The following is a 55,323-nucleotide window of genomic DNA, read 5'->3' as shown; positions in this document are numbered from 1 at the left end:
TTTCCCCTATGCCTACCCGTTGCCCCAGGGCGATGCGCCGTTCGGTGTCAGCACCGAACTGGCGGTGACACCCTGGAACCCGGAGACCCGCCTGCTGCGTATTGCCATCAAGGCGTCTGATCGCCGCGTCGAGGAGATGCCGCCGGCCAACCTGGTGTTCCTCGTCGATGTCTCCGGCTCGATGCACCGCCGGGAGGGCCTGCCGATGGTGCAGGGCACCCTGAAGTTGCTGGTCGACCAGCTGCGCCCGCAAGACCGTGTGTCGCTGGTGACCTATGCCGGTGCCAGCCAGGTGGTGCTGGACTCCACGCCGGGCAGCGACAAGGCGGCCATTCGTGGTGCCATCGAGCAGCTGACGGCCGGCGGCTCGACGGCGGGGGAGTCGGGCATTCAACTGGCCTACCAGCAGGCGCAGAAACACCTGATGAAGGACGGCATCAACCGCATCCTGCTGGCCACCGATGGTGACTTCAACGTCGGCATCAGTGACTTCGACAGCCTCAAGCAACTGGCTGCGGACAAGCGCAAGACCGGGGTGTCCCTGACGACCCTGGGCTTTGGTGTGGACAACTACAACGAACGCCTGATGGAGCAGCTGGCGGATGCCGGCAACGGCAACTACGCCTATATCGACAACCTGCGTGAAGCACGCAAGGTGCTGGTCGACCAGCTGGGTTCCACGCTGGTGACGGTAGCTGGCGACGTGAAGCTGCAGCTGGAGTTCAACCCGGCGCAGGTCAGCGAGTATCGCCTGCTGGGTTACGAGAACCGTGCGCTCAAGCGCGAGGACTTCAGCAACGACAAGGTCGACGCGGGCGAGATCGGCGCCGGGCACAGCGTCACCGCGCTGTACGAGATCGTTCCGGCCGGCGCCAAGGGCTGGCTGGAGCCGTTGCGCTACCAGCCGCGCACGCAGCCGGAGAGCAGGGCGGGTGAACTGGCCTGGTTGCGCATCCGCTACAAGGCTCCTGGCACGTCGACGAGCCGCTTGCTGGAGCGTCCCATCCTGCGCGCGCAGGCGCAGCCGATCGCCACTGCCAGCGAAGACCTGCGCTTTGCTGCGGCGGTAGCGGCGTTCGCCCAGCAGCTCAAGGGTGGTCGCTACACCGGGGACTTCGACCTGGCGCGCAGTATCGACCTGGCGCGCTCGGCCAAGGGCGAGGATCGCTTTGGCCTGCGTGGCGAGTTCATTCAGCTGGCCGAAATCGCCCAGAGCCTGCAAACTTCCGGCTCGACCCAGACACGAGCCCTGCAGTGAACGCACCTCTCACGGATGACGACGCCGCCTTGTTGCGGCGTTACCGCCGCGGCGATGCCGCGGCCTTCAACGCGTTGTACCAGCGCCATCGGCTAGGCCTGTTTCGCTTCCTGCTCGGACTGTGCGGCGAGCATGCCCTGGCCGAGGAAGTGTTCCAGGAAACCTGGATGAGCCTGGTGCGCAGCCAGAGCGAGCAGCGCGAGGCCGTGCTGTTCAAGACCTGGCTGTATCAGATCGCGCGTAATCGCCTGATCGATCACTGGCGCAAGAGTGGCCGACAGCAGACCGGGCACGAGCCCTACGATGAGGGCCAGCATGCCCAGGTCGACCCGCAGCCGGGGCCGGAGCAGCGCTGGGGGCTGACGCGTGACAGCGAGCGGCTGCAGGCGGCGCTGGCCGACTTGCCGGAGGAGCAGCGCGAAGTGTTCCTGCTGCGCGCCCATGGCGACCTGGAACTGAACGAGATTGCCGAGTTGACCCGCACGCCGGCCGAGACGGTCAAGAGCCGTCTGCGCTACGCCCTGCAGAAGTTGCGCCGGCTGCTGGCCACCGAGGAGTTGTCCGCATGACAGATGAACGAGAACCTCTGGAGCACGAACAGGCGCTGCTGGCGCACTTCCGTGCCCACGGCAGTGGCGAGCCCTCGGCCGAGCTGGATACACGCATCCTGATGGCGGCCAGCGCGGCCGCGCGCGATGCCAAGGGCGCGGCTGCGGCCGAGGCCGGATGGGGGCAGCGCCTGCACCAGTGGCTGTTCGGCAGCGGTCGGCAGCGTTGGTCGGTGGCGCTGGCCGGTGTGGCCTGCCTGGGCATCGGCGTCAGCCTGACCTGGCGCACGCTGGAGCAGACGCCGGAGGCCTTCGACAGCGTGCCGCCGAGCGTGGTGATGAGCCCGGCGCCACCGGCGCAGATGGCCGCCAAGCGCGCAGCGGAGAACGAGTCGGTGGCGCGTATGGCCGAGCCGCGAGAGCGCATGAAGAGCGAGGCCATGGCACGCCAGGCCGCCCCGGTCGCCCCGGCGGCGTTGGTCGATGCCCCCATGGCCAGCACCGCTGCAAGCGAACCGCTGGCCGAGCTGGTCGTCCAGAGCGAGCCGCGCGAGGCCTTGCTGCGCCTGCTCGAGCTGCGTCGAGCGGGGGAGAAGGACAAGGCCCAGCAGCTGTACGACCAGTTGCAGGCCGACTACCCGCAGCTGGATATCGAGGCCGAACTGACGCATCTGGCCACGCAACCGCCGCAAGACTGATGTCAGGTAAAGGTCATGTAAGTCGGCTTGCCAGCCATGCCCGGTCGGAGGAGCATGGTTGTCTCATTCACCGAGTTGCCGTTGTCCCATGATGCGTAAGTCCGCTCTGTTGCTGTTGTGCCTGGGTTTGCTGAGCGCCTGCGAGCGTGCGGCAGACCCCGTCGCGCAACGGCCGGAATCCGTTCCGCTGGTGGCTGAGTCTGCCGTCGAGGCGCAGGCAGTCGAGGTGGCCAGCACAGCGCCTGTCGACGCGCAGCCAGTGGCCGAGGCGGTTGAAGCCACGCCCGCCCGTGCCGAGCCGCAGCCTGCCGCGAAACCCAAGGCCGAGGTCGGCAAGGCGCCCCGAGCTACCTCCGAAGCGACGCCGGCACTGGACCTGAGCGTGCCGCGGGAGCTGTTCGCGCAGGCCCTGGAAGGCGAAACCCGCGAGGATCTTGCACCGCTGCTGCCGCCATTGTTCGGCGAGAAGCCCGAGCTGCAGAGCCCATTCCAGATCAGCGGCCGACTGATCAGCAATGAGCGCGAGGACGATTACTGGGATTCGATCGAAGGCGCCGAGGTACAGTTCGAGTTCAAGCGGTAGGCGGCTGGTAATCGCCGCTTATCTCGCTCGCTACGATCAGGATGGATTGCGGGCTGGCTCAAGTCCGTACGGGCAGCATGCTGTTACCATCGCCGGCCTCTGAATCTGAATCACTGGCAAGGAGTGCCGAATGTCCGTCATGGCCGATGAGTTCGATTGCCCCTCTCAGGACAGAGTGGTGCTCGCCTTGCTTGCGTTCATCACGCCCATTCTCGCGGGTGTTTTCCTGCCTTGGTGGAGCGTGCTGTGGCTTATCGTGTCACTACTCTTTGTCATGGCAATCATCGCCCTCGCGGGATATCCGAAGATCGCCAGGCATCTGCCCGAGCCCCTGCTCCTGCTGTTGATCGCTTTCGGCTTTCAGCTCTGGGGGGAGGTTTCCGGCTGGTTGGGGTTCTTTGTCGGGTTATTCATCCTGCTCTTTGGCTGCGTGCATCTGCTGCTGTGGGTGAATTTTCTGGATCTCGGAAACCCCAGGGTCCAGCACAACCTCGATCTGCGCTTTCAGGGCACGCGGCCAGCATTGGCGGTTGCTCCCCGGACAAGCTACTGCCCGCAGCACAGCACTGTCTGGCTGGCGACATCAGCTGATGGTTTCGCCTGGGCCGTAGATGCTCGGGTGGCCAACGGACTGCGGACGAGCATCGATCGGTGGTCCCCTCGCGTGATTGCCCAAGATGTCGTTGAAGATTCGTTGGTGCCGCGCGCTTCGTCTTCCATCGTCAACCCTGCGGTGCAGGAGGCGCACTGTCGGGGAGAAATCGATGCCAGCGGCCATCTGATCTTCACGTCGCCGCAAGGTGGCCACATGCTGCGTGGCGAGCCGGTCGGCGTGGAGCCCGGCTATAGCCTGTGGTTGGATGATCAACCCAGCGGGTTGTTGCTTGAGCAGGGGGCGTCGGTATTGTGGCGCGATGACGGCGAGGCCCTGGCCTGTCGGGCGCGTGCCGAGAGCCAGCCGGTTGAAGAAATCGCCACATGGCTATGGCAAGCGAGCTCCGGTTGGCGCCCTCTGGATGTGCCTTGGCAGTCGCTCGACGATGAACCGCAGGTCGAGTGGCGTGCGCCCAGCCGACTGGAGGGCGCGCGTCTCGTTTACGATGCCTGGCTGCGGCCGAGCACTGACCGGCCATCGACCGCTGCCTGCCCGTTGAAGCTGTGCATCGAGCTGGATGGAGACCAGACGGAGCGCGTTTCGTTGTTGTTACCGGCAATGCAGGGTGGCGTACAGCCCTGCCTGAAGCTGCTGCGCAAGAGCCGCGATGGCCGCCGTCATGCCTTTAGCTGCATGATCGGAGACTGGCAGTTACCGGGGCTTTGGTGTCTCGACCAGCTCACGTCCGACTGCGGGCGATACCTGGCATTGACCGCTTTCGCCGAGGCGCCTGCCGTCGTGCACCGACTGGCCGTGGCGGATGTTCTGGCTCGACGCCTGATCTTTCTCGAGCAAGCGTTCTTGATCGCCGGGTTGGATACGTTCCAGGAGGGTGTCATCACTCTGCAGCAGATCACCGGACGGCAAGCCGCAGTCGGCGCTGGCGGCCTGCCGCGTCTGGAGGCGCAGGCACCTGCGGCGGATCAGGCTGATGCCTTTGTCGCCCAGGGGCGCTTGCAGTATCGGTCCGTACGGGTGGCGGTAGATCCCTGGTCGTTGCGTCCGATACCCAACTGGCGTGTGCAGTCGGGACCGGTGCCCGCCAGTGCCCTGGGGGATTACGTGCTCCCTGCGCCAGATGGGCGGGACGCCGCTTGGCTGTTCGGGCTGGACGGCGCCGAGGTGGAAGTCGCTGCACAGGCTCCAGGGGGCGCTTGTGTGTTGACCGCTTCCGGTTGTGCCCTAGCTGACCTGGCACCGTCGCTGATCTGGTCGACGGATGGTCGCTACCTGGCGCTAACCCGTCGAGTTGCTGGCGCGGATGGTGCGGCTTGGTATCTGCTGGTGTTGGACACCCATGAACACACGTTGCGTCATTCCGATCAGCCGCTGGAACAGTCGCCATGTCTGCAGGCGTTCGATGAGACTGGACTGCATGTTGCTGGCGCCGCTCAGGTTGCAGAACTGATCACGCTGCAGGTGCTACTGGCGCTACCCCGACAGATGCTGATTCGCAGTGGCGATATCTGGTTGCCAGCGGAACAATTGAGCGATGCCGTGCATTGGCTGCGATTGGATCGGGAACATTTGCAGAGCTGGCAGTCACTCACCTGACCCCTCGCGCCCAGGGACGAGCTGATCTGGGCGTTGCGCTTTCAGAAACGATAGTCCTGGCGCACGATGGCCGCGTGCAGCGTGCTGTCCAGGCGCTGGAAGTGCGCAGTGTCGGGCAGGCGCACGTAGAGTGGGTCGTGGCTCCGGGCCGGGTCGTAAGCGGCCTGTTTGAGATCGGTTTTCTTGTACTTGAAGGTGCCGGTGGTCTCCACTTCGCCGAGCAGGCGGATGAACAGGGGCGCGGCGTAGGCCGGCAGCTCCGCGTCGAGGTAGGTCGCCAGCGCCGCGCCATCGAGATCGCTGCCGGGCGTCAGGCGCAGTGCAGCCATGCCGCAGCGGCCGTTGGTGGCGGGAATCTCCACGCCGTAGACCACCGCGTCTTCCACGCCGGGGAAGGCACCGAGCACGTTCTCCACCTCGGTGGTGGAGACGTTCTCGCCTTTCCAGCGGAAGGTGTCGCCGAGGCGGTCGACGAACTGCGCGTGCTTGCAGCCGATATCGCGCATCAGGTCGCCGGTGTTGAACCAGGCGTCGCCCTGCTTGAACACATTGCGCAGGATCACCGACTCGCTCTTGGCCGGGTCGGTGTAGCCGTCGAAGGGCCATTTGGCGCTGATCTCGCTGATCAGCAGGCCCGCTTCACCCTTGGCGGCCTTGTGCAGGAAGCCCTTCGCATCGCGCAGGACGCAGTCGTTCTCCAGGTCGTAGCGCACGATGGCGTAGGTGGCCGGTGTGTAGCCGACGGTATTGTCGAAGTTGAACACGTTGGTGAAGCCGATGTTGCCTTCGCTGGAGGCATAGAACTCGGTGATCTGTCGGACGCCGAAGCGCTGCTTGAACTCGGCCCAGATCGACGGACGCAGGCCGTTGCCGATCATGCAGCGCAGGCTGTTGTTCTGCTCCGCCGGCTGCACGGGCTGGTTGAGCAGATAGCGGCACAGCTCGCCGATGTAGCCGAAGCAGGTGGCCCGGTAGCGCGCCACGTCGCTCCAGAAGGCGCTGGCGGAGAAACGGCGCCGCAGGGCAATGGCGGCACCGCCGGCCAGCGCCGCGCTCCAGCATACGGTGACGGCGTTGTTGTGGTAGCAGGGCAGGGTGAGGTAGAGCACGTCGTGCGCGTTGAGGGTCAGGCCGGAGTGGCCGAAGCCGCCGTATGCCTTGATCCACTTGCCATGGCTCATGATCGAGGCCTTGGGCAGGCCGGTGGTGCCGGAGGTGTAGATCAGGAAACAGGCATCCTTCATGCGGACGCGCAGGCTGTCCGGTGGGTTGTCCTGCGCCTGGCCGCTGCCCAGCTGCATGAGATTGGCCCAGCCGCTCGGCGGCCGCCCCGTATCGACCAGGCAGTCCTGATCGGCCACCCAGTAGCGGCGAGCATGCGGGTCGTGCAGGTGCTCGGCGATTTCCTCGAAGGCTCCGAGCAGCTCGTCGCCGATCACCAGGAGGCGCGGTTCGACCAGATTGAAGCTATGCGCCAGGACCTTGCCGCGCTGGGTGGTGTTGATCAGTGCGCCGACGGCACCGAGCTTGCTCAGGGCGGCGAGGATCGCCAGCAGCTCCAGGCGGTTTTCCAGCATCACCGCGATCACGTCGCCATGCCTGACACCTTCGCGCTTGAACGCCCAGGCCAGGCGGTTGGCCCAGGCATTGAAGTCGCGGTAGTTGATCTGGCGTTGCTCGTCCATCAGCGCCGGGCGTTCGGGGTGATGCCGGGCGGCGCGTTGCAGCGCCCAGGCCAGCGACAGCGGTTTCTCGCGGTTGCGGATACCGGCGTAGTAGAGGCCGCGCAGCATGCGCGGCACGCGCGGCAGGTGCTGCGGCAGGTGGGCCAGAAAGCGAATGGGCGAAATCAGATCGGTTTGGCTCATGGGGCTCGCACTTGGGGTGTCAGTCGTGGGACGCGAGGCCTGACTCTAGTTGGCCTGGCTGGGCGCAGCCATGGCCCTGGCGCATGCGGACGAGGGCAGATCGGCAAATAGGCGTCGCTCTCCAGGGCATGCCCTGGCGGCAGAACAGGCCCGCTCCGCCATGGGCCCGCGTGCAGCCGTAGCCCGGATGCAATCCGGGGATTGGTGCTCGGGTTCCCCCGGATTGCATCCGGGCTACGAAGGGCCGCAGTGTTCAGTCGACAAACAGGTCGGGTATCAGGCTGCCGCCTGCGGGGTCGAAGCGATACTGTTCGAAATCGCTCTGGCCCTGTTCGCGCAGGATGTCCTCATCGATCAGCAGGCGTCCGCTGATGCTGCGGCCCTCGCTCGCCAGGATCGCACGGGCCGCGTCGGCCATGATCGCCGGGGTGCGCGCACGCTTGAAGGCGTCGCGGCTGCCCAGTTCGAACTCGATGGCGGCGGTGGCGATCATGGTCTTCGGCCACAGCGAGTTGACGCTGATGCCGTACTTCTTGAATTCCTCGCTCATGCCCAGGGTCAGCATGCTCATGCCGTACTTGGTGACGGTGTAGGGAGCATGCTGGGCGAACCACTTGGCGTCGAGGTTGAGTGGCGGCGACAGGTTGAGGATATGCCCGCCGGCGCTCTGTTTCAGATAGGGCAGGGCAGCCTGGCTGCAGACCATCACGGCGCGGGTGTTGATCTGGTACATCAGGTCGAAGCGCTTGGGTTCGAGCCGCTCCACCCCCACCAGCTTGATCGCGCCGGCGTTGTTGACCAGCGCGTCGATGCCGCCGAAATGCTCGGCTGCGCGCGCCATGGCGGCTGCCACGGCCTGTTCGTCGCGTACGTCCAGTTGCAGGGGCAGCGCCTTGCCGCCAGCGGCCTCGACTTCGGCGGCGACGCTGAAGATGGTGCCCTCCAGCTTGGGATGCGGTTCGGCGCTCTTGGCCGCGATGACGATATTGGCGCCCTCGGCGGCGGCCTTGAGCGCGATTTCACGGCCGATACCACGGCTGGCGCCGGTGATGAACAGGGTCTTGGCAGAAAGTGACATGGGAGTGCTCCGGGGCTCGTTGTTGTCGTAGGGCGGATGACGTTCCGTTCACCCACCCGGGCGGTGTCGGGGCGGATGGATGCAGTGCCATCCACCCGCATCAGGTTTCTGAAGCTTCGATTTCCACCAGCAGTTGACGGCTCTTGACCTGGTCGCCCTGGCTGACGCCGATCCGCCGGACGATGCCGTCGACACCCGCCTTGAGCGGGTGCTCCATCTTCATGGCTTCCAGCACCAGCAGCAGCTGGCCCTTGGTGACGCTGGCGCCCTCGCTGGTCAGGACATCGACGATGGCGCCGTCCATCGGCGCCTTCACCGCACCGCTGCTGGCGGCATTCTGGCCCCCGGCCGGTTCGTGGGTGACGTCCAGCAGTTCCAGGTTGCCCTGCTCGCCATACAGCCACAGGCGCTCGCCTTCGTGGTGATAAGCCTGGCGGCGGCGCACGCCGTCCAGCTCCAGGGTCAGCCAGCGTCCGTCGCTGGCCAGCAGGCGCAGGCACAGCTGCTCGTCACCCCGGCTCACGCGAAGTTGTGCCTGGGGGCCGCCGGCGACCACCTCCAGCTCGACGGCATGCTTGTGCTCGCCCTGCTTGAGCACGCAGCGCCAGGGCGCACCGCCCGCGTTGCGCCAGCCGGACAGCCCCGGCTGATGCGCGCGCGCGCCTGCCGAGGCCTGGTAGAGCAGGGCGGCGGCGATGGCCAGCTCGGCCAGGCTGGCGCTGTGTGGCTGCAGGCTGGGATCGTTCTCGAAGTGTTCGGCGATGAACGCCGTCGTGGCGTTGCCGGCAGCGAACTGCGGGTGTTCGAGCAGGTTGGCGAGAAAACGCTGGTTGCCGTTGACCCCGAGGAGCACGCAGCGCTCCACGGCGCGCACCAGCTTGCGCCGGGCTTCGTCACGGGTCTCGCCGTAGGCGATGACCTTGGCCAGCATCGGGTCGTAGAAGGGCGTGACGGCCTGGCCTTCGAGCAGGCCGTGGTCGATGCGTACACCCGGCAGCAGTTCCGGCTCCCAGCGCAGAACCTGGCCGGTTTGTGGCAGGAAGCCGGCGGCGGCATCCTCGGCATACAGGCGCACTTCGATGGCGTGACCCTGCAGGCGGATTTCCTCCTGGCGCAGCGGCAGTGGCTGGCCGGCAGCGGTGCGAATCTGCCAGGCCACCAGGTCCTGTCCGCTGATCAGTTCGGTGACCGGGTGCTCCACCTGCAGCCGGGTGTTCATTTCCAGGAAGAAGAACTCGCCACTGGCGTCGAGCAGGAACTCCACCGTGCCGGCGCCGACGTAGCTGACCGAGACTGCCGCCTTCACCGCGGCTTCACCCATGGCGCGGCGCAGCTCGGGCGTCATCACCGGACAGGGCGCTTCCTCGACCACTTTCTGGTGGCGGCGCTGCACCGAGCAGTCGCGCTCGCCGAGGTAGACGATATTGCCGTGGGTGTCGCCGAACACCTGGATCTCGACGTGGCGCGGGCGGATCACTGCGCGTTCGAGGATCAGCTCGCCGGAACCGAAGGCGTTCTGCGCCTCCGAGCGGGCCGTGCGAATCTGCGCCAGCAGCTCAGCGGATGCCTGCACCAGGCGCATGCCGCGACCGCCGCCACCGGCACTGGCCTTGATCATCAGCGGATAGCCGATGCGCTCGGCTTCGCTGGCCAGGGTGTCGTCATCCTGGGCGGCACCTTCGTAGCCCGGAATGCACGGCACGCCGGCTTCCAGCATGGCGATCTTCGACAGGCGCTTGCTGCCCATCAGGTGGATGGCGTCCACGCTCGGGCCGATGAAGACGATGCCGGCGTCTGTACAGGCACGCGCGAAATCGGCGTTCTCGGAGAGGAAGCCGTAGCCGGGGTGGATGGCGTCGGCGCCGGTCCGGCGCGCCGCCTCGATGATGGCATCGATACGCAGGTAGGACTGGTTCACCTGGGCGGGGCCAATGCACACCGCCTCATCGGCCAGCTGCACATGGCGGGCGTCGGCATCGGCTTCGGAGTAGACCGCAACGGTGCGGTAACCGAGCTCGAGGGCGGTGCGCATCACCCTGCAGGCGATCTCGCCACGGTTGGCGATCAGGATCTTGTTGAATGCGGGCATCTTCGTGCTCCTGTGCGGCGATCCGCGGACTTCATCCGGGCCACGATGTTCGTAGGGTGGATCGCGCTGTCTCGATCCACCGTGTGTGGTACGTGCGTGGGCGGATGTGAAAAGCGACAGCCACCCTGCGGTTGCTCCGAAAGGACGGCGGTATCAGTCCGTCCAAGCCATCATTGCACCCATTTCGGCTTGCGTTTCTGCACGAAGGCCATGGTGCCTTCGACGCCCTCGGCGCCCGTGACGGCGGCGGCGAACTGTTCGGCCGCGCGGTCGAGCAGTGGGCCGAGCGCCTCACGTTCGCTGGCCAGCAGCAGCGCCTTGGTCTGGGCGTTGGCCTGCGGCGCGCACTGGCGGATCTGTGCCAGGGTGTCCTGCAGGCGCTGTTGCAGCGCAGTCGCGTCGGCCTCGCAGTGATGCACCAGGCCCAGGCGCAGCGCCTCGGCGCCGTCCACACGGGCGGCCGTCAGCGCCAGGCGGCGGGCCTGGGTCAGGCCGATGCGGTGCACCACGAACGGGGCGATCTGCGCCGGCAGGATGCCCAGCGTGGTCTCAGGCAGGCCGAATCTGGCGTCGCTGGCGGCGATGGCCACGTCGGACACGCAGGCCAGGCCGAAACCGCCGCCGAGCACGGCGCCTTCCAGCACGGCCACCAGCACCTGCGGCGCGGCCTGGGCCTCCTCCAGCAGCGCACCGAAAGCGCGGTTCAGCTCGCGGTAGGCGTCGCCGCCTCTGGCGCGGGCGCCAGCCATGTCCTTGATGTCGCCACCGGCGCAGAAGTGGCCGTCCGCGCCACGCAGGACGAGGGCGCGTACCCCCGGCTCATGGCGCACGGCTTCCAGGGTGGCGCGCAGCTCGCCGACCATGGCCAGGCTCATGGCGTTGCGGCTGTCCGGACGATTCAGGGTGACGTGCAGCACGCCGTTCTCGAGGTTCAGCAGCAGGGTTTCGCAGTGGGGCAGGTCGTTCATCGCATACCTCGGTGTAGGGCGGGTGGAACCCGCCGCACGGCAATGGCGTTTCGGCGCGTGGGTGGACGTCGCTTCTTACGTCCACCGTCAGGGTGGATCGATAAGGCGTGATCCTCCCTGCGTTCAGGCTTTCTTCTTCCCGGGCAGGATGCCCATCAGCTTGCAGATGATGCCGAGCATGATTTCGTCGGCACCGCCGCCGATGCTGACCAGGCGCACGTCGCGGTAGGCGCGCGACACCGGGTTGTCCCACATGAAGCCCATGCCGCCCCAGTACTGCAGGCAGGCGTCGGATACCTCGCGGCCCAGGCGACCGGCCTTGAGCTTGGCCATCGACGCCAGGCGGGTGACGTCACGCCCCTTCACGTACTGCTCGGTGGCCTGGTAGACCAGGGCACGCAGGGCTTCGATCTCGGTCTGCAACTCGGCCATGCGGAAGTGGATGACCTGGTTGTCGATCAGCGGTTGGCCGAAGGTGTGGCGCTGCTTGCAGTAGTCGATGGTGCTGTCGACGCAGTGCTCCAGGCCCTTGATCATGTTGGCCGCGCCGAACAGGCGTTCCTCCTGGAACTGCAGCATCTGCATCATGAAGCCGGCGCCTTCGTGACCGATGCGGTAGCGCTGCGGTACGCGCACGTTGTCGAAGAACACCTGGGCGGTTTCCGAGCTGCGCATGCCGAGCTTGTCCAGGTGCGGGCTGACGCTGATCCCCGGCGTCTTCATCGGCACCACGATCAGCGACTTGTTGACGTGCGGCTTGTCGTCGCTGGTGTTGGCCAGCAGGCAGATGAAGTCCGCCGATGGCGAGTTGGTGATCCACATCTTGCTGCCGTTGATCACGTAGTCGTCGCCGTCCTTGCGTGCGCTGGTCTTCAGACCGGCCACGTCGGAGCCGGCACCGACTTCGGAAACCCCGATGCAGCCGACCATCTCGCCGCTGATGGCCGGGCGCAGGAATTCGTCGCGCAACGCGTCGGAGCCGAAGCGGGCCAGGGCGGGCGTGCACATGTCGGTCTGCACGCCGATGGACATGGGAATGCCGCCGCAATGGATGGTGCCGAACTCCTCGGCGGCGACGATCGAGTAGCTATAGTCCAGGCCCATGCCGCCGAACTGCTCCGGCTTGGAGATGCCCAGCAGACCCAGTTCGCCGGCTTTTCTGAAGATGTCGTGGATGGGGAAGCGACCTTCCTTCTCCCATTCATCGACATGCGGGTTGATTTCCCTGTCGACGAAGTTGCGGACGGTGCGGCGGAGTTCTTCGTGTTCCTGGGTGAAGATCATTGTTGTTGTGCTCCGTATCGAATGGGGCTGGCGGCGGGTGGCACCCGCCCTGGGTTTTTCAGAATCTGGCGACGCCGAAGCTGCTCGTCTTCAACGGACGCAGGCTCGCTTCGGCGCAGATATCCAGCAACAGGCCCAGCAGCTTGCGCGTATCGCGCGGGTCGATCAGGCCGTCGTCCCACAGGCTGGCGGTGCCGTACAGCGCGGTGGACTGGCTGTCGAGCTTCTGCGCGGTAACGGTTTCCAGCATGTCGAGCATCTTCGGATCGGCCTCCTTGCCTTCCTTGGCGTGTTTCTCCTCGGTGACGATGCGCAGCACCTTGCCGGCCTGGGCGCCGCCCATCACCGCGGTGCGGCTGTTGGGCCAGGCGAAGATGAAGCGCGGGTCGAGGCCACGTCCGCACATGGCGTAGTTGCCGGCGCCGTAGGAGCCGCCGACGACGATGGTGAGCTTGGGCACCGTGGCGTTGGCCACCGCCTGGATCATCTTCGAACCATGCTTGATCACGCCGTGCTGTTCCGACTCGGTACCGACCATGAAACCGGTGGTGTTGTGGAAGAACAGGATCGGGGTATTGCTCTGTTCGCACAGCTGGATGAACTGCGCCGCCTTGGCCGCACCCTGCGGGGTGATCGGGCCGTTGTTGCCGATGAAACCGCAGGCCTGGCCTTCGATCTGCAGGTGGCCGCAGACGGTCTGGCTGTCGAATTCGTTCTTGAAGTCGAGGAACGCCGAGCCATCGGCGATGCGCGCGATGATTTCGCGCACGTCATAGGGCTTCTTGGCGTCGGCTGGTACCAGACCGAGCAGCTCCTCGGCCGGGTACAGCGGCTCGCGCCAGGTTTTCGCCGGGCGTGCAGGCAGTTGCTGGTTCCACGGCAGCATGGCGAGAATCTCGCGGGCCAGGCGCACGCCATCGGCGTCGTTCTCGGCCAGGTACTCGGCGGTACCGGCGACCTGGGCATGCATCTCGGCGCCGCCGAGTTGCTCGTCGCTGGCGATCTCGCCGGTGGCGGCCTTGAGCAGTGGCGGGCCGGCGAGGAACATCTTGGCCTTGCCACGCACCACCACAACGTAGTCCGACAGCCCTGGCTGGTAGGCCCCGCCGGCGGTGCTGGAGCCGTGCACCACGGTAATCTGCGGCAGGCCCATGGCGGACATGCGCGCCTGGTTGGCGAAGCCGCGTGCGCCTTCGACGAAGATGTCGGCGGCGTAGTTGAGGTTGGCGCCGCCGCTCTCGGCCAGGGTCACCACCGGCAATTTGTTCTCGACCGCGATCTGCTGCAGGCGCAGGGATTTCTTCAGGCCGGTGGGGGAGATGGTGCCGCCCTTGATCGCGCTGTTGTTGGCGATCACCAGGCAGCGCACCCCGGCGATGTAGCCGATGCCGGCGATCAGCCCGCCACCGGCCTGGCTGCCGTCCTTGTCGTCGTGCAGCTTGTAGCCGGCCAGCGAGGCCAGTTCGAGGAACGGCGCACCGAGGTCGAGCAGCAGGCTGATGCGCTCGCGGGGCAGCAGCTGGCCGCGCTTGTCGAACTTGGCCTTGGCCTCCTGGGCCTTGTCGAGCACCTTCTGTTCCACGTCGCGGAAGCTGGCGATGGCCGCCAGCATGGCCTCGCGGTTCTGCGCGAAGGCGTCGCCTTGTACGTCGATTTCCGATTGGATCACAGGCATCGCCTTACTCCTGGTCTTTCAGTACGTCGGGCACGTAGGCTCGGTGGAAACCGTTGTACGACTCGCTGTTCGTCGCCTTGCCCAGCGTCCAGGCGCGGGTGCCCTGGCTGGCGGCACCATCGATGCGGATGGTGTTGCCGCTGATGAAGTTGGCGCCGGGGCTGAGCAGGAACACGATGGCCGCGGCCACCTCGGACTCGCTGCCGATGCGTTGCAGCGGTACGTGATCCTTGAGGTTGCGGATCATGTTCTTCATCGATTCGGGGTAGGTGTCCATGCCGCTGGAGGCGATCCAGCCGGGTGCCACGGCATTGACCCGCACGCCGGCGTGGCCCCACTCGTAGGCGGCGGTCTTGGTGAAGTTCTCCATGCCGGCCCGCGCCGCGCCCGAGTGGCCCATGCCGGGCATGCCGCCCCACATGTCGGCGAGCATGTTGACGATGCCGCCGCCGTGCTTGCTCATGCTCTGCAGGAAGACTTCCCTGGCCACCAGGAAGCCACCCACCAGGTTGGTGCGTACCACGGTCTCGAAGCCTTTCTGGTTGATGCCGATCAGCGGCGCCGGGAACTGCCCACCGGCATTGTTGACCAGCTGGTGAATGCGCCCGCGCTGTGCGATCAGCGTGGCGACCATGGCCTTCACGCTGTCTTCGTCGCGGATGTCACAGACATGCCAGCTGGCGCTGCCGCCATCCTCGATGATCTCGCCCGCGGTGTTTTCCAGCTTGTCCTGCTTGCGCCCGACCAGCACCACGTGAGCGCCCAGATGGGCCAGTTCGTGGGCCACGCAGCGGCCGATGCCGCTGCCACCACCGGTGACCAGGATGGTCTGGCCTGCGAACAGGCCGGGTCGGAATACGGAGTCGTAGCTCATTGTTCTTGTTGTCCTTCTCGGTTCCGTAAGAGCGGCTTCAGCCGCGATGCTCTTGCCCAGTCCAGATCTCGGCTGAAGCGATACGTCGCCCGACCGCTCCTACAACATGGAAGGTGGAAGCCGCGCAGCGTTTCCCACCAGAAGCCGGTGGATGGATGAAGCATCCATCCATCCAGCCTGCGATTGGCATCTACAGCGTTTCAGCCAGCGCCCTTGGCACTGGCACTGGGAACTCCAGCAACTGCTGGGCGAACGCCTTGCCCTGCGGGTCGATGCGCAGGCTGGCGACGCCACCACCGCCCAGCGCGTTCTCCAGCAGGAAGTTGAGGCTGTGGCTGCCCGGCAGGTACCAGCGGCTCACGCGTCCCTGCTCGGCATCCAGAGTGTGGGCCATCCACTGAGCCACCGCCTCGGGCGTTAGCGCAGCGGCGATCCACGGCAGGTACTCGGGCTTTCTCGCCATCACACCGATGTTGCTGTGGTTGCCCTTGTCGCCGGAGCGCGCCACGGCCAGGCGCACCAGGGGTACGGCGCTGTCGGCGTCGTCCATGGGCACGGGCAGGGCAGCGGGGGCGGGCACCTGGGCCGGGTCGCAGGCCGCCACCTGCGGCAGGCCGACCGGCTGGCGCTCGCCGTCGATCTCCACCTCCAGGGTGCAGGCGCTCTTGTCCACGAGGAAGCTGAACAGGCGGATCACCGGGTACACGGTCGGTCGTCCGCCGACGATGCCGGTCAGGCCGGGGGCCATGCCGGTGGCGGCCTGGGCGATTTCGCGGGAGAACAGTAGCAGTGCTTCCTTCCTGGCGTGACGTGCGGCGATCTTCACCACCACTTCGCGGCTGTAGCGGCGATGGGCGTGGGCGCCGTAGGTGGCTTCACTGCCGAGCAGCTCGATGCTGACCTCCTGGTACGGGCCCCAGTCGCGCTCGGCGAACAGCTCTTCGGTCTTGCGGATGATCGCCTGGCTGACCCGTTCGGCCTTGGCCACGGCATCGATGCCGGCGAGCAGGAAACTGGCGGTGCAGCGGAAGCCGTCCGGGTGGGTGGCACTGACCTTGTAGCGGTCGCCGGGAGGCAGGCCGCGAGCACCCTGCAGCTGCACCCGGTCAGGGCCGACCTGGCTCAGTTGCACCTGGGTGAAGTCGCAGACCACGTCCGGCAGCAGATAGGCGCGCGGGTCGCCAATCTCGTAAAGCATCTGCTCGCCGACGGTGAAAGGTGTGACCAGGCCGCCGGAACCTTCCGGCTTGGTCACGACGAAATGGCCATCGTCCGCGACCTCGACGATGGGGAAACCGATGTGTTCGTAGTCCGGCACGTCGCGCCAGTCGGTGAAGTTGCCGCCGGTGCACTGCGCGCCGCATTCGATGATGTGCCCGGCCAGGGCGGCCTGGGCCAGTTTGTCGTAGTCGTCCCAGGCCCAGCCGAACTCGTGCACCAGGGCCGCGCTGACCACGGCGCTGTCGACCACGCGGCCGGTGACGACGATATCGGCACCGCGTTCGAGCGCGGCGACGATGCCCGGTGCGCCCAGGTAGGCGTTGACCGATACACAGAAGGGCGGCAGCGGCGCGTCGCTGAACATCTCGCGGGTACCGGCCTTGACCAGCTCGCCAAGCTTGGGCTGCAGGTTGTCGCCATGCAGCACGGCGATCTTCAGTTGCACGCCGGCCTGCTCGCAGGCCGCCTTCAGGGCCGCGGCACAAGCCATCGGGTTGACCCCGCCGGCGTTGCTGATGACGCGGATGCGCTTGTGCGCCAGTTCGCCCAGCAGGGGCGTGAGCACCTCGACGAAGTCGCGGGCGTAGCCCTCGTCGGGCTTCTTCATCCGTGCGCCGGCCATGATCGACATGGTGATCTCGGCCAGGTAGTCGAACACCAGATAGTCCAGCTCGGCCCCGCGAACCAGCTGGGCGGCGGCGGTGGAGGTGTCGCCCCAGAATGCGGAGGCGCAGCCGATGCGTACGGTTTTAGTCATTGTGATGGCCCGTGACACATTGAAGGGATGCGTCGACATTACCAAGCAAGCGCTTGGTTGAAAAGCGCCAGGAGAGGGCAAAACGGCCAAAAATGCGCCCAAGCGCTTGCTTGGTAGGTGTTCGGCGCATACATTTCATCATGCAAGACAAGTACTTGCCGGCAGCATCGAGAATTCATCAGAACAATTGCCGGGCAGGGCAGTGAGGGGGATCAGTCAGCGTGGAAGAACACAGGGCCCAGGCGGTAATGCAGGAACTGGTCGAGACAGGCCGGATTACCGACCCGGACAGCGCACGCGGCAAGCTGCTGCAGATGGCCGCCCATCTGTTTCGCAGCAAGGGCTACGAACGCACGACGGTGCGCGACCTGGCCGCCGCCATCGGCATCCAGTCGGGCAGCATCTTTCATCACTTCAAGAGCAAGGACGAGATCCTGCGCTCGGTGATGGAGGAGACCATCGTCTACAACACCGCGCTGATGCGTGCGGCGCTGGCGCAGGCGCAAGGCACTCGCGAGCGCCTGCTGGCGCTGATTCGCTGCGAGCTGCAATCGATCATGGGCGGTACCGGCGAGGCGATGGCGGTGCTGGTCTACGAATGGCGTTCGCTTTCCGAGGCGGGGCAGGCACAGGTGCTGGCGCTGCGTGACACCTACGAGCAGATCTGGCTGGAGGTGCTGGGCGAGGCGCGCGATGCGGGCTACTTCAACGGCGACCCGTTCATCCAGCGGCGCTTCCTCACCGGCGCGCTGAGCTGGACAACCACCTGGTTCCGCTCCCAGGGCCCGATGACCCTGGATCAGCTGGCCGAAGAGGCCTTGTCATTGGTCTGCAAGGAAGCTTGAGTAAATTGAACTAAGCTAGGGTCGATGACGACCGTTGGCGGGTTCCGAGGCGTATCGCACCCTGTATTACGTGACGCGAGGTCGAGTTTGCGTGCGCTAGTTGCTTGTCTGCTTACCTACCTCACGCTGCTGAATGTGCCGACGGCCATCGCGGCGCAGGAGGTGCGTGTCGGCGGCTACCATTTCCCTCCCTATCTGGACAAACCCGAGTCACCGCATCCGCAGGGGCTGGTCCCGGATCTGCTGCATGCGCTCAATGCATTGCAGCGGCAATACCATTTCGTGCTCGTGCCGACGTCGGCGACCCGCCGCTATCGTGATCTGCAGGGCGGGCGCTTCGACCTGATCTTCTTCGAGTCGAGCCTCTGGGGCTGGGACGCGACGCCGCACCTGGAGCTGAACCTTTCCATCGACGATGCCGAGGTCTACGTCGCGGCGGCCGAACCAGGGCGTGGCCAGGCGTATTTCGACGACCTGAAGGGCAAGCGTCTGGCCCTGTACAGTGGCTATCACTATGGCTTCGCGGGTTTCGAGGCGGATCCCGAGTACCTCGCGCATACGTTCGATGCGCTTATGACCTATTCTCATGACAGCAACCTGCGGATGCTGCTGGCGCGTCGGGTGGATGTGGCGGTGGTGACCTGGTCGTACCTGCAGATGTTCCTCGACCGGAACCCGCAGCTGGTGCCCGAACTGCTGGTTTCCGAGCGTGTCGACCAGCAGTATTACCATCAGGTGTTGCTGCGTCCTGGCGGGGTGCTGACACCCGATCAGGTGGCCGGAATGCTGAGTGAGTTACAAGAAAATGGTGAGCTTCCTGCGCTACTTCGACGCTATCGTCTGACATTGGCTGGCAAAGTAGTAGCGGACTGAAAAACTATCTGGTTGGTCAGCAAAGACTCGGGTAGGCTGCACCACAACTAGAAGAAGGATTTTTTTGGGGAGTCGACATGCGGCATTCGCGGCGCTGGATTCACGGATGGCTGAGTGCTGTCTCGCTGTTGCTCGTCGGTGCAGTTTCCGCAGCCGAGACCGTCAAGGTCGGCGGTGCGCATTTCCCTCCCTATGTCGACAAATCCAATGCGCGTGAGTCGACCGGGCTGCTGCCGCAGTTGCTCGAAGCCCTCAATCAGGAACAGAGCGACTATCACTTCACCATGCTGCCCACGGCCATCGTGCGGCGTTTCGGCGATCTGCAGCGCGGGCGCATCGACATGGCGATCTTCGAGAACCCCAGCTGGGGCTGGCAGGACATCGATGCCACGGCCGTCGACATGGGGCTGGAGGATGCCGAGCTGTTCGTCGCGCGGGACGAGGAGTTGCGTGGCCAGGACTACTTCGATCAGCTGCAGGGCAAGCGCCTGGCCCTCTACCGTGGTTACCACTACGGCTTCGCCGACTTCAACAGCGACCCTGAATTCCTGACCCGGACCTACAACGCCAACCTCGGCCATTCCCATGACAGCAACCTGCTGATGGTCCTGCGCGGCCGTGCCGACATTGCGCTGGTCACCCGTTCGAACCTCTACGACTTCATCAAGCGCAACCGCGAGCATGCCCGCGCGCTGCTGATTTCAGAGCGCATCGATCAGGTCTACCACCATCACGCCATGGTCCGTGCCGGCTCGCCGATCAGCCCCGAGGCGTTCGCCGCCTTGCTCGAGCGACTACGGGCCAAGGGCGAGCTCGAGCGGATCTTCTCGCCGTATCGCATCGCCGTCATGCCAGTCGTAGTGGGTAGCTCAGCAGCAGCACGTGCAGAAGATTGACCGCAGCGTGCAGAGCGATCGCCAGGCTCAGGCGCCCGCTGTAGTGGAACGCCAGGCCGTAGCCGAGACCGGCCACGGCAGCCAGCAGGGCGAATAGCGCGCTGAACGGCAAATGAGCCGCGCCGAACAGGGCGGCGGTGAGCAGCAGGCCCGGCCATGTGCCCAGGCGCTGGGTCAGGGCGGGCTGCAGCACACCACGGAACAGCAGTTCCTCGGCCACCACCGCAACGCCCAGATTGACCGCCAGCCACAGCCAGAGCCCATCTGGCCATTTCGGCTGCCAGGCGACCAGGCCCAGGGCAATGGCCAGTGGTGGCACGGCGAGCAGCGTGAGGATGCAGACCAGCCCGGCGCGCGTGCAGGAGAGCGCCGGCTTGCCGGGTTGCCCCAGCCACCAGGCCAGCAGCGTCATGCCCACCAGCAGTTTGTCCCAGGACAGGCGCAGCGCGTAAGGTGCCGCGTCAGGGCTCAGTTTGCGCGGCTCCCATAGCGGCCATGCGCTGAAGCCCGGCAACAGGTGCGCGGCCAGGGCAATGCCGCCGAGCAGGACCAGGATGGCCCACGGCCCGTTTGGCAGTGATCGATGACCGAGCAGCACGGCAGCACTGAACAGCGCGCCGAGCAGCAGGCCGATCGGCTGGATGAAACCCGTCGCGAAACCCAGCGCCAGGGTGAAGGCTGGAATCAGCAAGCGCAGGTGCAGGGGCATGGCGCCTCCTCGTGAACGAGGGGCGCAGTCTAGCAGGAGTGGGCGAGCCGTTCGGCGTCCCCGTTCCAGTCTGTCGCGGCAGGTCGATGAGTCGCCGCTTCAGCGTTCGCGATTGTCCTTGGCGTCCTGTTCGGCATTGCGCTCGTGAATGCGCTTGAGCTGCTCCTCGGTCAACGGCAGTTTCTTCGCCGTGTCACGCAGCATCAGCAGGCTGCCGACGATGGAGCCCAGGGCGATAACCAGGATGAGCCAGGCGTACCAGGGCATGGACGGTTCCTCTCGGGGGATGGACCTTCACCATACGCGCTCGGCTGTCTGTTGTCAGGCGGGCGCCCCGACGGCGCTCGGCTGCGCCTGAAGCACGGGTGCGATCGTGATCTCTGTCACATGATGGCAACTTGGCGCTGTTTGAATGGCGACTTTCAGACAGCTGGGGGAGGCTGTTCGTGACTCAAGCCAGAGCGCTGCAATCGCTGATGCGAGCGGTCGAACCACTCGCAGCGTCGATGAGTATCAATGAGGTGGCCGACCTGTTCCTGGCGGCCGAGCACCGCGCCTTTCTTTCCCTGCCGGTGGTCGATGACCAGGGACTGCCATTGGGGCTGGTCAGCCGCGCCACCTTGCAGGACATCTTCATGCAGCGCTTCGGCCGCGACCTGCGCGGGCGCCACCCGGTGGGCGAGGTGATGAATCCCGCGCCGCTGATCGTCTCGCTCGAGGCCGGCCTGGAAGAGGCGGCCAAGCAGGTCACGGCGCAGTTGCAGTACCCGATCACCGAGGACTTCATCCTCATCGATGGCCAGGGCCACTACTGCGGCCTGGGTACCGTGCTCGACCTGCTCAAGGCCATGGAGGCGCGGGTCGCGCAGCGCAATCGCGTGCTGCGCCAGGCGCTGGTGGACCTCAAGGAGTCCCAGGCGCAGCTGCTGCAGTCGGAGAAGATGGCCTCGCTGGGGCAGATGGTGGCGGGTGTTGCCCACGAGCTGAATACCCCGCTGGGCTATGTGAAGAACAACGTGCAGCTGCTGCGTGAGCTCAGCGCGCCGCTGTTCGATCTGGCCGCGGCCCAGGCTCATCTGGGCCAGTGCCTGAACGATCCCGGCTGCGACGAAGCGCGCCTGGGCGAGGCCTTGCAGGCTGCCGAACAGGCGCGCCGGCAGGCGGCCCCGGAACTGCTCGCCGAGGACCTACAGCAGCTCTACGGGGACACCCTGTATGGCCTGGAACAGATCGCCGAACTGGTGGTCGGCCTGAAGGACTTCGCCCGCCTGGACCGGGCCATGAGCGAAGAGGTCGACCTCAACGACTGCATCCGCAGTGCGCTGCTGATCGCCCGCAACCACATCAAGGACAAGGCCGAGGTGGTGCAGCAGCTCGGCGAGTTGCCCCGCGTTGCCTGCGCGCCCTCGCAGATCAACCAGGTCCTGCTCAACCTGCTGACCAACGCGGCGCAGGCCATCGACGGGGTCGGGCGCATCCAGATTCGCAGCTGGGCGGACGAGCAGGGTGTTCACGTCTCGTTGCAGGACAACGGCAGCGGCATGCCGGCCGAGGTCCTGGCGAAGATCTTCGATCCCTTCTTCACCACCAAGCCCGTGGGGCAGGGCACCGGCCTGGGCCTGTCCATCAGTTACAAGATCATCCAGGACCACGGCGGCCAGATTCGTGTCGCCTCCGAACCGGGACGCGGCACGCGTTTCCTGATCAGCCTGCCACTGCCCGTCACCGTCGCCATGAAAAGGAGCGCCTGATGTCCGCACCCGTTCGCATACTGTTCGTCGACGATGAAGAGCGCATTCTGCGCAGCCTCGCCCTGCAATTCCGGCGTCACTACGAGGTGCTGACCGAGAGCGACCCGCTGCGCGCCCTGCAGCGCCTGCGCGACGAGCACATCCACGTGCTGGTCAGCGATCAGCGCATGCCGCAGATGAGCGGGGCGCAGCTGCTCGCCGAGGCGCGCGAGATCGCACCGGACACCCTGCGCATCCTGCTGACCGGCTACTCCGATCTGGATGCGGCGGTGGAAGCACTGAACAACGGTGGCATCTTCCGCTACCTGACCAAGCCCTGGGATCAGCAGGAAATGGCCTTCACCCTGCGCCAGGCCGCCGAGCTGGCTGTGCGTCAGGCCCAGCCGCTGCTTGCCACTACCCACGAACAGCTGAGCGCACCGCTCTCGCTGCTGTTGCTGGACGACGAGCCCGACACCCTCGCCGTGGTCGGCGAGTTCTGCGTGTCCGGGGGGCATCGCCTGCTGCGTGCACGCAACCTCGCCGAGGCGATGCTGCAACTGAACAACGAGCGCGTGGATATCCTGGTCGGCGACCTCAAGCTTGCCGGCGAAGACACCGCGCCGCTGCTCAAGACCCTGGCTCAGGCCCACCCGCGCTTGCTCAGCCTGGTGGTCACGCCGTTTCAGGACACCCAGGCCCTGCTGCGCCTGGTCAACGAGGCGCAGATCTTTCGCTACCTGCCCAAGCCGATTCGCCGTGGCCTGTTCGACAAGGGCCTCAAGGCTGCCGCCGAACAGGCGGCGATCTGGCGCGCGCAGCCGCAGCAGGTGGTCAGCCGCCTGGCCGAGGTGCCGCGTGACGAGCGTGAGCAGGAAAAGGTCGGCAGCCTGATGGGCATGCTCGGGCGCCTGCGAGAGCGGCTGATCGCCTGATTGCATGCCGTCGGCCGCGCCCCCTCCGCGGCCTGCGGCAGGCGAGCGCGTTCTGCGGTGGCGCCGGGTTGCGTGCTGCTCCAGCGCCCGGTCGCTTTGCGCTACAATGCGCGGCGTTTTTGACCCAGCCCGAGAGCCGTCCCATGCCTGCCTGCCAAACCCCCATCATCGTCGCCCTCGACTTCCCCAGCCGTGACGCCGCCCTGGCGCTGGCCGACCAGCTCGATCCGGCGCTGTGCCGGGTAAAGGTCGGCAAGGAGCTGTTCACCCGCAGCGGCCCGCAAGTGGTCGAGGCGCTGCAGGCCAAGGGCTTCGAGCTGTTTCTCGACCTGAAATTCCACGACATTCCGAACACCACGGCGATGGCGGTCAAGGCGGCGGCGGAGATGGGCGTGTGGATGGTCAACGTGCATTGCTCCGGCGGCCTGCGCATGATGGCGGCCTGCCGCAACGAACTGGACAAGCTGGCTGGCGCCAAGCCGCTGCTGATCGGCGTGACCGTGCTGACCAGCATGGAGCAGCAGGACCTGGCCGGTATCGGCCTGGACGTAGCGCCGCAGGCGCAGGTGCTGCGTCTGGCCGGCCTGGCTGCCGAAGCGGGGCTCGATGGCCTGGTCTGCTCGGCGCAGGAGGCGCCGGCGCTCAAGCTCGAACAGCCGCGCCTGCAACTGGTGACGCCCGGCATTCGTCCGGCCGGCAGCAGTGCCGACGACCAGAAGCGCATTCTGACCCCGCGTCAGGCGCTGGATGCCGGCTCCGACTACCTGGTGATCGGTCGTCCGATCAGCCAGGCCGCCGACCCGGCGCAGGCGCTGGCCGCCGTGGTCGCCGAACTGCAGGGCTGAGCCGCGCGCCGACCCAGGGCGCCACGCCATCAGCGCCCTGCATGACCTGTCACTCCAGAGCCTGATAGTGCTGCTCTGCGCCCAGCCGTCTGGCTAGACTCCTCGCCAATTCAACAAGAATCGTTGCGAGGAAGCAGACATGAGCATGACGTTCTCCGGCCAGGTCGCCCTGGTCACCGGCGCCGCGGCCGGCATAGGCCGCGCCACCGCCCAGGCATTCGCCGCCGAAGGGCTCAAGGTGGTGGTTTCCGATGTCGACGTGGCTGGCGGTGAAGGCACCGTCGAGCTGATTCGTACCGCCGGTGGTGACGCCTGCTTCGTGCGCTGCGACGTTACCCGCGATGCCGAGGTGAAGGCCCTGATGGAGGCGACCCTGAGCCAGTACGGCCGCCTGGACTATGCCTTCAACAATGCCGGTATCGAGATCGAGCAGGGCAAGCTGGCCGACGGCAACGAGGCCGAGTTCGACGCGATCATGGGCGTCAACGTCAAGGGCGTGTGGCTGTGCATGAAGCACCAGATACCGCTCCTGCTGGCCCAGGGGGGCGGCGCCATCGTCAACACGGCGTCGGTGGCGGGCCTGGGGGCGGCGCCGAAGATGAGCATCTATGCGGCTTCCAAGCACGCGGTGATCGGCCTGACCAAGTCGGCGGCAGTGGAGTACGCGAAGAAGAAGGTGCGCGTCAATGCGGTATGCCCCGCCGTGATCGACACCGACATGTTCCGTCGTGCCTACGAGGCCGACCCGCGCAAGGCCGAGTTCGCCGCCGCCATGCATCCGGTCGGGCGCATCGGTAAGGTGGAAGAGATCGCCGCGGCTGTGCTGTACCTGTGCAGCGATCACGCCGGCTTCACCACTGGCCAGGCCCTGGCCGTCGACGGTGGCGCCACGGCGATCTGATCGCACCCGCGCGGGAGGCGATCACGGGCGAATCTTGGCACGCAGGGCCACTGTCAGCGGTGGTCCTGACTGCGCAGAATCCTGCCAGGTTGAACAGGAGCGATAACAATAATGACCGCCGATCCCTTGCTGACGCTTTTCCTTCCCGCCGCGCTGGGCATCATCATGCTCGGCCTGGGCCTGTCGTTGAGCCTGGCCGACTTCGCCCGCGTGGCCAAGTTTCCCCGGCCGGTGCTGATCGGCCTGGCCTGCCAGTTGCTCCTGCTGCCGCTGGCCTGCTTCTTCCTGGCCAAGCTGTTCGGCCTGGCGCCGGCGCTGGCCGTCGGCCTGATGCTACTGGCGGCCTCGCCGGGCGGTACCACGGCCAACCTCTACAGCCACCTGGCCCATGGTGACGTGGCGTTGAACATCACCCTGACCGCCGTCAATTCGGTGGTCGCCATCCTGACCATGCCGCTGATCGTCAACCTGTCGCTGGCGCACTTCATGTCCGCCGACCAGGCCATTCCGCTGCAGTTCGCCAAAGTGGTGCAGGTGTTCGCCATCGTCCTCGGTCCGGTTGCCATCGGCATGTGGCTGCGCAGCCGTTTCCCGCACTTCGCCGAGCGCATGCAGAAACCGGTGAAGATCGTTTCGGCGCTGTTCCTGCTGCTGATCATCTTGCTGGCGGTGGCCAAGGACTGGCGCACCTTCGTCGAGTACGCGCCGGCGGTGGGTGGTGCGGCGCTGGCCTTCAACCTGCTGAGCATGGCGGTGGGCTACTGCGTGCCGCGCCTGCTCAAGCTCGATCTGCGCCAGGCCATCGCCATCGCCATGGAGATCGGTATCCACAACGGCACCCTGGCCATCGCGCTGGCGCTGAGCCCGGCGTTGCTGAACAACCCGACCATGGCCATTCCGGCGGCGATCTACAGCCTGATCATGTTCGTCACGGCGGCGCTGTTCGGCCTGTGGGTCAACCGCGTACACGGCGCTGAGCTGGTCGAGCCGGTGGCTCAGGGCGACGGGGCGTAGCCGCGGCAAAGCGAGGGGCTCCATGAGGGCCCCTCGCGGGTGCGCCTGAGCCCGCTCAGCGTTTGCCGGCGTTGAGGATCGCCAGGGTCAGCAGGCCGGCGACGATGCCCCAGAATGCCGAGCCGACGCCCGCCAGGGTCATGCCCGAGGCGGTGACCAGGAAGGTGATCAGCGCCGCTTCACGCTCGTTCGGTTCGCTCATGGCCTGGGTCAGGCCGCCGATGATCGAGGCGAACAGCGCCAGCGCGGCGATGGACAGGATCAGCGCGGCCGGCAGGGCGGCGAAGAGCGAGGCCAGCGTTGCGCCGAAGAGGCCGGCGATGGCGTAGAACACACCGCACCAGACCGCCGCCGTGTAGCGCTTGTGCGGGTCTTCGTGGGCCTCCGGGCCGGCGCAGATGGCGGCGCTGATGGCGGCCATGTGGATGCCGTGACTGCCGAACGGCGCCATCAGGATCGACACCAGGCCGGTGCTGGTCAGCAGCGGCGAGGCCGGTACGTCGTAGCCATTGGCACGCAGCACGGCCATGCCCGGCAGGTTCTGCGAGGCCATGGCGACGATGAACAGCGGGATGCCGATGCTGATCGCCGCAGCCAGGGAGAAGCTCGGCGTGGTCCATTGCGGCGTGGCCAGCTGCAGTTCGAAACCGCTGAAATCGAGCAGGCCGAAGAGGCCGGCCAGCAGGCTGCCGACGATCAGCGCGGCGAGTACCGCGTAGCGCGGCCACAGGCGCTTGCCGAACAGGTAGGCGAGCAGCATGGCGACCACCAGAGTAGGCTGCTGCTCGGCTGCCACGCAGATTTCCAGGCCGATCTTGAACAGCACCCCGGCCAGCAGGGCGGCGGCAATGGAGGCAGGGATGCGGCGCATCAGGCGATCGAAGGTGCCGGTCAGGCCGATCAGCAGGATCAGGCCCGAAGCGAGGATGTAGGCGCCGATGGCTTCGCCGTAGGACACCTGCGGCAGGCTGGTGATCAGCAGCGCGGCGCCCGGGGTGGACCAGGCGATCATCACCGGCGCGCGGTAGCGCAGCGAGAGGACGATGCAGCACAGCGCCATGCCGATCGACAGGGCCCAGATCCACGAGGATATCTGGCCAGCGCTCAGGCCTGCCGCCTGGCCGGCCTGGAACATCAGCACCAGGGAGCTGGTGTAGCCGGTGAGCATGGCGATGAAGCCGGCGACCACGGCCGAAGTGGAGGTGTCCGCCAGCGGGCGCAGACGGGTAGGGGCGACATCTTGCATCAGAACATTCCAGTGTCGACGAGGATGGGATACAGCGAGGCGACCAGCAGCAGGGCCATGCCGATGTTGAACGCGCGCAGCAGGTGCGGATTGTCCAGCCAGTTGCGCAGCAGGCTGCCGGCCACCGTCCACAGGCCCACGCTGGGGCAGTTGACGAGGGCGAACAGCGCCGCGATCAGCAGCACGTTGCTGAAGAAACCGTCCTGCGGCGTATAGGTGGTTATCGCGCCGATGGCCATGATCCACGCCTTGGGGTTGACCCACTGAAAGGCGGCAGCCTGGAGGAAGGTGAAGGGCTTCGCGGTCGGGTTCTCGCGGCTCTGCGGTGCGCCGGACTGGGCGATCTTCCAGGCCAGGTAGAGCAGGTAGGCGGCGCCGACATAGCGCAGCACCTCGTGCAGCACGGGCACGCGCTCGAACAGCTGGCCAAGGCCCAGCCCTGTCGCCGTCACCAGAAGCATGAAGCCCAGGCTGATACCGAGCATGTGCGGAATGCTGCGGCGCAAGCCGAAGTTCACGCCCGAGGCCAGCAGCATCATGTTGTTGGGCCCCGGCGTCACCGAGGTGACGAAGGCGAAGGTGATGAAGGCGAGCAGGAGTTCGGGCGTCATTGTTGTTCTCCGGTGACTGGCAAAGCCTATTGCGCTGCCGGCATGAAGTCGCGATACAGCCACGCCTGGGTTGAACCGTACAGTCTGTTCAAGCGGGACCTGGCTGGTTAGCCTGCAGCCATCGTCGAACAGGGGCAGGGTGATGCAGCCGGACAATCCCTACAGCGCACCGCAGGTGGAATTGCTCGACCGTCGTGGGGGGGCGCCACTGCCGGGCTGGAGCGCCCGCCAGCTGCGCGTGCTTGGCTGGCTGGCGCTGGTGGCGGTGCTGGCCAATGCCCTGGTGGTCGGCCTGACCCTGGCCGGCGCATGGCTGGATGAGCGCGAGGCGCAGCGGCTGCAGAGCTACATCGGCTGGTTGAGCCTGATGCTGGTGCTGCTTGGCTGCTACCTGCTGCTGCGCTTCAAGGCGTTCGCCGAGGCACGTTTCGCCGCCCGGCATCTGGCGGCTCCGATCTGGAGCCTGCTGCTGGTGACGGTGTCGCTGGAACTGGCGGATAGCGCATTCGGCGAGCAGCTGTTCACCGCCCTGGATTGGCCGACGCTGGGCTACATGCTGCTGCTGGCGCTGATGGGCGCCTGCACCGCCTGGCTGGGGATTCGCCTGCTGAAGGTGGCATGCCCTTATCCGGCGCTGAAGGTGATGGCCTGGCTCGACATCGTCGGCGGGGTGATGCTGGCCAGCGTGATACTGGCGCTGCTGGCCGTGCTGCCCCTGCTCGGTGCCGGAGTGGCGCTGATGTGGGTGTTCTTCAGTGCGGCGGCCGAGTTGCCGGAGCAGGTTGACTGAGGGTGTTGCATAGGGCCGGAGCCGCCCGCTGGGCGACCCCGGTGGCGTGCCTGCCTACCACTTATAGTCGAGGCTGGCAGTGACCCGGCGCGGGTCGCCGGCATAGCAGTAGAAGCCGTCGCAGGTGGCCAGGTACTCCTTGTCGAACAGGTTGCTGGCATTGAGCGACACACTGGCGCCGCGCAGGCTGCTATCGAGCTGGCCCAGGTCGTAGCGCACGACGGCATCGTAGACGGTGTAGGCGCTGCTGTGGCCGTCGGAGGCGTCGCGCACGAAACCCATGCTGCCGACCGCGATGTTGTCCGTGGAGCCGACGAAGCGAGCGCCAAAGCCGACGCCAAAGCCGGCCAGTACGCCCTGAGTCCAGTCGTAGTCAGCCCAGATCGAAGCTTGGTGCTCCGGAACCAGAGGAAGGGCACGGTTCTCGTCTCGAGGATCAGCCGTATCGATCATCTTGCTGTTGGTATAGGTGTAGGAAGCGGTCAGGCTGAGGTTTTCCGTGATGTTGCCGGTGGCCTCCAGCTCCAGGCCGCGAACCTCTACTTCACGTACGGGCTCGCTGGCCCCCAGCGTGTTAGTCGTGATGATGTTCTGGCGTTTCAGGTCATAAACTGCGGCAGTGAACAGCATGTCGCTGCCAGGTGGCTGGTACTTGATGCCCAGTTCGTACTGCTTGCCCGTGCTGGGCTGGAAGGCTTCTCCGGTGCCAGCGCCGGCGTTTACCATGCCGCCTGCTTCGGCCTGGAAGGACTCGGCATAGGAGAGGTACGGGGTGAAACCGCTGTCGAAGACGTAGCTGAGCGCCGCGTTGCCGCTGAACTGGCTGTCGCGGCGGCTGTCTTTGGCGTCGCTGGCGTTGTGGAACACCGAGTCGGTTTCCAGTCGGTCCCAGCGCCCTCCGAGGGTCAGGCGCCAGGCGTCCAGGGCGATCTGATCCTGCAGGTAGAGGCCGGTGTTGCGGCGCTTCTGGTTGTAGTCCTGTAAGGCGCCGTAGGTGACGCCGCTGAAGTCCCGGCCGTAGATCGGGGTGATGATGTTGCTGCTCGGTGCGCTGCCGTAGAGCCAGCGGTAGTCGGTATTCACCCGCAGGTAATCCAGGCCGAGCAGCAGGGTGTGATCCAGCGCGCCGGTGCTGAAGTCGGCCTGGAAGTTGTTGTCCACGGCGAAATGGCTGATGTTCTCGTCGTACACGTTGGCCCCGCGGCTGACGCTGCCGTCATCGCTGACCGCACCGGACCAGCCACCTGCGGTGATGATCTGGTTGTCCAGTTCGAGCTTGCTGTAGCGCAGGTTCTGGCGGAACTGCCAGATGTCGTCGAGACGGTGCTCGAAGGCATAGCCCAGGGCATAGAAGGTCTTGTCGTAGAACTCCCAGTCGGGGTCGCCGAGGTTCTTGTTGTAGTCGACCTTGCCGGCCGGCGTATCGAGCTTGGTGCCTTGCAACGGCAGGAACTGGCTGGTGCCACCGGTATCGTCGCGGTTGAACTGGCCGAGCAGGGTCAGCCTGGTTTCGTCGGCGATGTTCCAGGTCAGGCTCGGCGCCAGGTTGAAGCGCTGATCGTCGATATGCTCGACGGTCGTACCGCTGTCACGGCCGACACCGCTGAAGCGGTAGAGGAAACGACCGTCATCGTCGATCTTGCCGGTGCTGTCGAAGCTGATCTGCTTGTGCTGGTAGTTGCCTATCTGCACCTGCACCTCATGGCTGCTCTCGGCCTGCGGCCGGCGGCTGACGGCATCGACCAGGCCACCGGGCGGGGTCTGGCCATAGACCGATGAAGCCGGCCCGCGCAGCACGGCGACGCGCTCCAGGTTCCAGGTTTCCAGCTTGGCCATGGTGTAGCTGCCCTTGGGCAGCGGCAGGCCATCGAGCATCTGGATCGGTTCGAAGCCGCGGATCTTCATCCAGTCGGCGCGGCTGTCGCTGCCGTAGCTGCTGGCGATCACGCCGGGCATGTAGCGCACGGCATCGTCGAGGTTCTGCACCTTGCGATCCTGCATCTGCGCGCGGGTGGCCACGGAGATCGAGCGTGGGGTTTCCAGCAGTGGCGTATCGGTCTTGGTGCCGGTGGCCGTGCGGTTGGCCAGGTAGCCGCGGGTTGGGCCCAGGGCGTGCTCGGCCGCCTGCTCGCTGGCGGTGACGGTCACGTCCGGCAGGGCCATCGCCGCTTCCGCTGCGGGGGTCAGGCTGTAGGCACCGCCGCGTTCCTGCAGCTGCAGGCCGGTGCCGCGCAGCGCCTGGTTCAGCGCGTCGAGGGCTTCGTAGTCGCCGCTGACCGGCGCCGAACGTTTGCCCTCGGTCAGGGCCGGGTCGATGCTCAGGGTCACGCCGGCCTGGCTGGCGATCTGATTGAGCGTCGGCGCCAGTGGGCCTGCCGGCAACTGATAGGCTTCGGCGTGGGCCAGGCCGGCATGGCCGGCGCAGGCGACGGTCAGGGCCAGCAGTGTGTGGCGGAACGGAGCAGGGCGGAAGGACATTGCGAACGTCTCCTAAGAGTTAATGTATCTCAATGCCTTCTTGCCGAAGCAGAACGAAAAAGTGACAGGGGGAGGGAAAACTATTTTTCCCGGGGCACCACGCGAGTCCACCAGGGGCCCAGCCGCTCGGTTTGCACGGGCAGGCTGAGGGCGATGGCGGCCAGCGCCTTGTCGCTGTCGTGCAGCGGGAAGCTGCCACTGATGCGCAGGCCGCTCAGGCTCGGATCGAGGCCCAGGTAGCCGCTGCGGTATTCGCCCAGCTGGTCGATCAGCTGTTGCAGCGGCAGGTTGTCCGCCACCAGCATGCCGCGGCTCCAGGCGTCGGCGCCGACCGGCGCGGGCGAGCTGTCGCTCAGGTGATGGCGGTCCATGCGCACCTGCTCGCCGCTGTGGATGATGCGTTCCTCGGTGGCCGCCCGCGGCCTGGCGGCGACGGCCGACTGCAGGACGATCAGCTCGGTCGCCGCACCTTCGCGGCGCACCAGGAAGCGCGTGCCCAGCGCGTGCAGGCGGCCCTGCTCGGTCTCGACGATGAACGGGCGCGTATCGCCCTTGGCCGTCTGGATCAGGATCTCGCCGCTGCGCAGGCGCAGGCGACGCTCTTTGGCGTCGAACTCCACGTCCAGCGCACTGCGGCTGTTGAGGCGCACCTGGCTGCGGTCGGCGAGCAACAGGTCGCGCTGCTCGCCGCTGGCGGTGTGATAGTCGGCCAGGTAGTCGTCCAGCGGGCGCTGCTGGGCCAGCAGGGTCAGGGCGACGCCGGCGGCAAGCAGCAGGCCGAGGGTGCCACCGCCCAGGCGACGCAGGCTGCGTCGGCGGTTGATGCCGCCTTGCAGCAGCGCACGGCGCGCCAGGGGCGTGTTGGCCGCAGCGAGTTGCTGATCGATCCCGCCGAGGCGGCGCCAGACCAGGCCATGCTCGGGGTGGGCGGCCAGCCACCTGGCGAACTCGCGGTGCTGTTGCTCGCTGGCATTGCCCGAACCCAGACACAGCTGCCAGGCGATCGCCTCATCCAGGGCGCGAGCCGAAACCTGGCTCATTGCGGTGCCCCATACAGCGCGACATAGCACTGGCGAAGGCCCTGGGCGAGGTACTGGCGCACGCGGGAAGGGGAGACCCCCAGACGCTCGGCGATCTCGGCATGGCCGAGACCGTCCAGGCGGTTGTAGAGGAATGCCGCGCGCGCCTTGCTCGACAGCTGACCGAGCAGGCGATCGATCTCCGCCAGCTGCTCCAGGGCCAGCGCCTGTTCTTCCGGGCTGGGTTGCACGGCCTCGGGGGCCAGTGCCAGCTCATCCAGGTAGGCGCGCTCCAGGGCATTGCGTCGGAACTGGTCGACCAGCAGCCCTTTGGCGATGGTGGTGAGCAGGGCGCGGGGTTCGCGTGGGCTGTGCAGCTCGGTGCGCCCCAGCAGGCGGACGAAGGTGTCCTGGCTCAGGTCTTCCGCGCGTTGCGCGCAGTTCAGGCTCTTGCGCAGCCAGCCGAACAGCCAGTCGCGGTGATCGCGGTAGAGCAGGCCGACCAACTGCTGATTGCTGGAGTCCTGAACCGACACACGCCCCTCGCGAGATCTAAGTTGAGTTGATAATGATTCGCATATGTTCGCAGAGGAGGCGGCCATGACGCAATCGCTGCGTCAAATCGGCGATGGATGGTTGCAGAAGGCCAGCTGCAGGGGCCATGGCGCGGACTAGTTGCTGTGGCTGGAGGCCAGGGCCAGGTTGACCTGGAGCCAGCCCTGCACGGCGTCTTCGCCCACTTCGGCGAACGCGCGCTGCAACAGGCGGGCCTGTTCCCGGCGCAGGGCCTGTTCCAGCTTGGCGCCCTCCGGCGTGAACACCAGCAGGCGCTTGCGCTTGTCGTCTGCTGCCGCCTCGCTCTGCACCAGGTGCATCTCCATCAGCTGGCGCAGCGGCATGTTCAGTGCCTGCTTGCTGACGCCCAGGTAACCGAGCAGTTCGCTCATATTCAGGCCCGGGTACTTGGCGATGAAGAACAGTATGCGGTGGTGCACGCGCGACAGCCCGCGCTTGGCCAGCATCTCGTCGGGCTTGGCGGTGAAGGCCTGATAGCCGAAGAAGAAGGCCTCCATGGCGGCCTGCTGGGCGGCGGAATTGCGCATGACCTGCGCACCATTGAGGCCACCCTGGGGGCTGTCGCCGGGCGACGTTAAAAATTTCTCGGAGAAATTTTTTAGGTCAGTCATATTGACGTATCTCTGGGTGGCGGCGTAGTTTCGGTCAAGCAGTTTGACTTAATTAAACGACTTTGGCACCCCAGGACACACCATGGCCTTCTCCGAACGCATCGCCCGCCTGAAAAGCTCCCTGATCCGTGAAATTCTTGCCGCGGCGCAGCGTCCGGAGGTGATGTCCTTCGCCGGTGGCCTGCCGGCCGAACCGATGCTGCCGAAGGTGGACTGGGCCGAGATGCCGGCGAGCATGGGCCAGTACGGCATGAGCGAAGGCGAGCCGGCGCTGCGCGAAGCCATCGCTGCCGAGGCGCGTGCCCTGGGGGTGCCATGCGATGCCAGCCAGGTGCTGATCGTCAGCGGCTCGCAGCAGACGCTGGACCTGGCTTCCAAGCTGTTCATCGATCCGGGCACCGAAGTGCTGCTCGAGGCGCCGACCTACCTGGCGGCGCTGCAGGCGTTCCAGCTGTTCGGTGCCGACTGCATCAGCGTGCCGCAGGAGGCCGACGGCCCCGAGCTGGCCGTGTTGCGCCAGCGCCTGGAACAGCACAAGCCGGCTTTCGCCTACCTGATCCCGACGTTCCAGAATCCGTCCGCCACGCGCTACAGCGAAGCCAAGCGCGAGGCCGTGGCGGCGCTGCTCGACGAATTCGGCGTGACCCTGATCGAGGACGAGCCGTACCGTGAGCTGGTGTTCGATGCCGGCAGCGCCACGCCCATCGTCAGCCGCCTGCGCAAAGCCAGCTGGATCTACACCGGTACCGTGTCCAAGACGCTGCTGCCGGGCCTGCGCGTGGGCTATCTGATCGCCACCAGGGACCTGTACCCGCACCTGCTGCGCCTGAAACAGTCGGCCGACCTGCACACCAACCGCATCGGTCAGTGGCAGGCGCTGCAGTGGCTGGGCAGCGAGCAGTACCGTGGCCACCTGGCCGAGCTGCGCGACTTCTACCGTATCCGCCGCGACGCCATGCAGGGTGCGCTGCTGGAACATTTCGGCGATCTCGCCGAGTGGGAGGTTCCGCAGGGCGGCCTGTTCTTCTGGCTGACCCTGAAGCAGCCGCTCGATACCCGTACGCTGCTCGATGCGGCGTTGGCGCAGAATGTCGCCTTCATGCCGGGCGAGCCGTTCTTCATCGACCCGGACGCCAACCCTGGGCATCTGCGACTGAACTTCAGCCATGTTGCGCCGGAGCGCCTGGGCGAGGGTTTGCGCCGGTTGGCTGCGGTGATCCGTGCTGCGCAGGGTGCGTGAGGGTTGTTTGCCTGCAGGCGCGGCGTGAGCCGCGAGTGCTCCGGGCACGGCAGCTCCGGCAGGCAGGGTGATTGGCGGCGAGCTTGCCGCGAGGATTGATAGGGAGGGCAACGCGATGTTCAAGGTCTATGGCGACTACCGTTCGGGCAACTGCTACAAGGTCAAGCTGATGCTGCATCTGCTGGGCAAGCCGTACCAGTGGATTCCCATCGATATCCTCAAGGGCGAGACGCAGAGCGAGGCCTTCCTGGCGAAGAACCCCAACGGCAAGATTCCGGTGCTGGAGCTGGACGACGGCACCTGCCTGTGGGAGTCCAACGCCATTCTCAACTTCCTTGCCGACGGCAGCGAGTTCCTGCCCAGCGAGCCGCGTCTGCGTACTCAGGTGCTGCAGTGGCAGTTCTTCGAGCAGTACAGCCATGAGCCTTATGTCGCGGTGGCGCGCTTCATCCAGCTCTACCAGGGGATGCCCGAGGAGCGGCGCGAGGAGCACGCGCGCTGCCTGAAGCTCGGCTACAAGGCGCTCAAGGTCATGGAGAGGCAGCTCGAACGCACGCCCTATCTGGTCGGTGAGCACTACTCCATCGCCGATATCGCGCTCTATGCCTATACCCATGTCGCGGACGAAGGCGGCTTCAGCCTCGAAGCCTTCCCGGCGCTGCGTGCCTGGCTCGATCGCGTGGCCAGCCACCCGCATCACGTGACCATGCTGGGCTGAGCGGGGAAGTGTGCTGGTAGGTTCACCGCTCTGGTCTAGAGTTTGGCGGTAGCTCGCAGAGGGACCGCCATGTCGGACGGAAGTCGAAAACTGAGCCTGGGTGCGCTCACCGCGCTGGTGGTGGGCTCGATGGTGGGTGGCGGGATCTTCTCGCTGCCGCAGAACATCGCCGCCCGGGCGGATGTCGGTGCGGTGCTGATCGGTTGGGGAATCACGGCGGTGGGCATGCTGGCGCTCGCGTTCGTGTTCCAGGGCCTGGCCAATCGCAAGCCGGAGCTGGACGGTGGCGTATACGTCTATGCCAAAGCCGGTCTGGGCGATTACATGGGGTTCTCTTCGGCCTGGGGCTACTGGATCAGCGCCTGGCTGGGCAACGTCGGTTACTTCGTGCTGCTGTTCTCTACACTGGGCTATTTCTTCCCGGCCTTCGGCGAGGGCAATACGCCCCTGGCCATCGGCTGCGCCTCGGTGTTGCTCTGGTGCGTGCATGCCCTGGTGCTGCGCGGGATCAGGGAGGCGGCGCTGATCAACCTGGTCACCACGGTGGCCAAGCTGGTGCCGATCCTGCTGTTCATCGTCATCGTCGGCCTGGCGTTCGATCGCGACGTCTTCACGCGGGATATCTGGGGGCGCAGCAACCCGCAGTTCGGTAGCGTGCTGGAGCAGGTGCGCAACATGATGCTGGTCACCGTGTTCGTGTTCATCGGTATCGAGGGGGCCAGCGTGTACTCCTCGCGTGCCGAACGGCGCAGGGATGTCGGCACGGCCACGGTGATCGGCTTTCTCGGGGTGCTGGCATTGCTGATGCTGGTCAACCTGCTGTCGCTGGGGGTGATGAGCCAGCCCGAGCTGGCCGCGTTGCAGAACCCGTCGATGGCTGGTGTGCTGGAGCATGTGGTGGGGCGCTGGGGCGCGGTGCTGATCAGCGTCGGCCTGGCCGTCTCGCTGCTCGGTGCATTGCTGTCCTGGGCGCTGCTCTGCGCGGAGATCCTCTTCGTCGCGGCGAAGGACGGCACCATGCCGGCCTTCCTGCGCCGGGAGAGCGCCAGCAAGGTACCTGCCAATGCGCTCTGGCTGACCAACGCGATGATCCAGTTGTTCCTGCTGATCATCCTGTTCGCTCAGGGCACCTACCTGTCGCTGATCTACCTGGCGTCATCGATGATCCTGGTGCCCTATCTGTGGTCGTCGGTCTATGCGCTGCTGCTGGTGGTGCGTGGCGAGACCTACGAGGCGCAAGCCGCAGTACGGCGCAAGGATCTGTTGGTCGGTCTGCTGGCGATTCTCTATGCCGCCTGGCTGCTGTATGCCGGCGGGGTGAAGTACCTGCTGCTGTCGGCGCTGCTCTACGCGCCGGGCGTGCTGCTGTTCCAGCGGGCCAAGCGCGAACTGGGCCAGGCCTTGTTCCGGCCCCATGAATGGCTGATCTTCAGCGCGGTGCTGCTGACCGCCGTGGTGGCCGGCTATGGCCTGTACGCCGGGCATTTGACCCTGTAGCGCTGGACAAAGCGCCCGGTGTAAGGATAATCCGAACATCGCTTGCTGAACCGGCTGCACGACCTCTATGCGCAAGACCCTGCGTACCGCCCTGATCTGGATGCTGATGTTGGCCTTGCCGACACAGGCCATGGCGGCGCTCGGCATGCAACTTTGCCAGCAGGTTCACCGCAGCAGCGTCATGTCGATGAGCATGACGGAGCATGGCGTGTCCGGCATGGCTCATGGCATGGTCACGGCCGATGCGTCTGACCTGCAGCAGGATGCCGCGCCCGCCGCTGATGGCGGTGTCTGCACCCTGTGCGCCTTCTGCGTCGGTGTCGCCGCGCCCGGCGAGCCGTTCCTGAATCACAGCATCGCGCGAAGCGCCGAGCCGCCCATGGCCTGGCCCGATCGCCTCGTCATCGGCGTCGCCGACACGCCTGAACGCCCCCCGCGTCCTTTTCTCGCCTGAGCCCCCGAGGTTAGCGCCGTAGACCGGTGCTTGTAGCTCATGCGGCCGGTTGGCCGCCCTACGCGAGAACACATCATGAAGTTTCATCCGATTGCCGGATGGTCGCTGGGTGCCGTTGCCCTGGCGCTGCCCGGCGTGCTGCTGGCCGTCCAGCCCGACCCGCTGGATGCCGCTGCCGCAGTGCCGGCACAGGCCTACCAGTCGCCGTTGAGCGACTACCGCACGCACACCGACGAACCCTTGCAGGACTGGCGCGAGGCCAACGACCAGGTCGGTCGTATCGGCGGCTGGCGTACCTACAGCATGGAGGGTTGGGCACAGCCGGCCGAGTCATCTGCCGAGCCTGCTACGGGAGGTGGTCATGACCATCATTAAACCTCTGGCGCTGCTCTGTGCCCTGTCGCTGCTGGCCGGTTGCGCCAGCTTCAGCGAGGACGGCGGATTCGACGCGGTGCAGCAGGACGCCGAACGTCAGCTGGACAAGCAGGTGCTCTGGGCGCGCGACGACGCCGGGCGCAGCCAGATCGAGGCGCGCGTCGGCGAACTGCTGGCCGAGCCGCTGAGCCTCGACGCGGCGGTGCAGTTGGCCCTGCTCAACAATCGCGGCCTGCAGGCTGCATTCGACGAGCTGGGCATTGGCGAAGCCGAGCGGGTACAGGCCGGGCGCCTGCCCAATCCCGGTTTCTCCTACGGGCGCCTGGAGAAAGGCCGCGAAGTGGAATACGAGCGCGGCCTGCACCTGAACCTGGCGCGGTTGATCGCCTTGCCGATGACCTCGCGTCTCGAAGGCAGGCGCTTCGAGCAGTTGCAGCGCCGCACCAGCCTGGCGGTGGTCGAGCTGGCCAGCGAGACGCGCAAGGCCTGGTACCAGGCGGTCGCGGCGGAGGAGGGGCTGGTCTACGCGCGGCAGGTGCTGGAGGCCGCCGAAGCTGGCGCCGAGCTGGCCAGGCGGCTGGCGGCGGTCGGCAACTTCAGCAAGTTGCAGCAGGCCGAGCAGCAGGGCTTCTATGCCGAGGCGGGGATCGCCGTACTGCGTGCCGAACAGGCGCGGGTGGCCAGCCGCGAGCGGCTTACCCGGCTGCTCGGCCTGTGGGGCGAGCAGATTGCCTATCGCCTGCCCGAGCGCTTGCCGCCGTTGCCGGATGCCGCCGATGAGCTGCCGGAGGTGGAGCGCCTGGCCATGAGCCAGCGCCAGGACATTCAGGCGATGCGTCTGGACGTCGAACGGCTGGCGCAGAACCTCGGGCTGACGCGCACCACGCGCTTCGTCAACGTGCTGGAGCTGGGCGTGGTCAACAACCGCTCCAACGAGGAACCGACCCAGCGCGGTTACGAGATCAGCGTCGAACTGCCGCTGTTCGACTGGAGCGGCGCCAAGGTGGCGAGGGCCGAGGCGCAGTATCGCCAGGCGCTCAACCGGGCTGCCGAGACGGCGATCAATGCCCGTTCGCAGGTGCGCGAGGCCTACCAGGCCTATCGCAACGCCTTCGAACTGGCGCGCCACTATCGCATCGAGGTCCTGCCGCTGCGCCAGCGCATGGCCGAGGAAAACCTGCTGCGCTACAACGGCATGTTCATCAGCACCTTCGAACTGCTTGCCGACGCCCGTCGCCAGGTGCAGGCGGTGGATGGCTATCTGCAGGCGCAGCGCGATTTCTGGCTGGCCCGCGCCGACCTCGACATGGCCCTGCTGGGCACACCCAATCCCTCGCTCGCCGCGGTGCCAGTCGCCAGTGCCGAGCCGGCCGCTGGCGGCCACTGAACAAGGATCTCCAGACATGGTTTCACGACGTGATTTCTTTCTCGGTGCCAGTGCCATCGGTGCGGCGGTCGCCACCTCGGCGGTCAGCCGGGTGTCCCTGGCCGCGTTGCCCGAGCCGGTGCTGCAGGCCAGCGCCGATACCCAGCCGCCCTTGCAGCCAGGCAGCGGGCGCCCCTACAACCCGGTGGTGACGCTCAACGGCTGGACGCTGCCGTGGCGCATGAACAACGGCGTCAAGGAATTCCACCTGGTCGCCGAACCGGTGGTGCGCGAGCTGGCGCCCGGCTACAAGGCTCACCTGTGGGGCTACAACGGCCAGTCACCGGGGCCGACCATCGAGGTGGTGGAGGGCGACCGGGTACGCATCTTCGTCACCAACAAGCTGCCCGAGCACACCAGCATCCATTGGCATGGCCAGCGCCTGCCCAACGGCATGGACGGCGTCTCGGGCCTGACCCAGCCGGCGATCCCGGTGGGCAAGACCTACGTCTACGAGTTCGTCGCGCGCCGGCCCGGCACCTTCATGTACCACCCGCATGCCGATGAGATGGTGCAGATGGCCATGGGCATGATGGGGTTCTGGGTCACCCACCCCAGGGAGCACCACCCGCTGATCAGCGAGGTGGACCGCGACTACTGCTTCCTGCTCAACGCCTACGACATCGAGCCCGGCGCCTACACGCCGAAGATCATGCAGATGCTCGACTTCAACCTGTGGACCTTCAACAGTCGCGTGTTTCCCGGCATCGATCCGCTGGTGGCGCGTCAGGGCGAGCGGGTGCGCCTGCGTGTCGGCAACCTGACCATGACCAACCACCCGATCCATCTGCACGGCCACGAATTCGAGGTGACCGGCACCGACGGCGGGCCGACGCCACTGGCTTCGCGCTGGCCGGAAGTGACCACCGACGTGGCGGTGGGGCAGATGCGCCAGGTGGAGTTCATCGCCAGCGAGGAGGGCGACTGGGCACTGCATTGCCACAAGAGCCACCACACCATGAATGCCATGGGCCACGACGTGCCGACGCTGGTTGGCGTCGATCACCGCGACATGACCGGCAAGATCGCCAGGCTGGTGCCCGACTACATGGTGATGGGCGAGCGCGGCATGGCCGACATGGCGGAGATGCCGATGCCGCTGCCGGACAACACCGTGCCGATGATGACCGGTGACGGGCCCTTCGGCTCGGTGGAGATGGGCGGCATGTTCACCCTGCTCAAGGTGCGCAAGGAACAGGCCGCTGGTGATTACCGCAATCCGGGCTGGTTCAGGCATCCGCCTGGTTCGCAGGCCTACGAGTGGACAGGCGCCCTGGCCGAGCCGAGCCGCACGCATGACGGCGGCGGCCAGTCGATGCCGCTCGAGCGGCCGGTCGAGGCGCCGGTGGACGTGCAGGTACGCAAACCCGGTGGCCATGCCGGGCATTGAAAACACGCCGGGCTGCCACGCGCGGCCCGGTCAGCAGACCAATCGAGGAACATCCTGAATGAAAACCCTATCGCTTCTTGCCCTGACCCTGACCCTGACGCTGGGCGGCGTCCTGATTAGCCCGTTGGCACTTGCCCACGGCGAAGCCCATGGCACTCACGATGCCGCGGCGATGCCGATGGAACAAAAGCCCTGGGGCATCGCTGGCAACGCTGCACAGGTCGACCGCAGCATCGACATCCGCATGGGCGACCAGATGCGCTTCACGCCGGATCGCCTGCAGGTCAGGCAGGGCGAGACCATCCGTTTCGTTCATCACAACGACGGGCAGTTGCTGCATGAGTTCGTCATCGGCACCCGGGCCGAGCTGGATCAGCATGCCGCGATGATGGCCAGGTTTCCCGGCATGGAGCACGACGAGCCCTACATGGCGCATGTCGCGCCCGGGCAGAGCGGCGAGATGATCTGGACGTTCAACCGTGCAGGCGAGTTCGACTTCGCCTGCCTGATCGCCGGCCACTACCAGGCCGGCATGACTGGCCGCATCCAGGTGCTGGCCGAATGACCTGCTGGAGGAATGCACGTATGAAGAGCACATTGATGATCACGGCCCTGGCCACCCTGTTCAGCCTGCCGCTGCAGGCTGCCGAACCCGCGCCGCTGAGCCAGGGTGAGGTGCGCAAGGTGGATCTTGCCGCGCAGAAGGTCACCCTGCGTCACGGCCCCATCGCCAGCGTCGGCATGCCGCCGATGACCATGGTGTTCGAGGTGGTCGAGCCGAAATTGCTGGAAGGCGTTTCAGGCGGGGAGAAGGTGAGCTTTCAGGTGGAGCAGCGGGGGAGTCGCTACGTCGTCACCGAATTGAATGTACTGAAGTAAGCCGAAACAGGCCGGCCCGGCATTGCGTCCGGGCCGGCAGACAATCAGTTCAGCGCGTCGCTCAGCGCTTTGGCAGGCACCAGCTTGACCACTTTCTTGGCCGCGATCTCGATGCTCTTGCCGGTCTGCGGGTTGCGACCGGTGCGGGCGGGACGCTCGCTCACCTTCAGTTTGCCGATGCCAGGAAGGGTGATCTCACCGTCGTTTTCCAGTGCGTCGCCGACAATTTCGCCCAGCTGATCGATCAGGGTGCGAACAGTGGCCTTCGGCAGGGAAACGGCCTCGGCCAGGTCGCTGATCAGTTGGTCTTTGGTGATTGCCATGATGTAACTCCGTTTGCAGATGAGGGGTTCGGTGCCCTGGCTCGCGCCCTGGACAGCCGAAAACGAGGGAAAGCTAGCACAAAAGATACAGCCCGGGAGTGCCGTGGCAGACACTTCCGATAGGGCTTAGTGTCGCAGCGGGGCGGGTGGTTCCGGGTGGCGGATAAAAAAGCCGGGACCCTGGTCGGAATGCTGTCCACATAAAAGGTGGTCGGACGCGAGTCCCCTCGCCCCCTTGGGGAGAGGGTTAGGGCGTGCCGCGTTCGGAGAGGGGGCACTGGCAGCTTTGCGGCATTTTCAGCCCTCTCCCCCAGCCCCTCTCCCATAAATGGGAGAGGGGAGCCAAGCCTGTGCAACCGCATTACGCACCCTGATCGGGCTTAACGAAGTGTTAAGCCTTCGTGCCTAGGCTCACGGCCAGGAAGGCTGACGAATCAGTTTTGCCAGCCTCGACTATGCTTGCTCTTACCTGATTGATACTGGAGTGCAATCATGCTGCGTGCCTTCACTGACCTTGGTTTTCGCTGGAAAATTGCCCTGCCCATCCTCCTTCTGGCGGCCCTGTTGGTGGCCATGGGCGTGCTCGGCATGCGTGGCATCACACAGGTGGCCGATTCCTCGACGACCCTGACCAACCGTTTCCTGCCAGGCATCAGCCTGTTGCTCAATGCCGACCGGGATCTCTACCAGGCGTTCATCGCCGAGCGCAGCATGCTCGACGAGGATTCGGGGAGCCATCTCGAGGAGCTGCGCGCCGCGCACACCGAGAACCTGCAGCAGGCCTATGACCGCGTGCACAAGTTCGCGGACATGCAGCCCGGCAGCGAAGCGATGGCGCTGGTCGCCGAGTTCGATCGCGGCTTCGAACTGTGGAAAGCCACCTCCCTGAAAGTATTGCAGCTGGCCGCCAGCAACCCCGAGGAGGCGAGCCACCTCAGCTTCGGTGACAGCGAGGCGCAGTTCGAGGTGATGCGTGGCGCCATCAACAAGCTCGGCGAAATGGAGGACAGCTCCGCCAACGCCGTGGGCACTGCGGCGATCGCCCGTGGCGAAGAACTGGCCTGGCAGCAGGGCATCGTCATTGCCGTAGGGTTGGCCGTCTGCCTGCTGCTGGTCATCGGCTTCCCGCTGCTGGTGACGCGTCCCCTGCACAGCCTGCTGCATCGCATCGAGCAGATCGCCGATGGCGATGGCGACCTGCGCGTGCGCCTCGACGTGTTGTCCAAGGACGAACTGGGCCAGCTCAGCCATGCCTTCAACCGCTTCCTCGACAAGCTGCAGCCGTTGATCAAGGAGGTGGGGCGGGTCACCGACGAGGTGGCCGACTCGGCGAAGAACCTTGCCGGTCTGGCGGCAGCCAATGACCAGTTGATCAGCAGTGAACATGCGGCGGTCGACCAGGTCAGCACCGCCGCGACGGAAATGAGCACGGCCGTGCATGAGGTGGCGCGCAATGCGCAGAATGCCGCGGATGCAGCGCGCAGTGCCGAGCAACAGTCACGCGAAGGGGCCGAGGTGGTGGGGGCGACCATCGCCTCGATCCGTCAGCTGGCGCAGGAAGTGGAGAGTGCCTCTTCGACCATCCAGACCCTGGAGCAGGAGGCCGCCAACATCGGCGCGGTGCTGGCCGTGATCAAGGGCATCGCCGAGCAAACCAACCTGCTGGCGCTCAACGCCGCCATCGAGGCGGCACGTGCCGGCGAGCAGGGGCGGGGGTTCGCGGTGGTGGCCGACGAGGTCAGGGCATTGGCGGCGCGTACCCAGGAGTCCACCAAGGACATTCAGGGCATGATCGAGCGCCTGCAGGTCGGGGTGCAGAACGCGGTCAAGGCGACCCATACCGGGAGCGAACGGGCACGACAGAGCGTCGATCAGGCTGCCGGCGTCGACCAGGCGTTGAACGTCACCGGTGAGTCGGTGCAGCGCATCAACGACATGGCCGCGCAGATCGCCACGGCGTGCGAGGAGCAGAGCAGCGTGACCGAGGAGATCGCCCGCAACATCAGCGATATTCGTGACCTCTCCAACGAGGCGGCGCAGACCTCCGAGCAGAGCACGCGGGCCAGTCAGCACCTGTCCGAGCTGTCCCACGGTCTGGCGCAGCTGGTGGGGCGTTTTCGCGTGTGAGAGGGTGCTGCAACGCATCTAAGTGTTTGAACCGGTTGTAACTTTGCGTTTAGTCGTTACAATGGCGCGGCCCGTCGCAATGACGGGCTGCGTGATGGTGGGTCCTGTCGGTCCCCTCGCAACGATTACCTGTGAACCTGGTCAGGCCCGGAAGGGAGCAGCCACAGCGGGAACATCGTGTGCCGGGGTGTGGCTGGCAGGGCTCGCCTCCAATCTGCGATTCCCCATCTCGATCATCTTTCCTTGGCTTGCGCGCGCATCGCCAGGGCTGCCGCCTGCTCGCCACCGCCGTTCCGTAGCCGTCCATGCGCACTCGCGCAGCATGCGGCGATCATTGCGCCATGAACGAAAACGCCCGATGCCAATGGCATCGGGCGCTCTGTTGACGGCGGTCTGATTCAGGCCGTGCAATAGCTCAGTACGCTGTCCTGTTCCTTGAGCGTCTTGCGCAGTTCGGCAGGGATGTTGCCAGCGCGTACGGCCAGTTCGAGGCGGATGTCTTCCAGGCTCTGGGCGAAGGCGTTCTGGTCGTCGAGCTGTGGCTTGGCCAGCACGCGGCTGTAGACGGTACTGTCGCTCTCGTCGAGCAGGGCGAGGATGACGCTGCCGTCCGGCCGTGGGGAGCTGAAGTTGGCACGCAGCGGGGTGAACAGGTGATCGACGAGTTGCTGGTTGGTGAATTCCATGACCTACTCCATCCTGAGATTGGCCAGTTTGGACCTCAGGATGAGCGATAGGTTCAGGCGATGAGCGACTGGCGGGTGCGCTCGATCACCTGTTGCAGCGAGTCGTCGCCGTACTGGCCCGGGTACAGGCGCTGGCTGTACTGGGCAATGCCGGTCTTGTCGACCAGGGTGAAGCTGAAGCTGCCTTTGCGCGCTGCCTGGATACGGCAGTCGAACGGGGCGAAGGCGTGGGTCAGCGTGCTGATGGCTTTCTGAATCTGATGTTGAGTATGCATTTTTCTAAGTGTTTCCTTTAAAGCATGTGCGCTTCGTTGCGCGTGGTGTCGCTCCATGGGGTTGGCCGAAAAGCGGCCATAGCAGTCAACCGATCGGAGCTGTATTAGCACGATAAAGTTCCATTGTTACGGTTCTTCGGCGTGGTCAGTACGTCGGAGGCAGGCGGAGGAACTGCGCCAATGAATGTGAGTGGCGAGTCGGCCTGATCAGTCAGCAGGTGGGATCGGGGAGGGCGGCTGCGCAGGCATGCGCTAGACGTTGAACCGGGAAACCAGCGGGGAGGCGCGAGGGCCTGGATGACTTGCAGCTTGGTACGAACGGCGCGAATCATACTGTATTGCGCAATAAATGAACAGCACTGTTTCGCAACTCGACAAGGGGCCTTTTCAGTGGCTCGGTTGGCGGATGCAATTTGCCGGTCGCTCCGCTAGGATTAGCCCACTTTTGCTTTCCTCACATGACGGTTTTCCATGAGTTATCAGGTTCTTGCACGTAAATGGCGTCCGCGCTCGTTCCGCGAAATGGTCGGCCAGACCCATGTGCTCAAAGCCCTGATCAATGCCCTGGACAGCCAGCGCCTGCACCACGCCTACCTGTTCACCGGTACCCGTGGGGTGGGCAAGACCACCATTGCGCGGATCATCGCCAAGTGCCTGAACTGCGAGACCGGCATCAGCTCCACGCCCTGCGGGACCTGCTCGGTGTGCCGGGAGATCGACGAGGGGCGCTTCGTCGACCTGATCGAAGTGGACGCCGCCAGTCGTACCAAGGTCGAGGACACCCGCGAGTTGCTCGACAACGTGCAGTATTCGCCGACCCGTGGGCGTTTCAAGGTCTACCTGATCGACGAAGTGCACATGCTCTCCACCAGCTCGTTCAACGCCTTGTTGAAGACCCTGGAAGAGCCGCCACCTCACGTCAAGTTCCTGCTCGCCACCACCGACCCGCAGAAGCTGCCGGTCACCGTGCTGTCGCGCTGCCTGCAGTTCTCCCTGAAGAACATGCCGCCGGAGCGGGTGGTCGAGCACCTGAGCCATGTCCTCAGCGCCGAGAACGTGCCGTTCGAAGACGACGCCCTGTGGCTGCTGGGGCGCGCCGCCGATGGTTCGATGCGCGATGCCATGAGCCTGACCGACCAGGCCATCGCCTTCGGTGAAGGCAAGGTGCTGGCCGCCGATGTGCGTGCCATGCTCGGCACGCTGGATCACGGCCAGGTCTATGGCGTGCTGCACGCGCTGATCGAAGGCGATGCGCGCGCACTGATCGAAGCCGTGCGCCATCTGGCGGAGCAGGGCCCGGACTGGAATGGCGTGCTGGCGGAGATGCTCAACGTGCTGCACCGCGTGGCCATCGCCCAGGCGCTGCCGGACGCGGTTGACAACGGTCAGGGTGACCGCGAGCGCGTGCTGCAGCTGGCCCAGGCCTTGCCTGCCGAGGATGTGCAGTTCTACTACCAGATGGGTTTGATCGGCCGTCGCGATCTGCCCCTGGCGCCTGAGCCGCGCGGTGGTTTCGAGATGGTCCTGCTGCGCATGCTGGCCTTCCGCCCTGCGGGAGCCGACGATGCTCCCAGGGTCACGCTAAAGCCGTTGGGGATCAGCCAGGCCACTGCTGATTCCCGGACGAACCCAGTGGCCGGCACCGCTATGCCGGCTCCTGTCGTTTCTGCCCCGGCGCCTGCCGCTGCCCCGGTAGCGCCTGCGCCTGTCATGCCGGCGGCCGCCGAGCCTGCTGCTGCCGTGGCACCGGACACGAGCGTTGTGCCGGCCGCGAGCGAACCTGCGCCGGTACCGGTCGTTGACACGCCCGAAACCGCCGCCAGCCTGCCGCCAGAGCCAGAGCCAGAGCCAGAGCCAGAGCCAGAGCCAGAGCCAGAAGCACCCGTCGCGCCTGCAGCCGCCGTCGATCTGCCCTGGGACACCGCCAAGGCGCCAGAAGCTGTTGCCGTTGCCCAGCCCGAAGTCGTGGCAGCGCCGTCGGCGCCTGTCGTGCCCCCGGTCGCCAATGCGATCGTGCAGGCAGAGGCCGACGCTGACGCTGGCGACGATGAGCCGCCGCCCGGTGACTACGACTATGTCGAGATGGACGCCGAAACGCTCGACTACGATTTCGGTCAGAGCGAAGCCGCGGCGCCGCAGGTCGAAGAGCCTCTGCCCGCCGCCAAGCCCGCCACGGGCCTGGCCGCCGAGTGGCTGTCCCTGTTCCCGCAACTGGGTCTGGGCGGCATGACCGGCAGCATCGCGGCCAACTGTACGCTGATCGAGGCCAACGGCGATGACTGGCTGCTGCACCTGGACCCGGCGCACAGTGCGTTGTTCAATCCGACCCAGCAGCGGCGTCTCAACGATGCCTTGAATCAGCAGCAGGGGCGCAGCATCAAGTTGCGTATCGAGCTGTGCAAGCCCGAGCAAGAGACACCGGCCCAGGCGGCGGCCCGTCGCCGTGCCGAGCGCCAGCGCAGTGCCGAGGCCTCGATCCAGGCCGATCCACTGGTGCAGCAGATGATCCAGCAGTTCGCCGCCAAGGTGCGCGACGACAGTATCGAACCACTCGACACCTCCCGTTAACACGAACACCCGAGGATACCGACATGATGAAAGGTGGCATGGCAGGCCTGATGAAGCAGGCCCAGCAGATGCAGGAAAAGATGCAGAAGATGCAGGAAGAGCTGGCCAATGCCGAGGTCACCGGCCAGTCCGGTGCCGGCCTGGTCAGCGTGGTGATGACTGGTCGCCATGACGTCAAGCGCATCACCCTGGATGACAGCCTGATGCAGGAAGACAAGGAAGTGCTCGAGGATCTCATCGCCGCGGCCGTCAACGATGCGGTGCGCAAGGTCGAGCAGAACAGCCAGGAGAAGATGTCCGGCATGACGGCCGGCATGCAGCTCCCGCCAGGTTTCAAGATGCCTTTCTGACCGGCCTCGTGCCGTCCAGCCGACGCACATGGCGGCGTTGCAGGCGGACGCGGAACTCGCATGCGCTCCAGCATGCGGCGCTTCCTCGTCCACCTGCGCCTTGCCCCACGCGTTGTCTGATCGTCACGTCTGACATGACGCTCGTGCGCGCAGGGTGGTGGCTGGCCTGAGGCCTGTCGCCTGACCCGTTTCCCCGGAGCGCATCCGGACTATCAACCTGTAGGAACACCATGAGCTTCAGTCCTCTGATTCGCCAGCTGATCGACTCCCTGCGCATCCTGCCTGGTGTGGGGCAGAAGACTGCGCAACGCATGGCCCTGCAGTTGCTCGAGCGTGATCGCAGTGGCGGCCAGCGCCTGGCGCAGGCACTCAATGCGGCGATGGAAGGGGTGGGGCACTGCAAGCGTTGCCGCAGCCTGAGCGAGGACGACATCTGCCACCTGTGTGCCGACGAGCGTCGCGACGACAGCCTGCTGTGTGTGGTGGAAGGCCCGATGGATGTCTACGCCGTCGAACACACCGGCTATCGCGGGCGCTACTTCGTGCTCAAGGGGCACCTGTCGCCGCTCGATGGCCTGGGGCCGGAAGCCATCGGTATTCCCGAGCTGCTGGAGCGCATCGACGCCGGTGCCTTCAGCGAGGTCATCCTCGCTACCAACCCGACGGTGGAAGGCGAGGCCACGGCGCACTACATCGCGCAGATCCTTACCGGCAAGGGCCTGGTCGCTTCGCGCATCGCCCACGGCATGCCGCTGGGGGGCGAACTGGAGCTGGTCGACGGCGGCACGCTGGCGCACGCCCTCGCCGGCCGACGTCCGATCACGCTCTGACCCTTCGCACCCACGCTGCGCGCTGCCCATGGGCCGCGACTTCGTGCGCCGTGTCGCGCTGGCGCTCCTGCTCGGGATACCGGTTGCGGCAAGTGCGCAGTGCGCGCTCGGCCAGATCCCGGTTTGCCTGGGGCAGAGCTGTCTGTGTGTGCCCGATCCGGCCCGCGTGCGTGAAGATGGCCTGAACCTGGCCGCCGCACACCTAGAAGCCTGGCTGCAGCAGTCACGCCAGGCGGCCCTGAATGCTGGCACCGAGCCGATACCCCTGATGATTCGTGCGCAGCTTGCGCCGTTCTACGATGACGCCTTGCTCGACGAGGTGCGCTTTCGCGTGGGTAGCACCGACGCGATGGACGCTGCCAGCGTCATGCTGCGCAACCCGGACGTGCAGGCCGTGACTCTGATCGATGTGGTGGTGTTTCGCAGTGCTGATGCCGCCGGCCAGGATGCGGCCCTCTGGGCGCACGAACTCTGGCACGTACGACAGTATCGCGAGTGGGGCAGCAGCGGATTCGCCCAGCGCTACACCCGTGATTTCGAGGCTGTCGAGGAGCCAGCCTATGCCATGCAGGTACGGATCAGGCGCGCGCTGCGCGGGCAGAAATGAAACGCTCGCTTGAAAACCAAGCAAGCGCTAGGTTAGGGTGGCCAAAACAATAACGGGAGTACCCGCATGGCCGCCCCTCAGTCGTATTTCGATGAATCCCACCAACTGGTTCGCGACTCCGTTCGGCGTTTCGTCGAGCGCGAGATCCTTCCGCACATCGACGACTGGGAAGAGGCCGAGGAGTTTCCCCGCGAGCTGTACCTCAAGGCAGGGGCGGCAGGCATTCTCGGCATCGGCTATCCGGAGCAGTACGGCGGCAGTCATGAAGGTGACGTGTTCGCCAAGGTCGCCGCCAGCGAGGAGCTGATGCGCTGTGGTTCGGGTGGCCTGGTGGCGGGGCTCGGCTCCCTGGATATCGGCTTGCCGCCGGTAGCCAAATGGGCCAGGCCGGCCATTCGCGAGCGCGTGGTGCCCCAGGTGCTGGCCGGCGAGAAGATCATGGCGCTCGCGGTCACCGAACCGTCCGGTGGTTCCGATGTGGCCAACCTGAAGACCCGTGCTGTGCGCGAGGGCGACCACTACCGCATCAACGGCAGCAAGACCTTCATCACCAGTGGCGTGCGTGCCGACTACTACACGGTGGCGGTGCGCACCGGTGGCGAAGGTTTCGGCGGTGTCAGCCTGCTGCTGGTGGAAAAGGGTACGCCGGGGTTCAGCGTGGGGCGCAAGCTGAAGAAGATGGGCTGGTGGGCGTCGGATACCGCCGAGCTGTTCTTCGACGACTGCAAGGTGCCGGTGGACAACCTGATTGGCGTCGAGAACGCCGGTTTCGCCTGCATCATGGCCAACTTCCAGAGCGAGCGTCTGAGCCTGGCGATCATGGCCAACATGACGGCGCAACTGGCTCTGGACGAGTCGATGAAGTGGGCCCGCGAGCGCCAGGCCTTCGGCAAGCCGGTGGGCAAGTTCCAGGTGCTCAAGCATCGCCTGGCCGAGATGGCCACCCAGCTGGAGGTCTCCCGCGAGTTCACCTACCGCCAGGCGGCGCAGATGGCGGCGGGCAGGAGCGTGGTCAAGGAAATCTCCATGGCCAAGAACTTCGCCACCGATATTGCCGATCGCCTGACCTACGATGCGGTACAGATCCTCGGCGGCATGGGCTACATGCGTGAATCGCTGGTCGAACGGCTGTATCGCGACAATCGCATCCTTTCCATCGGCGGTGGCACGCGAGAGATCATGAACGAGATCATCGCCAAGCAGATGGGCCTCTGATCAGGACGCGACCTGGTTCTGCGCCGCCTGGCGCAGGCGTGCGATATCGCGCTGTGGCGGGTCGCCGAACAGGCGACTGTACTCGCGGCTGAACTGCGAGGGGCTCTCGTAGCCCACGCGATAGCTGGCCGCCGCCGCTTCCAGGTTGTCGCAGAGCATCAGCCGGCGTGCTTCCTGCAGACGCAGCTGCTTCTGGTACTGCAGCGGGCTGAAGGCCGTGACGGCCTTGAAGCGATGGTGCAGGGTCGAGGGGCTGAGGTTGACCTCGCGGGCCAGCTCCTCGATGCGCAGCGGCTGATCGAAGTTCTTGCGCAACCACTCGATGGCGCGCGAAATGCGCTGGCTCTGGCTGTCGGCCACCACCACCTCATGCAAGCGATGCCCCTGCGGGCTGAGCAGCATGCGGTAGAAGATTTCACGCAGGGCCAGCGGGGCCAGCATGGCGATGTCGCGTGGGGTCTCCAGCAGGCGCAGCAGGCGAATCACCGCATCCAGCAGGCGCGGGTCGAGGCGATCGAGAAACAGCGCCCGTTGCGAGGCCGCGTCGGGTGCCGGGATGGGCGGCATCTCGGTCAGCAGGCTGCTGATCAGCGCCGGGTCGATCTCCAGTGCCAGGCTCAGGTAGGGGGCTTCCGGGCTGGCCTCGATCACCCGGCCGGTGACCGGCAGCACCACCGAGGCCACCAGGTAGTTCAGCGGATCGTAGACATAGAGCTCGTCGCCCAGGCGTATCTCCTTGCGCCCCTGCGCGATGATGCACAGGCAGGGGTCGTAGACCGTCTGCATCGGCAGGCTCGGGGTGGTGGCCCGCGCCAGCTTGAGGCCGGGGATGGCGGTGAGGTGCAGGCCATCCTCCGGGACGAAGCGTTCGACGAGGCGCGCCATTTCATGGCTGAGGTCGGCAAGAGGAGTGTCGAGATTGGTGGCGGTATGGGTGAGTGACTGCATGGCGCTCCTCCAGAAGGTCTGCGAAGACTAGCCAGGTTTTTCAGGCAAGTCATGAGCGCCTGCAGGATTAGGCAAATATTTGCCAGTAATGGGCAAACGTCCCCTGAAACAGAGTGTTTCAGGAATGCTGCCAGTCCTGGTCTGCGATGTGGGGTTGCGGTAGATCGTGCAGTTTTAGGCAATGATCGGCCAGTATCCGGCTAACGCTGCCGTGACCAGGCGGTTAATCTCTGTAGTCATCGCGCCGTGTCCCTGCGTCGCGCGAACGCTTGAAGTAGCTACGCCACCCGCTAAGCGGTGCCCCACGTGTCCGAAGGAGCCCGCCACATGTCCAGCAAATGGCTGATCGCACCACTGACACTCTTGTTGCTCGCCACTGCCTGGCTCGATTCTCGAGCGGGTGGCGAAGCGGTTTTCGCCGATCCGCAAGCCGCACCCCATGTTCTGCAGCGACAGGCTGCCGATCTGCATTGATCCATTCCAGGAGGTTGCCATGAGCATCGTTCACCGTATGACCATTCGCGCTCGCCACGACCGCGCCGTCCGGTTGAGGCAGTGCCTGGCCCGGCTAGATCAGATCGGCCGGGACATTCCCGGCTGCCAGGGACTGCGGGTCCTGCCGCTGCGTGGCGACCCGCTGACCTGGGAAGTCGAAGGGCAGTGGCGCTCGGCCGCGGCACGAGACGCCTTTCTCGGTAGCGAGTGCCTGCGCCGGGTACTGGCGCAGGCCATAGAGGAGGGGCTTTTCACCCATCTCGAATGCGCGATGGAGCTGCAGCAACAAGTCGCCTGACTTGCCTTTGTGAATTTATCTCTATAGATTTTCATGAAATTAATTATTTTAAATTTCATGAGTCGTCTATGTTTCGCCACGCCCATGAGCACGTCGACAGTTACTACGCCCATAGCTGCAAGGACCGGCTGAGCCATCATCCGCGCCTGCAGGGTGAGGTGCAGTGCGATGTGCTGGTGGTCGGTGCGGGCTTCAGCGGCCTGCACACCGCGCTGCGCCTGGCCGAGGCGGGCCTGCAGGTCATCGTGCTGGAAGCCAGTCGCGTGGCCTGGGCGGCCTCGGGGCGCAATGGTGGCCAGGCGATCCTGGGCTGGTCGTGCGACATGCCGCCACTGGAAAAGGCCCTTGGCATCGAGGGTGCCCGGCGTCTGTGGGACGGCATGGCCTGGGCGGCGAACGAGCTGCGCGAGCTGCCGCAGCGCCATGCGTTCGACTGCGACTACCGCCGTGGCCATCTGTGGACGGCCGTGCTGCCCCGGCGCGTGGCGCAGCTGCACGAATGGCAGGAAGAGGCCGCGAGCAAGTGGGGGCACCGCACCCTGCAATTCGTCTCGCGCGAGCAGATGCCGGAGTGGGTGGCCAGCGAGCGTTACCGGGCCGGGCTCTACGACCCGCAGGCCGGGCACGTCAATCCGCTCAAGCTGGCGCTTGGCCTGGCCGAGGCATTCGTCGCGGCCGGCGGTCGCATCTTCGAGCAGAGCCGTGCGCTGAGCCAGGAAGCGCGTGCTGCAGGCTACCGCGTGCGTACTGAGCAAGGCAGCGTGCAGGCCAGCAACCTGGTGCTGGCGTGCAACACCTACATCGACCATCTGGAGCCGCGCCTGGCGCGACGCATACTGCCCGTGGGCACCTACCAGATCGCTACCGAGCCGCTGGGGGCGGCGCGTGCCGAAGCGCTGCTGCCGCGCAATGCCTGCGTCACCGACAATCAGTTCGTCCTCGATTACTTCCGCCGCACGCCGGATCACCGGCTGCTGTTCGGCGGCGGCTGCACCTACCTGGGCGGCTTGCCGCAGGACATGGCGGCGGCGACCCGGCCCATTCTCGAGCGTGTCTTCCCGCAGCTGTCAGGCGTGGCCATCGACTTCGCCTGGGGCGGCCATATCGACGTGACCCGCGCGCGCACGCCGGATATCGGCGGGGAGAACGGGCGTTACTGGCTGCAGGGCTTCTCCGGGCATGGCGTGCTGCCGACCCTGGCAGCGGCACGTGCGGTGAGCGACGCCATCCTCGGCAACGAGGATGAGCTGGCACTGTACCGGCAACTGCGCAATCCCGACTTTCCCTTTGGCGAACGCCTGGCTGCGCCGCTCGAGGCCATCGGCAAGGCCTGGTATCGACTGAGAGACAGCTTCTGAAATGGACAGCCCTGACATGGACAAGAACCTGGAGATGGCCGCGCTGGCGGTTCTCATCCACGACCTGCGCAAGCACAAGAAGGTCACCCTCAATGAACTGGCCGAGCGTATCGGGCGTTCCGTGGGCTTTCTTTCCCAGGTCGAGCGCGGCCTGTCGCGCCCGACGGTCGCGGACCTGACCGCGATCAGCGAAGCCCTCGATGTGCCGACGACCTACTTCTACAGCCTGCCCAAACCCAAGGCGCTGGACTGGGTCACCCGGCCGGACGAGCGTCGCACCCTGTACCTGGCCGGTGGCATCACCGACATCATGGCATCACCGACCCTGCAGGGCGCCTTCATGGTCGTCGACAGCCTGCTCGAGCCCGGTGCCAGCAGTGGCGAGCGGCAGATGAGCGACCGCTCGGAGCAGGCCGGCTACGTGCTCGAGGGCCAGCTGACGCTGTGGCTGGGCGAGGACGAAGAGAGCGCCACCCTGTACCCGGGCGATGCCTTCCAGGTCCCGAGCTACGCGCGTTTACGCTACGCCAACCAGGGCGATGCGCCTGCGCGCGTGCTGTGGATCTACACCTGAAACCTTCCCGTTGACCGGAAATGACCATCATGAACGCCACCCGAGTCGAGCTGCTCGACGAAGTCCGCCAATTTCGCCAAGCCCACCCCGAGGTGCGCTTCGTCGACCTGATCTGCCTGGATATTCCCGGGCACTTCTACGGCAAGCGCTATCCCATCGAGATGCTGGAGAAGGTCGCAGCCGGCAGTGCCCTGAAACTGCCGCAGAACTGCGTGCTGCTCGGCGCCCAGGGCGGGCTCCACGAGATCGGCGACTACTGCTTCCATGATGGTGACCCGGATGCGCCGCGCCGCCTGATTCCCGGCACGCTCAAGCCGGTGACCTGGGAGCGCCAGCCGCTGGGGCAGATGCTGATCAGCTCCGACGGCACCGACGCTCCCATCGAGTTCGAGCCGCGCGAGGTGCTGGCGCGGGTGGTGCAGCGCCTGGCGGCGCGTGGCATCCGTCCGGTGGTGGCGTTCGAACTGGAGTTCTACCTGTTCGACAAGGCGCTCAAGGAAGGCCTGCCGCAATACCCGCGTGATGACCTCAGTGGCGACGCCGACGACCAGCCGAACATGCACATCGAGCGCCTGTCGCGCTTCGCCGAGGTGCTCGACGACATCAGCGAGACCGCGCGCCTGCAGGGCATCGACACCACGGTGATCACCGCCGAGATCGGTCCGGGGCAGTTCGAGATCAACTTCAGCCACAACGCCGACCCGATGCAGGCCGCCGACTGGTCCGCGCTGTTCTGCCGGGTCACGCGGGGCGTGGCCCTGCAGCACGGCCACCGCGCCAGCTTCATGGCCAAACCCTACCTGCAGTACCCCGGCAGCGGCATGCATGTGCATGTCAGCCTGTATGACGAAGCGGGTGACAACCTGCTGGCGCGTGACGACCAGCGTCCGCTGCGCCATGCCGTGGCCGGCTGCCTGAGCCTGCTGCCGGAGCTGATGCCGATCTACGCGCCGAACCACAACAGCTACCGCCGTTTCGGCGCCCAGGTGAACTCGGCGAGCCAGGCGAGCTGGGGTTTCGAGGACCGCGACGCCTGCGTGCGCATCCCCGAATCGGACACCCGCAACCTGCGCCTGGAATTCCGTCTGCCCGGTGCCGACGCCAACCCCTACCTGGTCCTGGCGGCGTTGCTGACCAGTATCGAGCAAGGGCTCGACACCAGGGTCGAGCCCATCGCACCGCTCAACGATGACCGCAGCAGCGGCGTCGATTTCCCCAAGGACATGCTCGACGCCGTGCGCCGCATGCAAGCCAGCGAGCGTGTCGCGGCTGGCCTCGGCAGCGAGTTCGTCATGGTCTATTGCGAGAACAAACGCCAGGATCACCTGGCCTTCATGCACGACATCAGCCCGCGTGAATACCGCTGGTACCTGTGATGTCCCGGATCGAAGGAGGCGACATGAACAACTCGAAAACCGCACACTGGCAGGCCCTGAGCCAGGCCCACCATCTGGCGCCGTTCAGTGACTACAAGCAGCTGGCCGAGAACGGCCCGCGCATC

At 65.9% G+C, this 55,323-nt stretch carries 54 protein-coding genes, 1 other RNA gene and 1 pseudogene (1 of these 56 only partly in view); 36 read left to right on the top strand and 20 right to left on the bottom strand.

The features are described from left to right. The 5 genes from E4487_RS13685 to E4487_RS13665 all read left to right on the top strand — a co-directional run. Nucleotides 1–1,258: the 3' portion of a VWA domain-containing protein gene (locus tag E4487_RS13685; protein ID WP_175253620.1), read on the top strand. 446 nt of this gene lie to the left of the window's left edge; the window shows 1,258 of its 1,704 coding nt (coding positions 447–1,704); its start codon lies off the left edge, out of view; it ends in the stop codon at nt 1,256–1,258. Continuing rightward, the gene (locus E4487_RS13680) at nt 1,255–1,827 is read left to right on the top strand and encodes an RNA polymerase sigma factor (protein ID WP_175253619.1); all 573 of its coding nucleotides are present in this window, start codon (nt 1,255–1,257) and stop codon (nt 1,825–1,827) included. Before E4487_RS13685 ends, E4487_RS13680 begins: the two co-directional genes overlap by 4 nt. Then, nucleotides 1,824–2,504 carry a hypothetical protein gene (locus E4487_RS13675; RefSeq protein ID WP_175253618.1) on the top strand — a complete coding sequence of 227 codons (681 nt, stop codon included), beginning with the start codon at nt 1,824–1,826 and terminating at the stop codon, nt 2,502–2,504. The genes E4487_RS13680 and E4487_RS13675 overlap by 4 nt, the downstream gene beginning before the upstream one ends. A 91-nt stretch (nt 2,505–2,595) precedes the next feature. Beyond that, nucleotides 2,596–3,087: a hypothetical protein gene (locus tag E4487_RS13670; protein ID WP_257229426.1), complete on the top strand. Its 492-nt coding sequence runs from the start codon at nt 2,596–2,598 to the stop codon at nt 3,085–3,087. 130 nt (nt 3,088–3,217) lie between these two features. Further along, entirely contained in the window at nt 3,218–5,296 is a 2,079-nt protein-coding gene (locus E4487_RS13665) for a hypothetical protein (protein WP_175253616.1), read from the top strand. A 41-nt stretch (nt 5,297–5,337) separates the two neighbouring features. On the opposite strand, the gene E4487_RS13660 is transcribed toward E4487_RS13665, so the two are convergent. The 8 genes from E4487_RS13660 to E4487_RS13625 all read right to left on the bottom strand — a co-directional run bounded on the left by E4487_RS13660 (nt 5,338) and on the right by E4487_RS13625 (nt 17,110). After that, nucleotides 5,338–7,164, bottom strand: coding sequence for a long-chain-acyl-CoA synthetase (locus tag E4487_RS13660; RefSeq protein WP_175253615.1), 1,827 nt, complete (start codon nt 7,162–7,164; stop codon nt 5,338–5,340). A 253-nt stretch (nt 7,165–7,417) separates the two neighbouring features. Next, complete coding sequence (locus E4487_RS13655; RefSeq protein WP_150609297.1) at nt 7,418–8,242, bottom strand: NAD(P)-dependent oxidoreductase; 825 nt, start codon at nt 8,240–8,242, stop codon at nt 7,418–7,420. Nucleotides 8,243–8,342: 100 nt separating this feature from the next. After that, nucleotides 8,343–10,331, bottom strand: coding sequence for an acetyl/propionyl/methylcrotonyl-CoA carboxylase subunit alpha (locus tag E4487_RS13650; protein WP_175253614.1), 1,989 nt, complete (start codon nt 10,329–10,331; stop codon nt 8,343–8,345). Nucleotides 10,332–10,501: 170 nt separating this feature from the next. Then, on the bottom strand, nt 10,502–11,299 hold the full coding sequence (atuE, locus tag E4487_RS13645) for an isohexenylglutaconyl-CoA hydratase (RefSeq protein WP_134677827.1): 798 nt from the start codon (nt 11,297–11,299) through the stop codon (nt 10,502–10,504). A gap of 123 nt (nt 11,300–11,422) precedes the next feature. Continuing rightward, nucleotides 11,423–12,583 (bottom strand): citronellyl-CoA dehydrogenase, encoded by a 1,161-nt coding sequence (gene atuD / locus E4487_RS13640; RefSeq protein WP_037054351.1) that lies wholly within the window; start codon nt 12,581–12,583, stop codon nt 11,423–11,425. A 58-nt stretch (nt 12,584–12,641) separates the two neighbouring features. After that, the gene (atuC, locus tag E4487_RS13635; RefSeq protein WP_037054348.1) at nt 12,642–14,258 is read right to left on the bottom strand and encodes a geranyl-CoA carboxylase subunit beta; all 1,617 of its coding nucleotides are present in this window, start codon (nt 14,256–14,258) and stop codon (nt 12,642–12,644) included. Nucleotides 14,259–14,262: 4 nt separating this feature from the next. Then, nucleotides 14,263–15,132, bottom strand: a complete 870-nt coding sequence (locus E4487_RS13630; RefSeq protein WP_037054345.1) for an SDR family oxidoreductase — start codon at nt 15,130–15,132, stop codon at nt 14,263–14,265. Between the two features lie 190 nt (nt 15,133–15,322). Further along, entirely contained in the window at nt 15,323–17,110 is a 1,788-nt protein-coding gene (locus E4487_RS13625) for an acyclic terpene utilization AtuA family protein (protein ID WP_175253613.1), read from the bottom strand. 248 nt (nt 17,111–17,358) lie between these two features. Between E4487_RS13625 and E4487_RS13620 the strand changes: the two genes are divergently transcribed. The 3 genes from E4487_RS13620 (at nt 17,359) to E4487_RS13610 (ending at nt 19,724) form a co-directional block, all read left to right on the top strand. Further along, a complete protein-coding gene (locus tag E4487_RS13620) occupies nt 17,359–17,955 on the top strand; it encodes a TetR/AcrR family transcriptional regulator (protein WP_167494404.1) in 597 nt (198 codons plus the stop codon). 87 nt (nt 17,956–18,042) lie between these two features. Then, nucleotides 18,043–18,828, top strand: coding sequence for an ABC transporter substrate-binding protein (locus tag E4487_RS13615; protein WP_257229425.1), 786 nt, complete (start codon nt 18,043–18,045; stop codon nt 18,826–18,828). Between the two features lie 77 nt (nt 18,829–18,905). After that, a complete protein-coding gene (locus tag E4487_RS13610) occupies nt 18,906–19,724 on the top strand; it encodes an ABC transporter substrate-binding protein (RefSeq protein ID WP_047584322.1) in 819 nt (272 codons plus the stop codon). Here E4487_RS13610 and E4487_RS13605 read toward each other — a convergent pair. Together E4487_RS13605 and E4487_RS13600 are read right to left on the bottom strand one after the other, a co-directional pair. Then, on the bottom strand, nt 19,675–20,433 hold the full coding sequence (locus E4487_RS13605) for a CPBP family intramembrane glutamic endopeptidase (RefSeq protein WP_175253611.1): 759 nt from the start codon (nt 20,431–20,433) through the stop codon (nt 19,675–19,677). The two genes, E4487_RS13610 and E4487_RS13605, sit on opposite strands and share 50 nt — an antisense overlap. Nucleotides 20,434–20,532: 99 nt before the next feature. Beyond that, the gene (locus E4487_RS13600; RefSeq protein ID WP_080756935.1) at nt 20,533–20,700 is read right to left on the bottom strand and encodes a DUF2897 family protein; all 168 of its coding nucleotides are present in this window, start codon (nt 20,698–20,700) and stop codon (nt 20,533–20,535) included. 209 nt (nt 20,701–20,909) lie between these two features. On the opposite strand from E4487_RS13600, the gene E4487_RS13595 reads away from it, so the two are divergent. From E4487_RS13595 to E4487_RS13575, 5 genes are all read left to right on the top strand, one after another. Further along, a complete protein-coding gene (locus E4487_RS13595) occupies nt 20,910–22,184 on the top strand; it encodes a sensor histidine kinase (RefSeq protein ID WP_257229428.1) in 1,275 nt (424 codons plus the stop codon). Then, nucleotides 22,181–23,098, top strand: a complete 918-nt coding sequence (locus E4487_RS13590) for a response regulator (protein ID WP_175253632.1) — start codon at nt 22,181–22,183, stop codon at nt 23,096–23,098. Before E4487_RS13595 ends, E4487_RS13590 begins: the two co-directional genes overlap by 4 nt. A gap of 143 nt (nt 23,099–23,241) precedes the next feature. Further along, nucleotides 23,242–23,943 (top strand): orotidine-5'-phosphate decarboxylase, encoded by a 702-nt coding sequence (pyrF, locus tag E4487_RS13585; RefSeq protein WP_037054323.1) that lies wholly within the window; start codon nt 23,242–23,244, stop codon nt 23,941–23,943. Between the two features lie 139 nt (nt 23,944–24,082). After that, nucleotides 24,083–24,844, top strand: a complete 762-nt coding sequence (locus E4487_RS13580; RefSeq protein WP_175253610.1) for an SDR family oxidoreductase — start codon at nt 24,083–24,085, stop codon at nt 24,842–24,844. A gap of 111 nt (nt 24,845–24,955) precedes the next feature. Then, nucleotides 24,956–25,858, top strand: a complete 903-nt coding sequence (locus E4487_RS13575; protein ID WP_037054318.1) for a bile acid:sodium symporter family protein — start codon at nt 24,956–24,958, stop codon at nt 25,856–25,858. A gap of 55 nt (nt 25,859–25,913) precedes the next feature. On the opposite strand, the gene E4487_RS13570 is transcribed toward E4487_RS13575, so the two are convergent. Next, on the bottom strand, nt 25,914–27,104 hold the full coding sequence (locus E4487_RS13570; protein ID WP_037054316.1) for a benzoate/H(+) symporter BenE family transporter: 1,191 nt from the start codon (nt 27,102–27,104) through the stop codon (nt 25,914–25,916). After that, nucleotides 27,104–27,715, bottom strand: coding sequence for a LysE family translocator (locus E4487_RS13565; RefSeq protein ID WP_134678283.1), 612 nt, complete (start codon nt 27,713–27,715; stop codon nt 27,104–27,106). Before E4487_RS13565 ends, E4487_RS13570 begins: the two co-directional genes overlap by 1 nt. A gap of 142 nt (nt 27,716–27,857) precedes the next feature. On the opposite strand from E4487_RS13565, the gene E4487_RS13560 reads away from it, so the two are divergent. Then, the gene (locus E4487_RS13560; RefSeq protein WP_175253609.1) at nt 27,858–28,505 is read left to right on the top strand and encodes a hypothetical protein; all 648 of its coding nucleotides are present in this window, start codon (nt 27,858–27,860) and stop codon (nt 28,503–28,505) included. A 54-nt stretch (nt 28,506–28,559) separates the two neighbouring features. On the opposite strand, the gene E4487_RS13555 is transcribed toward E4487_RS13560, so the two are convergent. The 4 genes from E4487_RS13555 to E4487_RS13540 form a co-directional block, all read right to left on the bottom strand. Further along, the gene (locus E4487_RS13555) at nt 28,560–30,983 is read right to left on the bottom strand and encodes a TonB-dependent siderophore receptor (RefSeq protein ID WP_175253608.1); all 2,424 of its coding nucleotides are present in this window, start codon (nt 30,981–30,983) and stop codon (nt 28,560–28,562) included. Nucleotides 30,984–31,063: 80 nt separating this feature from the next. Next, nucleotides 31,064–32,023, bottom strand: a complete 960-nt coding sequence (locus E4487_RS13550) for a FecR family protein (protein WP_175253607.1) — start codon at nt 32,021–32,023, stop codon at nt 31,064–31,066. After that, nucleotides 32,020–32,538, bottom strand: a complete 519-nt coding sequence (locus E4487_RS13545) for an RNA polymerase sigma factor (RefSeq protein ID WP_037054308.1) — start codon at nt 32,536–32,538, stop codon at nt 32,020–32,022. Before E4487_RS13545 ends, E4487_RS13550 begins: the two co-directional genes overlap by 4 nt. 135 nt (nt 32,539–32,673) lie before the next feature. Then, nucleotides 32,674–33,189 carry a MarR family winged helix-turn-helix transcriptional regulator gene (locus E4487_RS13540; RefSeq protein ID WP_047584269.1) on the bottom strand — a complete coding sequence of 172 codons (516 nt, stop codon included), beginning with the start codon at nt 33,187–33,189 and terminating at the stop codon, nt 32,674–32,676. Between the two features lie 82 nt (nt 33,190–33,271). Here E4487_RS13540 and E4487_RS13535 point away from each other — a divergent pair, with 82 nt between their 5' ends. From E4487_RS13535 to E4487_RS13495, 9 genes are all read left to right on the top strand, one after another. Then, on the top strand, nt 33,272–34,429 hold the full coding sequence (locus tag E4487_RS13535; RefSeq protein ID WP_037054304.1) for a PLP-dependent aminotransferase family protein: 1,158 nt from the start codon (nt 33,272–33,274) through the stop codon (nt 34,427–34,429). Between the two features lie 115 nt (nt 34,430–34,544). Further along, nucleotides 34,545–35,147 (top strand): glutathione S-transferase family protein, encoded by a 603-nt coding sequence (locus E4487_RS13530; RefSeq protein ID WP_037054302.1) that lies wholly within the window; start codon nt 34,545–34,547, stop codon nt 35,145–35,147. Between the two features lie 69 nt (nt 35,148–35,216). After that, entirely contained in the window at nt 35,217–36,644 is a 1,428-nt protein-coding gene (gene arcD / locus E4487_RS13525; protein ID WP_175253606.1) for an arginine-ornithine antiporter, read from the top strand. 67 nt (nt 36,645–36,711) lie between these two features. Continuing rightward, nucleotides 36,712–37,098 (top strand): hypothetical protein, encoded by a 387-nt coding sequence (locus tag E4487_RS13520; RefSeq protein ID WP_175253605.1) that lies wholly within the window; start codon nt 36,712–36,714, stop codon nt 37,096–37,098. A 75-nt stretch (nt 37,099–37,173) separates the two neighbouring features. Next, a complete protein-coding gene (locus E4487_RS13515) occupies nt 37,174–37,473 on the top strand; it encodes a hypothetical protein (RefSeq protein ID WP_150609329.1) in 300 nt (99 codons plus the stop codon). Beyond that, nucleotides 37,460–38,860, top strand: a complete 1,401-nt coding sequence (locus E4487_RS13510) for a TolC family protein (RefSeq protein WP_175253604.1) — start codon at nt 37,460–37,462, stop codon at nt 38,858–38,860. The genes E4487_RS13515 and E4487_RS13510 overlap by 14 nt, the downstream gene beginning before the upstream one ends. 16 nt (nt 38,861–38,876) lie before the next feature. Then, nucleotides 38,877–40,289, top strand: a complete 1,413-nt coding sequence (locus E4487_RS13505) for a multicopper oxidase family protein (protein WP_175253603.1) — start codon at nt 38,877–38,879, stop codon at nt 40,287–40,289. A 58-nt stretch (nt 40,290–40,347) separates the two neighbouring features. After that, nucleotides 40,348–40,854: a plastocyanin/azurin family copper-binding protein gene (locus E4487_RS13500; RefSeq protein WP_175253602.1), complete on the top strand. Its 507-nt coding sequence runs from the start codon at nt 40,348–40,350 to the stop codon at nt 40,852–40,854. Nucleotides 40,855–40,874: 20 nt separating this feature from the next. Further along, entirely contained in the window at nt 40,875–41,168 is a 294-nt protein-coding gene (locus tag E4487_RS13495; protein ID WP_175253601.1) for a copper-binding protein, read from the top strand. 44 nt (nt 41,169–41,212) lie between these two features. On the opposite strand, the gene E4487_RS13490 is transcribed toward E4487_RS13495, so the two are convergent. Continuing rightward, nucleotides 41,213–41,491, bottom strand: a complete 279-nt coding sequence (locus E4487_RS13490) for an HU family DNA-binding protein (protein WP_037054278.1) — start codon at nt 41,489–41,491, stop codon at nt 41,213–41,215. A 492-nt stretch (nt 41,492–41,983) separates the two neighbouring features. Here E4487_RS13490 and E4487_RS24885 point away from each other — a divergent pair. From E4487_RS24885 to ffs, 3 genes and pseudogenes are all read left to right on the top strand, one after another. Then, nucleotides 41,984–42,760, top strand: a pseudogene (locus E4487_RS24885) (MCP four helix bundle domain-containing protein); the annotation flags it as partial. A gap of 153 nt (nt 42,761–42,913) precedes the next feature. After that, nucleotides 42,914–43,618: a methyl-accepting chemotaxis protein gene (locus E4487_RS24880; protein WP_373921528.1), complete on the top strand. Its 705-nt coding sequence runs from the start codon at nt 42,914–42,916 to the stop codon at nt 43,616–43,618. Between the two features lie 105 nt (nt 43,619–43,723). Then, nucleotides 43,724–43,820: signal recognition particle sRNA small type (gene ffs, locus E4487_RS13480), an RNA gene on the top strand. Between the two features lie 196 nt (nt 43,821–44,016). Here the strand turns inward: ffs and E4487_RS13475 are convergent. Both E4487_RS13475 and E4487_RS13470 read right to left on the bottom strand, forming a co-directional pair. Beyond that, a complete protein-coding gene (locus E4487_RS13475; RefSeq protein ID WP_175253599.1) occupies nt 44,017–44,304 on the bottom strand; it encodes a DUF3509 domain-containing protein in 288 nt (95 codons plus the stop codon). A gap of 53 nt (nt 44,305–44,357) precedes the next feature. After that, nucleotides 44,358–44,579, bottom strand: a complete 222-nt coding sequence (locus tag E4487_RS13470) for a hypothetical protein (RefSeq protein WP_037054270.1) — start codon at nt 44,577–44,579, stop codon at nt 44,358–44,360. A 471-nt stretch (nt 44,580–45,050) separates the two neighbouring features. Here E4487_RS13470 and dnaX point away from each other — a divergent pair, with 471 nt between their 5' ends. From dnaX to E4487_RS13445, 5 genes are all read left to right on the top strand, one after another. Further along, complete coding sequence (gene dnaX, locus E4487_RS13465) at nt 45,051–47,147, top strand: DNA polymerase III subunit gamma/tau (RefSeq protein ID WP_175253598.1); 2,097 nt, start codon at nt 45,051–45,053, stop codon at nt 47,145–47,147. 23 nt (nt 47,148–47,170) lie between these two features. Next, entirely contained in the window at nt 47,171–47,497 is a 327-nt protein-coding gene (locus tag E4487_RS13460; RefSeq protein WP_003460931.1) for a YbaB/EbfC family nucleoid-associated protein, read from the top strand. 230 nt (nt 47,498–47,727) lie between these two features. Beyond that, nucleotides 47,728–48,327 carry a recombination mediator RecR gene (recR, locus tag E4487_RS13455; RefSeq protein ID WP_037054265.1) on the top strand — a complete coding sequence of 200 codons (600 nt, stop codon included), beginning with the start codon at nt 47,728–47,730 and terminating at the stop codon, nt 48,325–48,327. 28 nt (nt 48,328–48,355) lie between these two features. Then, nucleotides 48,356–48,934: a DUF4157 domain-containing protein gene (locus E4487_RS13450; protein WP_175253597.1), complete on the top strand. Its 579-nt coding sequence runs from the start codon at nt 48,356–48,358 to the stop codon at nt 48,932–48,934. 66 nt (nt 48,935–49,000) lie between these two features. Beyond that, the gene (locus E4487_RS13445; protein WP_175253596.1) at nt 49,001–50,149 is read left to right on the top strand and encodes an acyl-CoA dehydrogenase family protein; all 1,149 of its coding nucleotides are present in this window, start codon (nt 49,001–49,003) and stop codon (nt 50,147–50,149) included. Here the strand turns inward: E4487_RS13445 and E4487_RS13440 are convergent, their stop codons facing one another. Continuing rightward, a complete protein-coding gene (locus E4487_RS13440; protein WP_037054258.1) occupies nt 50,150–51,097 on the bottom strand; it encodes an AraC family transcriptional regulator in 948 nt (315 codons plus the stop codon). A 327-nt stretch (nt 51,098–51,424) separates the two neighbouring features. On the opposite strand from E4487_RS13440, the gene E4487_RS13435 reads away from it, so the two are divergent. From E4487_RS13435 to E4487_RS13415, 5 genes are all read left to right on the top strand, one after another. Further along, on the top strand, nt 51,425–51,571 hold the full coding sequence (locus E4487_RS13435) for a hypothetical protein (RefSeq protein ID WP_167494402.1): 147 nt from the start codon (nt 51,425–51,427) through the stop codon (nt 51,569–51,571). Between the two features lie 19 nt (nt 51,572–51,590). Continuing rightward, nucleotides 51,591–51,890, top strand: a complete 300-nt coding sequence (locus E4487_RS13430) for an antibiotic biosynthesis monooxygenase (protein WP_037054253.1) — start codon at nt 51,591–51,593, stop codon at nt 51,888–51,890. 68 nt (nt 51,891–51,958) lie between these two features. Continuing rightward, on the top strand, nt 51,959–53,248 hold the full coding sequence (locus E4487_RS13425) for an FAD-binding oxidoreductase (protein ID WP_150609339.1): 1,290 nt from the start codon (nt 51,959–51,961) through the stop codon (nt 53,246–53,248). A 16-nt stretch (nt 53,249–53,264) separates the two neighbouring features. Next, a complete protein-coding gene (locus E4487_RS13420; protein ID WP_037054449.1) occupies nt 53,265–53,822 on the top strand; it encodes a helix-turn-helix domain-containing protein in 558 nt (185 codons plus the stop codon). Nucleotides 53,823–53,851: 29 nt separating this feature from the next. Beyond that, nucleotides 53,852–55,198: a glutamine synthetase family protein gene (locus tag E4487_RS13415; protein ID WP_175253595.1), complete on the top strand. Its 1,347-nt coding sequence runs from the start codon at nt 53,852–53,854 to the stop codon at nt 55,196–55,198. Nucleotides 55,199–55,323: the final 125 nt, after the last annotated feature.

This window comes from Pseudomonas sp. BMW13, from assembly GCF_013357275.1.
GTDB lineage: Bacteria > Pseudomonadota > Gammaproteobacteria > Pseudomonadales > Pseudomonadaceae > Aquipseudomonas > Aquipseudomonas khazarica.
This window is presented reverse-complemented; position numbering and strand designations above follow the sequence as displayed.

Excerpts from the sequence above, each read along its gene's own strand:
- E4487_RS13675 (WP_175253618.1), top strand. The coding sequence starts at position 1,824 with ATGACAGATGAACGAGAACCTCTGGAGCACGAACAGGCGCTGCTGGCG.
- E4487_RS13670 (WP_257229426.1), top strand. The coding sequence starts at position 2,596 with ATGCGTAAGTCCGCTCTGTTGCTGTTGTGCCTGGGTTTGCTGAGCGCC.
- E4487_RS13665 (WP_175253616.1), top strand. The coding sequence starts at position 3,218 with ATGTCCGTCATGGCCGATGAGTTCGATTGCCCCTCTCAGGACAGAGTG.
- E4487_RS13660 (WP_175253615.1), bottom strand. The coding sequence starts at position 7,164 with ATGAGCCAAACCGATCTGATTTCGCCCATTCGCTTTCTGGCCCACCTG.
- E4487_RS13655 (WP_150609297.1), bottom strand. The coding sequence starts at position 8,242 with ATGTCACTTTCTGCCAAGACCCTGTTCATCACCGGCGCCAGCCGTGGT.
- E4487_RS13650 (WP_175253614.1), bottom strand. The coding sequence starts at position 10,331 with ATGCCCGCATTCAACAAGATCCTGATCGCCAACCGTGGCGAGATCGCC.
- atuE (WP_134677827.1), bottom strand. The coding sequence starts at position 11,299 with ATGAACGACCTGCCCCACTGCGAAACCCTGCTGCTGAACCTCGAGAAC.
- atuD (WP_037054351.1), bottom strand. The coding sequence starts at position 12,583 with ATGATCTTCACCCAGGAACACGAAGAACTCCGCCGCACCGTCCGCAAC.
- atuC (WP_037054348.1), bottom strand. The coding sequence starts at position 14,258 with ATGCCTGTGATCCAATCGGAAATCGACGTACAAGGCGACGCCTTCGCG.
- E4487_RS13630 (WP_037054345.1), bottom strand. The coding sequence starts at position 15,132 with ATGAGCTACGACTCCGTATTCCGACCCGGCCTGTTCGCAGGCCAGACC.
- E4487_RS13625 (WP_175253613.1), bottom strand. The coding sequence starts at position 17,110 with ATGACTAAAACCGTACGCATCGGCTGCGCCTCCGCATTCTGGGGCGAC.
- E4487_RS13620 (WP_167494404.1), top strand. The coding sequence starts at position 17,359 with ATGCAGGAACTGGTCGAGACAGGCCGGATTACCGACCCGGACAGCGCA.
- E4487_RS13610 (WP_047584322.1), top strand. The coding sequence starts at position 18,906 with ATGCGGCATTCGCGGCGCTGGATTCACGGATGGCTGAGTGCTGTCTCG.
- E4487_RS13605 (WP_175253611.1), bottom strand. The coding sequence starts at position 20,433 with ATGCCCCTGCACCTGCGCTTGCTGATTCCAGCCTTCACCCTGGCGCTG.
- E4487_RS13600 (WP_080756935.1), bottom strand. The coding sequence starts at position 20,700 with ATGCCCTGGTACGCCTGGCTCATCCTGGTTATCGCCCTGGGCTCCATC.
- E4487_RS13595 (WP_257229428.1), top strand. The coding sequence starts at position 20,910 with ATGCGAGCGGTCGAACCACTCGCAGCGTCGATGAGTATCAATGAGGTG.
- pyrF (WP_037054323.1), top strand. The coding sequence starts at position 23,242 with ATGCCTGCCTGCCAAACCCCCATCATCGTCGCCCTCGACTTCCCCAGC.
- E4487_RS13580 (WP_175253610.1), top strand. The coding sequence starts at position 24,083 with ATGAGCATGACGTTCTCCGGCCAGGTCGCCCTGGTCACCGGCGCCGCG.
- E4487_RS13575 (WP_037054318.1), top strand. The coding sequence starts at position 24,956 with ATGACCGCCGATCCCTTGCTGACGCTTTTCCTTCCCGCCGCGCTGGGC.
- E4487_RS13570 (WP_037054316.1), bottom strand. The coding sequence starts at position 27,104 with ATGCAAGATGTCGCCCCTACCCGTCTGCGCCCGCTGGCGGACACCTCC.
- E4487_RS13565 (WP_134678283.1), bottom strand. The coding sequence starts at position 27,715 with ATGACGCCCGAACTCCTGCTCGCCTTCATCACCTTCGCCTTCGTCACC.
- E4487_RS13560 (WP_175253609.1), top strand. The coding sequence starts at position 27,858 with ATGCAGCCGGACAATCCCTACAGCGCACCGCAGGTGGAATTGCTCGAC.
- E4487_RS13555 (WP_175253608.1), bottom strand. The coding sequence starts at position 30,983 with ATGTCCTTCCGCCCTGCTCCGTTCCGCCACACACTGCTGGCCCTGACC.
- E4487_RS13550 (WP_175253607.1), bottom strand. The coding sequence starts at position 32,023 with ATGAGCCAGGTTTCGGCTCGCGCCCTGGATGAGGCGATCGCCTGGCAG.
- E4487_RS13540 (WP_047584269.1), bottom strand. The coding sequence starts at position 33,189 with ATGACTGACCTAAAAAATTTCTCCGAGAAATTTTTAACGTCGCCCGGC.
- E4487_RS13535 (WP_037054304.1), top strand. The coding sequence starts at position 33,272 with ATGGCCTTCTCCGAACGCATCGCCCGCCTGAAAAGCTCCCTGATCCGT.
- E4487_RS13530 (WP_037054302.1), top strand. The coding sequence starts at position 34,545 with ATGTTCAAGGTCTATGGCGACTACCGTTCGGGCAACTGCTACAAGGTC.
- arcD (WP_175253606.1), top strand. The coding sequence starts at position 35,217 with ATGTCGGACGGAAGTCGAAAACTGAGCCTGGGTGCGCTCACCGCGCTG.
- E4487_RS13520 (WP_175253605.1), top strand. The coding sequence starts at position 36,712 with ATGCGCAAGACCCTGCGTACCGCCCTGATCTGGATGCTGATGTTGGCC.
- E4487_RS13515 (WP_150609329.1), top strand. The coding sequence starts at position 37,174 with ATGAAGTTTCATCCGATTGCCGGATGGTCGCTGGGTGCCGTTGCCCTG.
- E4487_RS13510 (WP_175253604.1), top strand. The coding sequence starts at position 37,460 with ATGACCATCATTAAACCTCTGGCGCTGCTCTGTGCCCTGTCGCTGCTG.
- E4487_RS13505 (WP_175253603.1), top strand. The coding sequence starts at position 38,877 with ATGGTTTCACGACGTGATTTCTTTCTCGGTGCCAGTGCCATCGGTGCG.
- E4487_RS13500 (WP_175253602.1), top strand. The coding sequence starts at position 40,348 with ATGAAAACCCTATCGCTTCTTGCCCTGACCCTGACCCTGACGCTGGGC.
- E4487_RS13495 (WP_175253601.1), top strand. The coding sequence starts at position 40,875 with ATGAAGAGCACATTGATGATCACGGCCCTGGCCACCCTGTTCAGCCTG.
- E4487_RS13490 (WP_037054278.1), bottom strand. The coding sequence starts at position 41,491 with ATGGCAATCACCAAAGACCAACTGATCAGCGACCTGGCCGAGGCCGTT.
- E4487_RS24880 (WP_373921528.1), top strand. The coding sequence starts at position 42,914 with ATGAGCACGGCCGTGCATGAGGTGGCGCGCAATGCGCAGAATGCCGCG.
- E4487_RS13475 (WP_175253599.1), bottom strand. The coding sequence starts at position 44,304 with ATGGAATTCACCAACCAGCAACTCGTCGATCACCTGTTCACCCCGCTG.
- E4487_RS13470 (WP_037054270.1), bottom strand. The coding sequence starts at position 44,579 with ATGCATACTCAACATCAGATTCAGAAAGCCATCAGCACGCTGACCCAC.
- dnaX (WP_175253598.1), top strand. The coding sequence starts at position 45,051 with ATGAGTTATCAGGTTCTTGCACGTAAATGGCGTCCGCGCTCGTTCCGC.
- E4487_RS13460 (WP_003460931.1), top strand. The coding sequence starts at position 47,171 with ATGATGAAAGGTGGCATGGCAGGCCTGATGAAGCAGGCCCAGCAGATG.
- recR (WP_037054265.1), top strand. The coding sequence starts at position 47,728 with ATGAGCTTCAGTCCTCTGATTCGCCAGCTGATCGACTCCCTGCGCATC.
- E4487_RS13450 (WP_175253597.1), top strand. The coding sequence starts at position 48,356 with ATGGGCCGCGACTTCGTGCGCCGTGTCGCGCTGGCGCTCCTGCTCGGG.
- E4487_RS13445 (WP_175253596.1), top strand. The coding sequence starts at position 49,001 with ATGGCCGCCCCTCAGTCGTATTTCGATGAATCCCACCAACTGGTTCGC.
- E4487_RS13440 (WP_037054258.1), bottom strand. The coding sequence starts at position 51,097 with ATGCAGTCACTCACCCATACCGCCACCAATCTCGACACTCCTCTTGCC.
- E4487_RS13435 (WP_167494402.1), top strand. The coding sequence starts at position 51,425 with ATGTCCAGCAAATGGCTGATCGCACCACTGACACTCTTGTTGCTCGCC.
- E4487_RS13430 (WP_037054253.1), top strand. The coding sequence starts at position 51,591 with ATGAGCATCGTTCACCGTATGACCATTCGCGCTCGCCACGACCGCGCC.
- E4487_RS13425 (WP_150609339.1), top strand. The coding sequence starts at position 51,959 with ATGTTTCGCCACGCCCATGAGCACGTCGACAGTTACTACGCCCATAGC.
- E4487_RS13420 (WP_037054449.1), top strand. The coding sequence starts at position 53,265 with ATGGACAAGAACCTGGAGATGGCCGCGCTGGCGGTTCTCATCCACGAC.
- E4487_RS13415 (WP_175253595.1), top strand. The coding sequence starts at position 53,852 with ATGAACGCCACCCGAGTCGAGCTGCTCGACGAAGTCCGCCAATTTCGC.